The organism is Sphaerisporangium dianthi, assembly GCF_042654065.1.
GTDB lineage: Bacteria > Actinomycetota > Actinomycetes > Streptosporangiales > Streptosporangiaceae > Sphaerisporangium > Sphaerisporangium dianthi.
Genome location: NZ_JBHSFP010000020.1, coordinates 115,344 through 165,568, shown reverse-complemented (window position 1 = coordinate 165,568; position 50,225 = coordinate 115,344). Strand labels below are relative to the sequence as shown.

Below are 50,225 nucleotides of genomic sequence, written 5' to 3'. Positions count from 1 at the left end.
ACGAGAAGAAGTAGCCGTTGTTGGTGCCGGTCTGGTTGGTGGTCACGGCCGCGTCGGCGGTGCCGGGCAGCATCATGACCGCGGCCGCCGCTATGACGCAGGCACGGCTGACGCGCCGCCAGATGCGACTGCGTCCGCGGCTCTTCGGGTGGGCGGGGGCATCGTTCATACGCGTGCTTCCTCCTGGTGAAGGCCGGCCGGGGGAGGCCGGGCAGCGCGGGACAACCCGGGGGCTGCCTGTGGCACAGGATGAGGTTCGCCGCGCGTCGGCGTCATTCAACGCGGCGGGGATCGCCGGTCGCGGTGCAGGCGACGACCGGAGGACCAGGTCGTGGCGGAGTGACCCGGATCGACGGTGATTGGGTTCGTCGATGGCGAAAGTGTGAATCCGCCTCCGTCGAGCTGTCAACAACTTTCTGAAATATATCGGAAACTTGATCTTGCTAGAGGTCTCGTGCGGGCGCATTTCGCCTGGTCGGTCTACGTGACCGGGCGATCGGGTCTGTGTTGAGTCGCGGAAAGCCCGCTGAATACGCAAAAGCCCAGGCTGGCGCTATTGAAACTTGGGATCTGTTGCCGAAAGTTTCAGAGTCGTCCGGGTCATGGTGTGCGGGGCGCGGCGGGCATGATCGCGGCCGTCCGGGCGCCTCGCCGATGAGAGCGAGTGATCGCCTCGACTCCGAAACGTTTCAACGGAGGTTCCCCGCGTCGTCGCACGTGAAGGGGCGCTTATCCGGTTAATGCGACCGAAAGCTTTCGCGCACTTTCTTGACACATTTCGCAACAATCCGCAAAATGGCTCACCAGGCAGGGCCGTGCTCGCTCCACCTGGGTGCCCAGCGACAGAATCGCAGCTCAACGCGGTTTCGCCGCTCCGTACGTCGACCGCCGCAACCGTACGTCCCGCCTTCTGCCCGATCGATGTTCCAGCGGAGGAACAGACATGATCGACAGCGTCGTTCCCCAGGGCCGCACCGGCAGGCGCCTTCCGGCGCCCGCGAGCGGCTCACCGCCGGCGCCGCCGGGATCCGGGGGCGAGCTCCGCCGTGGCGGCGAGCAACGCACGCCGGAAGCGCGCGGCGCCGCGACACGGGTCACGCGGGCCCCCGCGGATGTGCCGGAAGCCCGCCGGTATCGACCGCGCGCGTGTCATACCTCCAGGACGATCCGGCCGTCGTGGTCCACGACGACCGGGTAGACGGTGAGCGGTGGTTGTCCGGTGGCGGAGCATCCGGTGCCGAGGTCGAAGGTGTGCTGGTGCAGCGGGCAGACCACGACCCGCCGATCGACCAGCCCGTCGGCGAGCGGGCCGCCGGCGTGCGGGCACACGGCGGACACCGCGCGGACGCCGCCGTCGCGGAGCCGGAAGACGGCGATCATCAGGTCGCCCACGGCGTAGGCCCGGCCCTCGCCGATCGGGATCTCCTCAAGCGGCCCGAGCCGGTGCCGGGTCGTCACGCCGGCCATCACGCGTCCCGTTCCGGCGAGGACGAGAAGCCGGTCATCGCCGAGCCGTTCGCCGCCGAGCCGTTCCCCGCGGAGCCGTTCGCCGGCACCGCCGGTTCCGGGGTGCGGGCCGGGCCGGGCTCCCGCACCGGGATCCGCGCCGGTGCGATCAGCGGCAGCGACGCGCGGAACTGCCCGGGTGTCACCGGCGCGGCCCGTTCCCTCCACGGATCCCGGTACGCCGCCACGGACCTGGCCATCGCGGCGTCCAGTTCGGCGGCGATGCCGTCGGAGTCCTCCACGACGATGCGGCGGATGCGCTCGATGCCGACCCTCGGGACGAACGCGTACGTGCGCTCGAGCCAGCCGGCGTTCTCCCGGTAGTACTGGAGGAACCGGCCGGTCAGCGTGATGACCTCGTCGGCGGAGTCCACCGTGGCCAGCAGGTCGCCCTTGCGCACGTGCGCGCCGGCCGCGCCACCGACGTAGATCTCCCACCTGCCGCCGTCGATCGCCACCACGCCCAGGTCCTTGACGTAGGCCTCGGCGCAGTTGCGCGGGCACCCGGTGACCGCCAGCTTCATCTTGCCCGGGCCCTCGATGCCCTGGTAGCGCTCCTCGATGGCGATGCCGAGCGCGGTCGAGTCGCCCACCCCGAAGCGGCAGAATTCCGAGCCCACGCAGGTCTTCACCGTGCGGAAGCTCTTGCCGTACGCGTAGCCCGACGGCATGTCCAGGTCGGCCCAGATCTCCGGGAGGTTCTCCTTCGGGATGCCGAGCAGGTCGATGCGCTGGCCGCCGGTCAGCTTCACCATCGGCACGCCGTGCTTCTCGGCGACCTCGGCGATCCTGCGCAGCTGGGCCGGGGTGGTGACACCGCCCTTCATCTGCGGCACCACGGAGAACGTGCCGTCGCGCTGGATGTTGGCGTGCACCCGGTCGTTGATGAACCGGGCGTCGCGCTCGTCCACGTACTCGTCGTCCCACATCATCTTGAGCAGCGACGCCAGGCCCATCTTGCTCTTGGCGTCCTCCTCGCCGCCCGGCGCCAGCGTGGCGAACACCGCGGAGACCGACTTCAGCTCGTGCTCGCGGATGGCCCTCATCAGCTCGGGCTTGGGCATCGGCACACCGGGCACGTACCAGGAGGCCGCGGGATCCTCCTCGACCGCGCCTCCGGCGGCCCACTCGACGATCTGCGCGACCAGGCCCTTGCAGGTGCCGCAGCCCCTGCCGGCCCTGGTCTTGTCCATCACCCCGGTGACCGTCTTGCACCCGTCGCCGACACAGGCCGTGATCATGCCCTTGGTGACGCCGTTGCAGTTGCAGACCTGGGCGTCGTCGGCCAGCTCCGCGGCGCTCACCTCGGCGGACGGCGCGCCGAGGTCGAACAGCAGCTCCATCCGCTCCTCCGGCAGCGGCAGCCCGCGGTCGAACGCCTGCATCAGGAACGCGACCTTCCTGACGTCGCCGAGCAGGGTGGCGCCGACCAGCCGGCCGTCCCGGACGATGATGCTCTTGTAGACGCCCTTCTTCCGCTCGCTGAAGACCAGCGTCTCGTCGTCCTCGCGCTCGGGCTCCTTCACGCCCATCGCCGCGACGTCGACGCCGGCCACCTTGAGCTTCGTGGCGACCCGGGAGCCGTGGTAGGCGGCGTGCGGGTCCTTCCCCGTGATGTGGTCGGCGAGCACCCTGGCCTGGTCCCACAGCGGTGCGACCAGCCCGTACGTCTGGCCGCGGTGCTGCACGCACTCGCCGACGGCGTAGATGTCCGGCTCGTCCAGGCAGCGCATCTGGTCGTCGACGACGACGCCGCGCTCGACCACGAGCCCGCTGACCTCCGCGACCTCGGCGTTGGCGCGGATGCCCGCGGCGATCACCACCACGTCGCACGGGATCTGCCGGCGGTCGTCGAGCTTGATGCCGGTGACCGCGTGCTTGCCGAGGATCTCGGTGGTGCGCGCGCCGGTGACCACCTCGATGCCCAGCCGTTCGACGCTGCGCCGCAGGATCGCGCCGGCCTGCGGATCGAGCTGGGCGTTCATCAGATGCCCCGCGGCGTGCACCAGCGTCACATGGCCGATGTGGTTCTGCAGGCCGCGGGCGGCCTCCAGGCCGAGCAGGCCGCCGCCGATCACCACCGCGCGTTCGTGCTCACGGGTGTAACGCATCATGGCGCGGGTGTCGTCGAGGGTGCGGAACGCGAAGACGCCCTGGTGGAAGCCGCGGCCCGGCCGGCGGATCCCAGGGATCGGCGGGATGTACGCGCTGCTGCCGGTGGCGATGATCAGCTTGTCGTACGGCGTCGACGTGCCGTCGTCGGCGTAGACCCGCCTGGCGTACCTGTCGACGCGGGTGACCCGGCGGCCGGAGTGCAGGATGATGCCGTTGTCCGCGTACCAGGCCATGTCGTTGAGGAAGATCCCGGACTCGTCCTCGACGCCGGCCAGGACGTTGGACAGCATGATCCGGTTGTAGTTGCCGTACGGCTCGTCGCCGAACACCGTGATGACGAACCGGTCGCCGCCACCGCGGGCCAGGATCTCCTCGACGGTACGGGCCCCGGCCATCCCGTTGCCGACGACCACGAGTCTGCGCTTCATCAGACCTCCATCAGGCCCAGGTCGACCACGACCATCCCGGCCACCCCCGGCGGAGCGCAGAGGTAGAGTTCCACGGCCGTGCCGGAGTCCAGGTCCTCGACCACGCGCAGCGGGATGTGCACGTCGGACTTCGCGCCGATCGGGAACCAGCGCATCGGCTTGCCGTCGCGCATCAGCACCACGCAGATCAGTTCGTCGGTCGCGTTGCCGCCGCGGAAGTAGACCGCCTGGGTGGTGATCCCGGCCGGCACGACGTAGCTCAGCGCGCCGTCGACCGGCACCGGCTGGTCGAGTCCCTTGCCCTCGAAAGCGAACACGCCTTGCAGGAAGCGGGGTGTGGAGTGCACGTGACTGGTCCCTTCGTCGATGGGGGCGATGGCGACCGCGCACACCTTGAACGCGGGCATCTTGGAGTGCGGGTCCAGGGCCGGGTTGGTGAGCAGGTTGGCGCCGGTCCAGTGGAACGGGGCGAAGACGGTGTCGGGCCGGATGCCGGGAGTGAGCACGGCCCGGAACACCGCCCGGCCGCGGCGGGTGCGCAACTCCACCATGTCGCCGTCGGCGACGCCGTGCCGGCGTGCCAGGTCGGGGTGCATCTCGGCGCGCGGTTCCGGCAGGGCGTCGGCCAGGGCGCTCACCCGCCGGGTCTGGTTGCCGCTCTGGTACTGCTGCATGTTGCGGCCGGTGGTCAGCACGTACGGGTAGTCGTGGTCCGGCAGCTCGTCGGGGTCGCGGTGCTCGACGCGGACGAACCGGGCCCGGCCGTCGGGGGTGGGGAAACGGTCGGCGAACAGCCGCGGAGTACCGGGGTGGTCCACGGCGGGGCAGGGCCAGAACACGCCCTGCTCCGCCTCGATCCGCTCGTAGCTGATGCCCGCGTAGTCGGCGATCCCGCCCGCGCTGGCCCGCCGCAGCTCGTCGAAGACCGTGCGCGGATCGGTGCTGAAGTACCGCCCGCGGCCCAGCCGCTCGGCCAGCTCGGCCAGCATCGCGAGGTCGGTGCGGACCCCCGGCGGCGGCGGAAGGGCCCGTTTGCGGCGCAGCACGCGACCCTCCAGGTTGGTCATCGTGCCCTCCTCCTCGGCCCATTGCGCGGTCGGGAGCACGACGTCGGCCATGGCCGCGGTCTCGGAGAGGAAGATGTCCGAGACGACCAGCAGATCCAGGGCGTTCAGCCGCCCGGCGACCCGGTTGGCGTGCGGCGCGGAGATGACGATGTTGCTGGCCAGCACGAGCAGCACCCGCACGCCGCCGTCGGTGCCGAGACGGTCGAGCATCTCGTACGCGGACCGGCCCGGCCGTGGCAGCTCGTCCGGGTCGATGCCCCACACGGCGGCCACGTGCGCCCGCGCGGCCGGGTCGTCCAGCCGCCGGTAGCCGGGCAGCTGGTCCGCCTTCTGCCCGTGCTCGCGGCCGCCCTGCCCGTTGCCCTGCCCGGTGATCGTCCCGTACCCGGAGTACGGCCTCCCGGCCAGGCCCAGGGCCAGGGCCAGGTTCAGGTACGCCTGAGCGGTGTCGGTGCCGTTGCTGTGCTGCTCCGCGCCGCGCGCGGTGAGGATCATCGCCGGGCCGCCGGCGGCCAGCAGCCGGACCGTCTCGCGCAGGCTCGCCTCCGGCACCCCGGTCATCCGCTCCACCCGCTGCGGCCAGTACAGGTTGGTCGCCACGCGGACGCCCTCGAAGCCGGTGGTCCGGTCCCGGATGTAGGCGTCGTCGACCAGGCCCTCGCGGATCGCGATGTGCAGAAGGCCGTTGGCGAGCGCCAGGTCCGTGCCGGGCAGCGGTTGCAGGTGCAGGTACGCGCCGGCCGCGGTGGCCGTGGTCCGCGGGTCCACCACGATGTGCTTGGCGCCGGACGCCCGTCCGGCGTGCAGGTACTGCATGGACGGCGGCATGGTGTCCGCCGGGTTGGCTCCGGCCAGCAGCACGGTCCGGGCCTCGGCGATGTCCGCCAGCGGGAACGGCAGCCCGCGGTCCACCCCGAACGAGCGGTTCGCCGCGGTGGCCGCCGACGACATGCAGAACCGGCCGTTGTAGTCGATCGCCGACGACCGCAACGCGACCCGGACGAACTTGCCGAGCGTGTACGCCTTCTCGTTGGTCAGCCCGCCGCCGCCGAACGCGCCGACGCTGTCGGGGCCGAACCGCTGCTGCGTGGCCTTGATCGTGTCGGCGACCAGCGTGAGCGCCTCGTCCCAGCCGGCCTCCCGCAGCGGGCTGGCACGGTCGCCGGGCACCTCGCGGACCAGCGGGGTGAGCAGCCGGTCACGGTGGCCGAGCAGTTCGGCGGCGGTCCAGCCCTTGGCGCACAGTCCGCCCCGGTTGACCGGGAAGTCGGTCGGACTCAAGCGGACCGGCGTCTCGTCCACGGTCAGCGCGATCCCGCACTGCAGAGCGCAGTAGGGGCAATGCGTTTCGGTGGCCCGCATGTCGCGCATGCTCGCAGCGCGTTGTTACCCGGTGACTCCAGCGAAATGTCGGCAAGGTTGACAACTCGTACACCGCCTGGCAGGCGGATGTGAAGTCGCGGCGACGAACGTGGAGGAGGGGCGGCGCACGACCGCGGGCGGCGCCGTCGCCGGTGCCGCCCGCCTCGGAAGTCGCGCGTCTTCGATCAGCCCCCGCCCCCGCCCTCGCCGTCCTCGCCGGCCGGTCATGGCCGTCGCGTGCCGGCCATGGCGGGCCCCGCATCCTGCGGCCCGGCGAGCTCGGGCGTCGCCCTGCCCGCCGGGCCGGGACGGGTCAGCTGCGCAGGCTCCATCGCTGGTTGGCCTGGCCGTTGCAGGACCAGAGGATGAGCTTGGTGCCGTTGGCCGTGCCGGCGGCGTTGGCGTCCAGGCACCGTCCGGACTGCACGCCGGTGATGGTGCCGTTGGAGTTGACGTTCCACTGCTGGTTGGTGCCGCCGTTGCAGTCCCAGATGATCACCTGGGTGCCGTTCGCGGTGCCCTGCCCGCTGGCGTCCAGGCACTTGTTGCCGTACACCTGCAGCTGCTTGCCGGAGGTGGAGGTCCACCGCTGGTTGGCGCCGCTGCCGCAGTCCCAGATCTGCACCTGGGTGCCGTTGGTGGTGCTGCTGTTCGGCACCTCGACGCACCGGTTGGACTGGCCGCCCACGATCTGGGAGCCCTGCTGCGGGGTGCCGCCCGACGGCGCGTAGCCTGCCGCGGTGATGTTGGCCTGGACGGCGTTCTCGGTGTCGGCCGTCGGGTAGCCGGAGGTCATCACGCCCTCGAAGAAGGTGCCGCGGCCGGAGACGCTGTTGTCGCCGCCGATGCCGAGCAGGATGGCGCCCTCCTTCTTCATCGGGTTGTAGCCGTTGGGGCGCCGTCCGTCGAAGTAGTTCGTCAGGCCGCCCGACTGCGCGTTCCCGCCCCGGATCGCCCAGTGGTTGGGCTCACCCTTGACCATGGCGGTGACGAAACGGTGGTTGATCGACGGGAGGGTGTTGTGGCCCGCGTTCACCCCGGAGAACAGTCCCCACTCCAGGTCGGCCATGATCCAGGGGCCGGCTCCGTCCCCGTAGCCCCACTGCTTGTTGGCGCCGAAGTAGACGGTCTCCATGATGGCGGGGGCGTCGGCCTGGCCATCGGTCTGCGCGTTGCCGTAGTCGAAGCAGCACCACTGGTTGTAGTGCGTGCCGTCCACGACGGCGTAGATCCCCTCGGGCTGGTCGCCCTTGGCCACGCCGTTGGTGTTGTTGTTGCGGTAGCCGGTACCGGGTTCCACGCGGACGCCGTAGGCCTTCTGGCCGCCGATGGTGATCGGCGCCGCGGTCGCGTTCGCGAGGTTGTCCCATCCGCCCGCGGCGGGGCCCTTCCAGTAGCCGGGGGGCGCCTGGGTGAGATGGTTGCCCCGGCCGGACTGGTCGTAGATGATGCTGATCAGGCAGGTGGTGCCGGCACAGAACGAGTCCTGCGCGGCGGCGTTGACCACTCCGCCCTCGCTCAGCAGCCCGATGTCGCGGGTGGTGTTGTCCGATGAGCGGCGCACCTGGTACAGCGAGCCGTTGTACGCCCCGTACAGCGCCCGGGTCGTGCTGTGCGCCGCCACACATGGCGTGCCGCCCGCGGCGTAGATGTCACACGACTGCGATCCCGCGGCCTGCGCGGCGCCGGCGCCGGAGCCGACCAGGCCGGCAGCGGCGATCAACGCGCTCGCACCGACCGCGAGCGCCTTTCTCAGCTTTCCAAGGGGCATGACGCTCCGCCTTTCGATCGTCATCACGCGAAGCCGGTCACCGGTTCGGTGGGACAGGTTTGTCCGTATTCGAGGTCCGCAGGACGAGTCAGATCGAATCGATTGGTTGTTAGCGATAACATCGTCGCTGCGCTCTGACCGTCGAAATTATTTCGTGGATGGTGGTCTGGCGGAGCAAACACGACGTGAGGAACCTTCGTCAAGGCTCGGGCGCGTCGCCCGTCCGGCGGCGTCCGCGTACCGATCCGGTCCGATCTGCCGTTATTCAACGGAAGATCGCACTCTCGCGGATGCGACGCTGTGAAAGTTTCAATCGGTGATGGCGGCCCTCGTGATGTCGGGCCGGCGTCATCCTCCCTTCCCTTTGGACGGCCGTCCAGAGCGCGTGGTCCAGGTGCGCGGCGGCGAAATCGAAACGATTCGACCAGCTCTCTCCTCGGCGAAGCCGGGAGTGAGCGCCGTCCGCCGGAGGCGGTCGGCGTCAGCCGGTGAGTTCGGTGATCGGCTTCTCGACGCGATCGCCCGCGAGATGGCGCAGGAACCCGGCCGCCATCTGGGAGCGTCCGGCATTGTGCACGCAGACGAACAGGACACTGGGCTTGCTGGTGGTCACATCAAGATCCTTTCGTGGGCGGCTTCGGCGTCGACTGATGTGAGAGTATCAGTGCATGCTGATGTCAGTAGATGCTGATCTGATCAGAGCGCTGGCCGACCCGCTCAGGCTGCGGATCGTGACCCTGCTCGCCCGCGAGACGCTGTGCACCACGCACCTGGTCGAGGAGACCGGGGCGCGCCAGACCAACCTTTCCAACCACCTGAGGGTGCTGCGCGACGCGGGCGTCGTCGACACCGAGCCCTGCGGGCGCTTCACGTACTACCGGCTCAGGCCCGAGATCTTCGCCGCCCTCGCCGACCGGTTCGGCGAGCTGGCCGAGACCGCCCGCGCCACCGCCGCCGCCGATGTCAAAAGGGCCTGCCCGTGACCACCGGACGGACGAGCGGCCTGCCGGGCGGCGACGCCGCCGGCGTCGCCGGCAAGCTCTCCACCCTCGATCGCTTCCTGGCGGCGTGGATCATCGTCGCGATGGCGCTGGGCCTCGGGCTCGGCCGGCTGATCCCCGGTCTGAACGACGTGTTGTCCAGAGTGGAGATCGGAGGGATCTCCCTGCCCATCGCGGCCGGCCTGTTGGTCATGATGTACCCGGTGCCGGCCAAGGTCCGCTACGACAGACTCGACGCCGTGACCGGTGACACTGCTGGCAGGCTTCCTCACCCGCCGCATCGGGTTCACCGGACGGCCGGGCCGGATCATGGCGGTGGTTCACCGGACGGCCGGGCCGCGTCGTTCGCCGACCAGCAGCATCGAGCCGACGGTGATGAGCATCCCGACCACGATGACCGGCACGAGGGCCTGGTAGCCGAACCCGCCGGCCACCAGGCCGAACAGCGGCGGGCCGAGCAGCGCGCCGATGCTGCCCGCCTGGGCGATCACGCCGTTGCCGACATCGGCGTGATCCAGGTGCTCCAGCACCAGAGGGAGGGTCGCGATGGCGAGGGCGCCCAGCAAGCCGTTCACGACGGAGATGACGCCGGCGCCGGCCAGCGCGAGGACCGGCGAGCCCTCACCGCCGTAGGTGAGCCAGGCGGCCGGCAGAGCGAGGAGCCCGGACAGCGTCAGGACGCGAGCCGGCGTGCCCCGGCGGAGCAGCAGGCCGACGGACAGCCCCCCGAGCACGCCGATCAGCGAGATCACCGAGGTCATGGCGCCCGCGGCGGCGGCCGAGCGTCCGTACTGCTCGATCAGGAGCGTGGGCAGCAGCACGACCACCGGCATGGTCACCAGCACGTTCACGGAGAACGCCCCGGCCAGCGCCGTCGGCCGCCTCAGTGCCCGCACCCCGGGGACGGGCCCGGCCGCCGCCGATCCCACCGGCCCGCGTGGGAGGAACGCCCAGACGACCGGCGCCATCAGTAACGTCAGCCCGGCGACCAGCACGACCCAGCCGCGCCAGCCCAGAGCGGAGCCGAGCGCGCCGCCGGCGAGCGTGCCTGCCCCGATGCCCACCGGCACGAACGTGGCCCAGATCGACAGGGCGACGCCGCGGTCCCGTTCGTGGGCGAGACGGAGGATCAGCGCCGGGCAGGAGATGGTGACCAGGAGATATCCGGCGCCTTCGATGCCACGGGCGGTGAGCAGCCAGGCGAAGTCGCGCGCCGTCACACTCGCCAGGCTCGCCGCCGCGATCAGTGCCAGGCCGGAGATCAGTGCTCTCTCCACGCCCAAGCGGCGGATCAGGTACCCGGCGGGCAGGCCGGCGACGGCTCCCACACCGACGACCGCCGAGATCACCCAGCCCAATTGCGACAGTGACAGCCCGAGCTGCGCCGCCACCGCCGGCCCGACCGAGGCGAACTTGGCGAAACTCATCGCCGCGACGACTCCGCCGAGGTAGACGAGGGCGATCGCCGCCCACTGCGTGCGCGGCCGGTCTTCCTCGCTCGGAGCCGGTGCGCTCGTCGTCGGCCGGGGGGTCATGGGCGCTCCTTTTTCGTCGTCCGGGTCGCGGTCAAGGGAACCGACGAATTCGTGGATGACGGGGTCGGCGACCTTGCCCGCTCCCGAAGGATATGGCCGATCTGCCTGCCCTGCCGTGCGGTGCGATCAGGACCGCGCGGGCCGCGTGTCGCACCCCGGTTCCCTTGATCCAGGCATCCGAATAGATCCATCCAGCATGTGACTATTGGCACATACATCGACATAGCGGAATCGTTGCAGGTCAGCGCCAGTTCGTCCCTGCGTAAAACCCCTTATGGAAGGACGAGACGGTGGCTTTGCCCGTCGCGGCGCTGCGCTCCTTGCGGCACCGCAACTACCGGCTGTGGGCCGTCGCGGACTTCGTCTCCGTCGCCGGCACGTGGGCTCAGGTCCTCGGCGTGAACTGGCTGATCCTCACGATCACCGGGTCGGCGACCAGCGTCGGCGTCAGCCTCGTCCTGCAGGCGCTGCCGACGCTGCTGCTCGGTCTCTGGGGCGGATCCCTCGCCGACCGGCTCCCCTCCAGACCGGTCGTGCTCGCCGCCCAGGCCGCGCAGGCGGCCCTCGCCGCGACCCTGGCTCTGATCACGACGGGCGGGCTTCCGCCGATGGCCGCCGTCTACGGCATCATGGTCGCCTCCGGCCTGGTCAACGCGGTGACCGCGCCCACGCTCGGCCGGTTCGGCGGGGAGGTCGTGCCGCCGGAGGACCTTCCCAACGCCATGGCCCTCGGGTCGGTCATCAGCTCCGGCGCCCGCATCCTCGGGATGAGCCTCGCCGGGGCGTTCCTGCCGCTGACCGGTGTGAGGGGCCTGTTCCTGTTCAACACCCTGAGCTTCTTCGCCGTGATCGCCGCCGTGCTCGGCATGAACCGCGGTGAGCTGCACGTCCTGGAGCGCGCCGAGGGATCCACCGATCTCGGTGTGCGAGGGAGCGTCCGGTACGTGCTGCGAACCCCCTGGCTGCTGGTGCTGCTCGCGCTCGCCTTCGTCCTCGGCAGCCTGGGCCGCAACTACCAGGTGACCATGGCCGCGATGAGCGCGGGCCCGCTGCGGGCGGGAGCGTCAGGCTACGGCCTGCTCTCCACGGTCTTCGCCGTCGGCACCGTCTCCGGCGGGATCGCGGTGGCGTCCCGGCACAGGCTCAGCGTGCGCCTGCTGCTCGGGGCGGCGATGCTGGCGAGCGTCACCCAGATGGCCAGCGGCCTGATGCCCGGTCTCATGTCCTTCGCCGCCCTGATGCTGCCGATCGCCGCGAGCGCCATCGTCCTCGACACCGCCGTCGCGGCGCGGGCCCAGCTCGACAGCCCCGACCACATGCGCGGCCGGGTCATCGCGGTGCTCGGTGTGGTGTCCGCGGCCTCGGGGGCGCTGGGCGGCCCGCTGCTCGGCCTGATGAGCGACACGCTGGGACCGCGCGCCGCCCTCCAGCTCGCCGGGCTGGCGACCGTCGCTGCCACGGCGCTGGCCGCCGTCGCGTTCGCCCGTCTGTCCGGCGTGCGGTCGGCGGCCGCCGTTCTCGAACGGCTCCGGCCGCGCCCCGCCGAGATCGCCGTCCCCGAGTTGGCCGGCCAGCGGGCGTCCTGACCGCGAGATCCGCCTGACGGCGTCGCCGGCCGCCTCGCCGCCACGGACATGGCCGGGGGCGCGATACGCCGCCCGCCAGGCGTGTCGACAGACGCCGGGTCACAGCCGGCGGTAGAGGAGAAGAGTGCTCGCGGCGATGAAGCAGGCCGCGGCGACGACGGTCATCACCCAGCCGTACCCGGCCGCCTGGGCGAGCGCGATCGCGCCGAGCGGGGCGGCGGCCCTGGCGGTGATGGAGAAAGAGGCGACGCGTCCGGCGATGGTGGCGTAGGCGACGGTGCCGTACCGGGCGGCGAGCAGTTGCGGCAGGCTGATGGTGTCGACGCCGAAGCCGAGCCCGAACAGCAGCACGCACCCGACCGCTCCCACCGCACTGCGGCCCACCTGGTTTGCAGGCGGTCGGCCCGACACATAGACGGGTGCACGGCTGGTGTGTCGTGCCGGCGGCGGTCAGGGCCGGGGACGTGGTTCGCTGACGGTGGCGAATCTGCGGAGAGCGTCGATGGCGGACACGCCGTAGACGTCCTCCACGGCGTCGGCCAGCAGGTGGCACATCCGGAGCCTGTCGAGCGGCGTCAGGCCCATCCGGGTGAGGTGCAGGTAGGTGTAGTTGAGCAGCACCCGGTAGCGCAGGAAGCCGGGGTCGGCGAAGACCGCCTCGTGGTAGGCCGGGCTGTCGAAGATCAGGCGCTGCAGTTCGTTCGGCTCCCGCTGCGGCACCGGCAGGTCGCCGAGCCGGGCCTCGAACGCCTCGCCCGGCCTGGTCATCGGCTGGGGCAGCCGTCCCTCGTCCATCAGCGTGCCCGCCCGTACGCGGTACCGCTCCAGCAGCGCGGCCCACTCCCGCACGAACGGGACGGGCGGGGCGGCCGGGTCGTCCAGCGCGGCGATGACTGCGCGGACGCGCCCCGTCAGTGCGTCGCGCCGCTCGCGGAAGTCGCGTTCGAAGGCGGACCTGGTCGCCTCGGGATCGGCGGCCCAGGTGATGAACCCCTCCGCGTGCATGCGGTACGACAGGTAGCTGCGGGAGATGGGGTGCGAGGTGTGCGCGACGGTCAGCATCAGGCTCAACGCCACGCCGAGCCGGCCGTCCTCGCCCGCGCGCACGTGGTCGAGCATGGCGAACAGCAGCGGCGTGCTGTCGGCGTAGAACTCGGCGAGCAGCTCCACCGCCTCGTCGCTGCCGAGGACGTGCCGCCGCGAGTCGTAGGGCGCGTCGCGGATGGAGTTGTCCGGCGGCCACGGCGTGAGCGGGCCGTTCTCCTGCTCGCGTACGGCGAGCAGGCGGTGCCGGGTCAGGCTCTCGGCAGGGTCGAGCACGGTCGTGGAGGGGTGCTCGCGCAGGTAGGCGCCGACGACCTCCTCGATGCGCGGGCGCACGACCTCCCGCCAGGCCTCCGGCGCGGCCTTGACGTTGATCCGCAGGTGCGGGCCCTGCCTCCAGTGGCGCAGCACGTACGCCGCCTCCACCCGGCCGCGCAGCTCGTCGAGCAGCGGCCGTACGGCGTCCAGCAGCAGGCCGTCCTTGTCGGGGGCGTGGTAGTGGACGTGCACGCAGTGCCAGGTCGGGGCGTCGTTCGCGGGCGAGCCGGTCACGGGGACCACCTCCGGGAGTCGGTGAGGCCGGCGAGGGCGGTCATGGTGCGGGCGACCAGGAAGGACACCTGGTGCTCCGTCCCGGCGCGCAGGCCGAGCCGGTTGTGAAGCAGGTGGGCGCACCGCAGCAGGATCAGCGGGACCGTGCGGCGCTCCGGCGGCGCCGCCACGGCCAGGAAGGCGTGCGGGGAGCCGGAGTCGGCCGGCGCGCACCTGCCCGCGGCGTGCAGCGCGCCGAGCTCGTCGCGCAGGGCGCGAATCGAGGACGCCCACGTGCCGAGCAGGCCGCCGCCGGGCTCCGCCGGTTCCCACAGCTTGCGCGTCTGGGCGAGCAGGGCGTCCCTGCGGCCGAGCCAGTCGTCCTCGGCGCCCAGGATCTCCGGCCGGGCGCCCGCCTCCTGGGCGGCCGCGGCGAATCTGCGCGCCGCGGCGGGCAGGTCGGGCTCGCAGGCGGCGAGCGCGATGGTGAGCGCGGCGAGTCCGATGGCGGCGCGCCGCTCCATCCCCACTCCGGCGTCCAGCACGTCGAGGGCGAGCGCGCTGGACACCGTGAAGTGCCGCTCGGCGGCGGCGACGCAGGCCGCGTCGCCGTAGGCCGCGTGCTCCGGCCGGTAGGCGATGAACTCCACCGCGTCGGTGCGGTGCAGCCGCTCGTCGTACCGTTCGCGCCGCTCGCCCCTGGCGACGGTCGCGGCGAAGGCGCGGTAGGCCTCCAGGTCGACCGGAGGAGAGGGGTGCGCGGCGAAGTGGGCCGCGGCACGATCGCGTACCTGGTCACGGACGTGCGCGGCCCGCGAAGAGTCGGGGACCCACAGGCGTAGCCGCACGTGCTGGCCGCCCTCCCAGTAGCGCAGGAAGAAGTGGCGGCTCACCGTCCCGTCCGCGGTCGCCTCCCGCACCAGCGGTGCCACGACCCCGGTGATCAGGGCGTCGAGGTCGCCGAAGTGGAACAGGTGCGCGCTCACCCACAGGCCGCCGATCCCGCCCTTCGCGCCGGTTCGCGTCGCGGTCATGGGCCGGGTGGTCTCCTTCGCGCCGGTCCGCGTCGCCGTCATGGGCCGGGTGGTCTCCGCCGTGCCCGGCGGCTTCGCGGTCATCGGCCCGGTCCCTCGGAGAGCTGGACGACGTACTCGGTGACCCGTCTCCCGGAGCCGTAGAGCGGAGCCCCTGCCGGGTCGGGCAGGGCCTCCTCCAGCACCAGCAGCGCCCTGGGGTCGCGCAGCGCGCGCAGGAACCCGGTCAGCAGCAGCATGTCGGTCACGTCGACGTACATGGGCTTGCGGTCCTTGCTCAGCAGCCCCACCATGAGGCCGTCGCCGAGGCCGACCACCCGCGCGAAGAACCGGCGCGGGACGCCGTGCAGATCCAGCCACGCGGCCAGCCGCGGCAGGTAGGCCGCCTCGCCCTCGCCCTTGGCGGGCGCGGGGAAGTCGCCGGCGCGCAGCCGCCACGCAGCCCGGCCGAGCGTCACCCGCCCGACGTCCATCCGGGGCCAGCGTTCCACTTCGCCTTCGGGGGGCACCTCGCCCCGGGTACGGAACACCCAGCCGGGCACCATCGCCACGGACGGCTCGCCGAACGCCCGCACGAGGAACTGCAACCACGGCGGCAGCCAATGCTGTGCGGTCATCCCCAGGTGGACCGGCCGCACCGCGCGGCCCTCGCCGTCGAGCAGCGCGAGCCGGTCCCGCCCGGCGTCGTAGACGATCGTCAGCTCGGCGGGCGAAAGGGCCGGCAGGCCCGCGTCCCCGGCGGTGAAGGGGTGATCCAGGGCGAGGTCGGCCGTGGCGGCGCGCACGTTGAGCCCGCCGCCCACCAGCCCCCGGCACTCGGCCACCAGCACGTCGCTTTGCGGGGCCCGCATCTCCGCGGCGGGCGGGACCTCCCCGCCGGCCAGCGCGACCAGCCGGTGCAGCCGCGACAGCCCTCGGCCGTACCCGGCGGAGACCGAGTTGACGACGGCGCGCACGCCGTCCGGGCCGCGGGATACGGGCTGCAGGTAGCAGCAGACCGACCCGGGCGGCCGGACGAAGCGCGGCCACGAGGCGGCGAAGGCGGCCAGACGGCCGGCCGTGACGTCGACCACGGCCTCCCGCGCCGAGGGGCCGGCCCCGGCGAGGTCCCAGAAGCTCCGTCGCAGCTCGGAGAGCTCGCGCAGGCCCGGCGGGGCGTCCTCGCCCGGCACCGCGCGCGGGACGGCCACGGGGTTGCGCAGCATCTCGCGCAGCAGCGCGCCGCCCGTCCCCGGGGCCGCCGCGTGCACCTCGCGGTAGAGGTCGAGGGCCGGGATCCCGCCGCCGGCGCCGTGCCGGCCGAGGAAGAAGGCGGTGGCGGCGACCTTGACGGGCAGGTCGGGGTCGAACAGGCCGAGCAGGCGGCGTACGGCGTCCAGGTCGTCGCACACGCCGCGCCAGGCCGCCGCGTCCAGTCGTCCCGCGACGCCGGGGATGACGGCGCTGTGCCAGAGCAGGTTCTTGTCAGGCAGGGACGGCCCGCCCGGCCCGGCCGGCAGCACCTCCTCCAGAGCCTCGCGGACCACGGCGGCGACATCGGCGGAACGTGGCGTCATCACGTCCGCACGGTCGGGGGGAGGTGCCGCAGGATGAGCCGCGGGCGATTCCCCACCCTGCCCAGTGTGCGGAACGTCGAGGTGCCCAGGGTGCGGTGCGTCCGGGTTCCTGGGGTGCGGTGGGGTGGGTGGTGACGTGGGGTGGCCGGCGATCGTTCGCAGCGCCTCGGAGACCCGGCCCACGGCCGCCGCGTACGGCGACGGGCCGCCCTCGGCGAGCCAGGACGCCAGCAGGCCCACCGGGTCCGCCGACTGCTCGTCGTACGGCGGGACCAGCTCCAGCAGTCCCGCGTCGACCAGCGGCTCGATGCCGGGGGCATCGGCGATCATGGGGAAGGGGTGTTCGCGCACCCAGTCGAGGGCCTGCCGGACGCCGTGGCTCGCGGCCACGCTGGACAGCGGCTCGGTGGGGCCGGGGCCGAGGAACCAGACCCGGCCGCCGTCGTCGGCCGCGGAGGGGTTGACCCGCAGCCGCGCGCGCCCGCGCACGGGCGGGTACAGGGTGAGCGCCGACCACAGCGGGCGCAGGACCGCCCGGTCGAGCTCGGCGACCTCGTGCCAGAGCGGCTCGCCGCAGGTGCGCACGGCGGGCCCGTCGGCCGCCCACCGGCCGAGCCCGCTGAAGGTGAACGTGGCGTACGGGCTGGTCTTGACGGTCGCCCTCGCGAGGTACCTCGCCAGCCGCAGCAGCTCCTGCCGGTCCGGCGGGCGGTCCGCCGGCCCGGCGAGCCAGGCGTCGAGGCGGGCGGCCAGCACCGGGCTGCCCTGGGAGAGCCCGCGCCGGAAGCCGTCGTCGGCGACCGCCTCGCGCAGCAGCGCGACCTTCTCCCGCGACTCCTCCGCCAGTACGGCGGGCAACGCGGCCCGCAGCGCGTCCGCGTGGTCTCTGCGTTCGGTCCACTCTTCGATCCGCGCGGCGAGCTCCTGCGGGAGCGTGGCCAGCACCTCGGCCGAGGCGGCCCGGCCGGACGGGCGGCGCCCGGAGTACACCGCGCGCCGCAGCGCGACCAGCCCGGCCTTGAGCGGGCCGCCCGCCGCGCCGCCGATCACCTCGTGCAACGGGCCGGACAGCTCGGCGCCCTCCCGGATCAGCCACGCCGAGACGTCCGCGAGCCGGTCCACGAGCTCCCATGTGCGGGTGCAGCGCATCCGGTCCAGCCCCGCGAAGGGCAGGCCCGCGACGCGGACCGCGAAGACCGGCGACACGGCATAATCTCGACTGGCGAGCCGTACCGGGTCGCCGCCCCCGGTGGCGGGGGCGGGCTGCGCTACGTGAGTCAACGAAAACGCGCTCCTCGTGTGGTTCGCCGGGGGGCCGAGGGCGCCCGTGGAGTGGGCGCCCTCGGCCCTGCTCATCTCACCGGCGGGCCCGTGGGCTCACCGGTCATGACCGCCGTCAGCGGCCGTAGCCCCTACGCCTCGGGGGCCCAGCAGCTGGTGGCCGACAGGTAGGACGAGCAGTAGCCGGTGTAGGAGGAAGCGCCGGTCTCGATGGTGCCGTGCCCCTCCGCGACGATGGAGTCCGCGGCCAGCACGTCGATGGAGTCGACTTCCAGACCGCGCAGGTCGAGCTTGAGGCCGTCGTTGTTCATGTGATTCTCCTTCTGAGAATGGTCTTTCGTGTTCTTGCTCGGGCGCCGGCCGTGATCCATGTGGTCACGGCGTCATGTCACGGGTTGGGCCTCACCTCCTCGCGCGGGTCGTGCGGGATGTGGCGGGCCAGGAGCGGCCCGCCGGTCAGGGGCGTGCCCATCGCAAGAAAGGACAGGCTCCGCAGCTGGGTTCCGGCGATCCCGAGCACCTCGTCGGTGGTGTCGTTGGCGCCGTCGGAGTGGATGCGCGCGGCTAGGCCGAGCGCGGCCGCCGCCAGCGCCGCCCGCTGGACGACCAGGCCCGCCTCGATCTGCTGCAGGCGGTACCAGCGGTCGCCGAACAGGCCGACGCCCGCCAGCGGGTCGCCCACCGGGACGAGCACGGCGGCGGCCCCGCGCAGCGCGATCTTCGTATTGGCCAGCAGGCGACCGGTGGCCACGGCGGCGATCCGCTCCGCCGGGGCGACCTCGCGCAGCACCCGTCGCTCGGGGTCGTACCAGTAGCCGCCGCGTGGCAGCCCGTCCACCCGCAGGGCCAGCAGGCACAGGGCGGTCGCCGCGAGTCCATCACCGGCCCCTGGCAGGTCGGCGGGGTAGCCGCCGCCGGCGGCCGACAAGATCGCGCCGAGCGCGCCCACCGGGAGGGGGACCGGCCGGTACCCCGCCTGCGGGGACGCGCGGCGCGGCACTCCGGCCGCCAGGCGCACGGCGGGAACCGGCTCCGGGACGGGGACGACGGCTCCCGGACCCGCCGGGGGATCGGGCCGCAGCCGGACCGGGCGGGCGGACGCGGTGGACGCGGTGGGTGCGGCGGGTGCGGCGGTGCTGGAGGTACCGGCGCGGTGAAGGCCGGCGGCGGGGCCGTCGGGCATCGGCCGAGGGAGCGGCGCGCTCTCCCTGGCCGCCGGCCCCACGAGCCCCGAACCGTCCATCCCGGACGAAAGCCCCGAACCATTGCCCGAGGGCGAGAGTGATGAGCCGTCGCCCGGAGCCGAGAGCGGCGAGCCGTCCAGCCTGGGCGGATGCGGCGAGCCATCCCCTGGAGGTGAGAGCGGAGAGTCGTCTTCCGGGGACGAGAGCGGCGAGCCGTCGCTGGGTGAAGGTGTCGAGCTCTCGTCCGGGGACGGGAGGGAGAGGCCGTCCCCCGGGGACGACGGGAGGGGGAAGGCGTCCCCGGGGGAGGCGGGCGGCGAGCCGTCCGGGGCCGAGGTGGGCCCGAGCGGTGTGTTCGGCTCGCCTGTGAGGTGAGACGAGAGGGAAGGCGCGGTGTTACGGGCGAAGCCGTCCGGGACCGTGGCGTTCCAGCCGTCCGAGGTCGTGGCGTGCCGGTTGTCCGGGGTCGTGGCGTGCCGGTTGTCCGGAGTTATGGTGTGCCGGTTGTCCGGGGTTGCGGGGTGGGGAAGGGTGAGGGTGAGCACGGCCAGCGCGGCCTCCCGCGCGCCGTCGAGCCCGAGCAGGCGGTCGACGTCCCCGTCCGGGAAGCGCAGGCGGGCGCGGGCGGTCAGGCCCAGCCGCCCGGCGACGGCCATCGCCTGGGCGAGCAGAACGCCCGTCTCCTGGCAGATCAGGCGATAGCCGAAGTCGCCGTACTTGAACATCGACCGCCAGAACACCGCGGACAGCACGATCGTGACGTCCGGCGCCGCCGGGTCGGCGAGCAGGCCGGTCAGCGCCGGGATGTGGTCCCCCTGACGCACGCGTTCCAGCGCGTGGTGCACCGGGTCGTAGTGGTACAGGGCGGCGGGCAGGCCGGGCACGCGCGGCTCCCCGGCCGCGACGTACGCCTCGATGGGGTAGAGCCCGCCCCCCGAGGGTGCGGGACGGCCGAGGAGAAGGACGGGGGGCCCGCCCAGCGGGCCGCCGAGATCGTCCAGCTGGTGGAACCACATGAGCCTGGCCACGCCGAGCAGCTCCCGCAGGAGCTCGCCGACCAGGTCCAGGGCCGTGCCCCCCTGGGCGCCCCAGGGCAGGACGGCGCGCTCGGCGTCCGGATACCGCTTGTGCCGGGTCGGGACCCCCTCCCGGTCGATGGACAGCGGGCCCCGGTTCCGCATCGCGGCCAGGTAGAGGCGGGTGGCGTCGCCGGGTGCGCTCGTCGCCGTTGTGCCGTCCATCCGGTCTGCCTCACTTCCTTCGCTGGTCTCGCCGATGCCTGGTGTGCGGAGCGGTCCGTGGTCAGGGGAAGGGATGGGGGTAGGGGTTCAGCTCGTCGGGGCGCAGGTCGCCGTCCCGGTACCCGAGCCGCCGGGGCAGGGACAGCAGCCGCGGCAGGCCGTGGGTGCGCCGGTGCCGATGCCCGAACGTCATCGGCATCGCCCCCGGCACGATGACCTTCGCGCAGGAGAAGCCGCCCGCCCGGGCCTCGGGAGAGGTGATGTCGACGGCGATGACGTCGAGCCCACTCGCCAGGAAGCGCCCGGCCAGCTCGGCGAGGTCAGCGGTGAGGTCGTCGTGCTCGGGCCAGCCGAGCCGGGCCGTGACGTCCGCCACCGTGAGCGCGGGCCCGTCGATCGGGAGGAAGCCAAGGCGCTCGGACGCCTCCGGGTGGCCGTAGAGCAGGGGATGGTGCTCCAGCAGCCGCACCTGCCCGGAGTCGGCCACCAGCCGGGCCGCCTCCCGCGGGTCGTACCGCTCGACGTGCCCCTCCAGCATCGGGCCGAGGTCGTCGAGCGCCCGGAGCAGCGCCGGCTCGGGCGCCAGGTGAGCCGCGGTGCCGCACAGTGCCCGCGGCCGGTCCGGGCGGCCCGCCGCCTCGACGGCCATCACCCAGAACACCGGCACCCGCTGCTCCAGCATGGCGACGAACGCGTGGACGTCGTAGCCGAGCCGGTCCCGCACCCGCTGGGCCATCATGGGGATGCGCCGGTCGGCCGCCGACGCCAGGTCGACGCGCGGGATGGGCATCCGGGCGTACCACGTGGCGAGGAACGCGTCCCGCTCGGCCACCTCCAGCAGCCCGTACAAGATGGCCTCGGCCGGATGGCCGCCGAGGGCGCAGCCGTTGGAGCACTCGTAGGCGAATCCCGGGTCGCTCGCCGGGCGTGGACCGAAGTAGGCATAGCTCTCGGGCACCAGCACCGGCTCGTCGCGGCGGAACGAGTACGCCCACACCCACGAGGTGGGCCGCTCCGGATGGAAGCGGGTGAACCAGAAGTCGGGCTGGTCGTACCAGTCGTCGGGGTACAGGCCCAGCGTCCGCGGGTCGAGCGCGCGGTCGGCGACGTCGGCGTACGCGGCGCGCACGACGGTCCGCCGCCCGCGCGGATGGATGCCCGCGATGCGCTCCAGAGCCTCGGCGATCGCGGTCGCCCGCGCGGAGGCGAAGTCGTCGCTGCGGCCGTACCCGTGGTGGCTCTCGTGCGCGGTCCGCGCCGGGCTCAGCCGGGCGACCGCCATGGGGCCGCCTCCCCGCTCCTCGGCGACCAGGGCCTGCACTATCCCGGTCTCCGCGTCGACGAACCGCCGTTCCAGCTCGGCCGCCCTGCCGCTGATGCCGCCGACCCGGAACGCGGCCGGGTGCGGCTTGGGCGCCGGCGCCGGGATGTAGCGCCCGGCGCCCGGTGCGTCGTCCGGCCGGGTGCCGCAGTCCGGGCACAGCGGGTCGGGCAGGAACAGGTGGCGGCGTACCTCGCCCGTCGTCACGTGGATCCTGAGCAGGGCGCCGGCGGTCCGCGCGGACGCGGGGTCGCGCCGCAGCCGGTCGGCCTCGTCGGCCACCAGCGCCGCGACCGCCTTGGTGAGCAGCGGCGTGAGCAGCGCACAGGGCCGGGTGTCCAGTTCCGCGCCGAATCGTTCGCGCAGCGCGTCGCGCCCCACCGCGTCGGGGCGGTTGCCCGCGCGCCGCCGCGCGACGCAGGTCGGGCAGCCCGGGCTCGCCGGACGCACCGCAGGGCCGACCAGCACCCAGCCGGAGTCGACCCGGACCGGCAGCCACGGCACGTCCTGCCCGGCCGCGCGCCGCGCCACCGCGGGGTAGGCCCGGACGTCGTCGGCGTCGCCCGCGACGACGATCACCGCCGGTCCGGGCCCCGTGGGGCCCGCGGCCGCGAGGCGCGAGCGGATCGCCGCGCACAGCCTCCCCGTCCCCAAAACGGTCACCGCCCCGGACGACTCGGAAAGCCCGTCCGACCCGGAAAGCCGGTTCGGCCCGGACGACCCGGAAAGCCCATCCGACCCGGAAAGCCCGGTCGGCCTGGAGAGCCCGTTCGGCCCGTTCGGCCCGGACGACTCGGACGGCCTGGACGGCTCTGACGACTCGGAAAGCCCGGTCGGCCCAGTCACCTCAGTCGGCTCGGCGGGGGCGGCCGCTGGAGCGGCCTCAGTCGTCAAGGAGCACGACCTGGGTGACGAAGGGGAGCAGCCGGGACGCCTCGGGGTCGCCGTCCAGCGGCACCGCCACCGGCACGCGGCCCGCCGCGCGCAGGGCGTCCGTCATCACCCGTACGGCCTGCGCCGGGTCGCCGGACGGCGCCCACAGGGGACGGGCGCCGGAGTACGCGCTTTGCAGTTCGGTCCTGGACTGCCAGAGCAGCAGCAGCCGCTCCAGGCCATCGTGCAGGGCGTCGTGCGCCGTGGCGGCCGCCGACACCAGGAACGGCCGGCCGGGGACGGCGAGAACGTGCGCGGGCACTCCCAGGACGGACGTGCAATCACGGACGTCCAGCGGCTCGCCGGCCAGTTCGAGCCGGCGCGCCAGAGCGCCCGCCACCGGATCGGCCGTCAGGTCGGCCCGCGGGTTCGTCCAGGTGCCGCCCGGCGTGCCCGCCGTGCCTCCCGTCAGTCGCGCGGCCAGGAGGTCCTCGCAGTGGGTGCGCAGCCCGGCGGCGACCGCAGCCGCCCAGCTCAGGCCGGCTCCCGCGCCCTCGGGGGCCCGTAGCGCGCCGGTCCCGGCGAGCCGCAGGGCCGAAGCCGGGACCGCGCGCGGCCGGCCCGCGGGCAGCTCCACGCCCCACACGACCTCCTCGCCGCCGGCGCCCGCGTCGGCCGCGAGGACGCCGTAGGTGGCGAGCGCGGCCAGCAGGCAGCGCAGCCGCGCCGTCCGCCGGTCCTCGCCCCACCCGACGACCTGCGGCGGCGGCGCCCAGTGGGGAAGCGCGCCGAGCGGGTCGGAGACCCTCGCCTGGCAGACCGGCAGCGGGGTCTGCGTCAGTCCTTCCTCGTCGAGTGTGCCGATGAGGCCCAGCCGGGAGTCGATCGCCTCCGCCGCCCGGTCCAGCACCTCACCGGCGTCGAGTGCCGCGGCCGCCGCGAGGGACTCGACCAGGACCGAAACCGCCTCCGGTCCGCGGGCCCTCCGGATTCGCGCGCGGGTATCGGTCCGGATCTGCGCGCGGGCATCCGTTCGGGTTTCCGCGCGGGCATTCGTTCGGGTTTCCGCGCGGGCATCCGTTCGGGTTTCCGCGTGGGAATCCGTCTGGGTTTGTGCGTGGGCATCCGTCCGGGTTACCGCCTGGAGATCCGTCCAGGTTCCGGCGCGGGGGTGTGGGAGGAACCGGTGGGGGACGGTGTCCAGGTTGCGCAGGTCGACCCGGGTGAGCCCTGGCTTCTGGTCCGGGCTTGCGGCGTCCAGGCCGGTCAGGTGGGAGAAGCAGGCCAGCGCGGGCATGGCGGCGACGACCTCGGGCAGCGGGCCCACGAGCAGGTCCTCGCCGGAATGGCGCGGGGTCGCGGCCGGCAGCGCGGCCAGCCGGTGCCAGCCCGACTCCACGGCCGTCACCGACGGCCTGCCCACCTGGTCGAGCCACACCTCCGTGGGCCGGACCAGGACCTGCCCGACCGGGATGCCGGCCGCCTCGCAGGCGCGGGCGGTACGCACGAGCGTGCCGATGTCCGTGCTCACCTGCAGCAGGACGTCGGCGTCCCCGGCGATCGCGCCGGGCAGGGGGTCGCCGGCGAAGGGGACGATATGGATCTGCTGCCCGGGATCGCGGCGGGCCTCGTCCGCCGTACCGCGCATCGCGGCGGTGTCGGAGCAGACGGCGGTGATCCGCCGCCAGCCCGAGCCGGCGCACGCGGCCAGCAACGCCGTCAGCAGCGGTCCCTCGCCGGTCAGCACCAGGTGGGAGAGACGGACGCGTTCGAACCGCCACTCGGGGGAGTCGAGCACGTAGCCGATGAAGGCGATCTCCTCCGCGTACGTGCGGCGCTCGGCCTCGGTGAGCCCGTGCGGCCGCGACCGGCGGGCGTCCACGATGAACCGCTGCTCGGCCAGCCGGCGCACCAGGCTCTCCACCATGTCGCGCTTGTCGCCGGGGAGCCGCTCGGTCAGCTCCGCCAGGCTGTGCTCCCCGGTCAGCGCCGGAGCCAGCCTGCTGAGCCACGCGTACGCCTGGCGGCCCCGCAGCATGCACGATCCGTAGTCGCTGTGTACATACACCCCGTCCGGAATCTCCACGAAACGCACATCGTCGGATAACCGCGGTCGCATCGCCATATCGGCGTGTGGGAGCGCTCCCATGGCCATAATATTAAGATCCTATGACCGAAATGTAAATCTTCCGCCTGTGGGCCGTTATGTGTAGAATCGCGCGATTCATTGATGGATACGACGGAATTCAACCATCTTGAAGGAGAATGTCCGGATAGCTACATGTCCGTTTTGTCTAATCAGTGCACCGGCCGCCGGCCGTGCCCTTCCGGGATACGCACTCGCCGGACCTTGTCGTGGCTTCGCCCGCCGCGGTAGGCCGTGGGACTTGGCGCCAGGGAGCCGTCGCCTGGTCGCGGACAGGGTGGGTGCGGCTCGGGGCCGGAACGCGAAAGGGCGGCCGTCCGCGAACGGACGGCCGCCCCTCAGCGTGCGCTCACCGGGAGAGCGCGGGCTCCAGCTTGCCGTCGTGGCAGTCGCGCGGGGCGGACACCGGGTTGCAGCGCACCGCGTCCCCGCCGGGCAGTTCGGCCACGAAGTCGCTGTCGTACCGGGCGGCCATGCCGACGCTCGGGAAGTCCGTCGTCACCATCTGCGCGCCGCTGGCCAGCGCGATCTGCACCCGGCTGTACTCCTTGTTGACGACCGTCTTCAGCGGCTCGTCCGAGCGGGTGCGCACGAAGTACCCGCGCCGGACGAGGTCGCGGATGGCCGCCTCGTTGTCGCCGCGCGGGTCGTTCACCATCGTGATCGCCGCGTCGGCGTCGCCCGGGTTGCCCCGCGTGAAGACCGCGCGGCCCTGGAGGCCGGGGTGCCCGTCGAGGTACATGTCGCGGATCGTGCCGGGGCCGCCGTTGTCGAAGAAGAACATCACCTTGTCGCGCGCCCAGTCGAGGGTCGGCCAGCCGTTCTTCAGGATCGACTGCTCCAGCGTCAGGCCGGGCCGGCGCAGGTCGTCGGCGGTGATCAGCTCGTCCTCGGAGAACACCGAGCGGATCTCCTTGTCGATGTCGTCCAGCAGCGGCCGGTCCCACGCCGGGCTGACCGCGCCGCCGAGCTTCTCCCAGCGGTCGTCGGTCTGCTTGAGCTCCAGTTGCATGATGATCGGCACGTGACCGCGGTTGGCCCGCGACCACGTCTTCACCTGGTTGAGGCAGACCACCAGGGTGCGGCAGGTGGAGTTGTAGTCCTGGTCGGCGACGTGCACGACCTTCATGCCAGGGGCGGCCATGGCCGGGTCGTCGATCGGGCCGAGTCCGGCCTGCTTGCGGGCGAGCGGGTACTGGTAGAGGCCCCCGTCGGGGTCGGGCAGCAGGTCCAGTTCAAGGGCGCGCACGTTCTGGCGGCCGAGCAGGTCGGCGATCGAGGCGTGGGAGTAGAAGCCCCACGACGGGTAGCCGGGGTCGATCTTGATCGACTCGGCCAGCTCGGCGCCCTGCATCTCGCGGTGGAAGGCGTTGTGGGCGCCCATGAACTGGATCTGGTTCATTCTGATCTTGCCGGCGGGCGTGGCGACCGCGGGTTTCGCGGCCGGGGCCGTCTGCTGCGCCGATACGGCGGTCGGCACGACGGTGGTCGCGACGACCGTGGCGGCAGCGGCGGCGACCATGGCGCCGAGGCGGGCAAGGGTGTTCATTGATCCTCCAGAAAGTGACAACCCCGGGAGGCTAGGGAGCCACCATGTCCCTCCAGTGACATCAGGCCGCTCATTGATCATCTGTCCCGTGAATCTTGCCGAAACCGGACAACGGGCGCACGCCCAGGCAGATGGCCGGCCGACGGGGGCTGATCAATCCGGAGTCGTCCGCGTTCCGGCGGTCAGGGCGCACAGTTCGCCGATGATGGCGGGCCAGAGTTCGCGGGGCAGGTCGTGGCCCATGCCGGGGTAGAGAACGAGGCGGGCGCCGGGAACGGCGGCGGCGATCTCCTTCGCCGCGCGCGGCCTGATCATCGGATCGTCGGCGCCGTGGATGACGAGCGTGGGCACATGTACGCCTGCCAGCCGGGGCAGCAGGTCGCCGGTCGCCCCGGCCGCGGCGGACTGGCGCATCTCCCCGCCGGCGGGGCTGGGGTCGCGCTCGTAGGACACCTCGGCGGCTCGGCGCCACCATTCCTCGTCGAGCGGGTAACCGGGCGACCCGAGCAGGAGCATCGCGTCGACGATCCGCTGACCGGCTCCCTGCCGGCCGGCGGGGTATCGCTTGAGGCTTTGACCGAGCAGCAGTCGCAGCACGGTCGACATGTTCACCCTGCCGCGTTTCCATCCGGCGTAGGTGGAGGCGAGGGTGAGGGTGCGTACCCGCTGTGGGTGAAGGATCGCGGTCAGCTGGGCGATCGCTCCGCCCAGGGATGCCCCGAAGATGTGTGCGCTGCTCCAGCCGAGTGCGTCCATCACCGCGACGGTGTCGCCGGTCATGTCCTCCAGGCGGTAGGCGGCGGCCTTGCCGGGCTTGAACCGATCCTTGGCCGGGCCCGGTCGCCCCGCCTGGGCGAAGTGCGTTGAGAGGCCGGAATCACGATTGTCGAAGCGAGCGACGGTGAACCCGTGGTCGGTCAGCGCGGCACACAGGTCGTCGGGCCACATCACCATCTGCAGCGCGGTTCCCATGATCAGGAGTAGTGGCTCACCGCCGGGTGGTCCGAAGGTCTCGTAGGCGATCTCCACTGCGTCGTGGCGCGCTTTCCGGACAGGCATGGTCCTCCTCTGCTATTACAATGCAGTTGCATCGTAAAAGGTGGTGCGGACGTATCGCAATGCGACCGTATTGGAAAGATGAGGACCGGCATGCCCAAGCAGGTGGATCATCAGGCCCGGCGCAGGCAGATCGCCGACGCGCTCTTGCGCATCATCGACCGCGAGGGGCTGGAGGCCGTCAGCCTGCGTCATGTGGCAGCCGAAGCCGGAGTGTCAATGGGAAGGATTCAGCACTACTTCGCGACCAAGGACCAGATGATGATCTTCGCGCTGGTCCACGTGCACGAGCGCATCTACCAACGGGTCGACGCCTGCCTGGATCCCCGCTCGCCACGCGATCTGATCCGCAGCGCGATCATCGAGATGCTGCCCTTGGACGACGAGCGGCGCACCGAAGCCCGCATCGCGCTGGCGTTCCTCGCCCGCTCCGCGGTCGAACCGGCGTTCGCGGCGACCCTGCGTGAGGGCTACCCCTACCATGCCGTCTTCTTCGCCGAACAGATCCGCCGCGCCCAGCGGGCAGGGCAGGCTCCCGCCGATCTGGTCCCCGAACGAGAGGCCGTGATCCTTTTCGCCATCACCCAGGGATTGGTGAACCCCACCCTGATCGGTCACCACACCCAGGAGACCGTCGTCGACGCCGTCGATCATCATCTCGACCGGATCTTCGGCGGCGGGTGAGGCCGGCGCGCGACGACGTTGCACCCGGGCGCGGACGCCGGCGTGCGCCGACGTCGAATCCAGGCGGGACGCCGGGTCGCCGCCGAGCAGCGTGAGAACCGGCCGGCGGACAGGCCGTCGATTGTGGTGTGCCGGCGCTCCCTGACGGTGGCGGGGAGCGCCGGGGGAGTGGCCTACTTCAGGCGGATGACGCCCTTGGAGACGGTGATCCTCTTACGCGGAAGGGGCCGGTCGGCCGGGCCGTTCGCCACGGCCCCTGTAGAGATCGTGAACTTGCTCCCATGGCAGGCGCAGTTGATGGTGCCGCCGCTGACGCTCGCCAGCGTGCAGCCCTGGTGGGTGCACTTGGCGCTGAACGCCCGGAACACTCCCTTCTTCGGCTGGGTGACGACGTACTTGCCCTTGATGATCTTTCCGCCGCGAACCGGGATGTTCTTGGTCTTGGCGAGGACCGCCCCCGCGGCCGTCTCGCCGGTCGTCTCCGACGCCGTGCCCGCCGACGCCCGCGCCGGCCGCACGCCGACCAGGCCCAGCACGGCGGCGAACCCGCCCGCGAGGCTCCGGAAGATCACCGCACGGCGTGTCGTCCCTGTCTCATCGGCCGACATGCACCCTCCACTCCTGGGGGAAAGGGAAACTGCTTCCCTCGGAAGGTACGCCAGTATGAGGCGATTCGGATCATCTATCGGGCGAGGAGAAACGGCGGTTTCTCAGGCGGGGAGGCCGGCGGCGTGGATGTCCGTGAACCGGATCGCGTTCGAGCCGCCGCAGGACAGGTTCTCGCCCGCCACGAACGACAGCAGGCGCCGCGTCTCCTGCTCCAAGGCGACCCGATCGGTCGCGGACAGCGGGCGGAACGGAGTGAGGAGCAGGGTGTCGCCTTCGAGGGACCAGCTTCCGTGCACCCGGCCGTCCACGAGGAAGGTGGGCCGTACCTGCGCCTGACCGGGCATCACACGCTTCCGGTCCGCGTGGCCGATGATGCGGGTCCGGTCGGCGTGGCCGAGCAGGACGTTGTCGAAGGCGGGCAGCAGCCGCACGGGGGCGGGCGTGTCAGGGTCGGGCAGTTCCGCGTCGGCCAGGTCGATCAGTTCCCTGCCGTCGGCCGCGCGGTAGCGGCGCAGCTCGGCGCGCATGCCGGAGACGATCTCGCCGAGGCGGGTCAGCCCGGACCAGGCCTGCACGTCCATGGCCGAGGCCGGGCCGAACGCCGCCAGATAGCGGCGGATCAGGTCCTTGGCGGTCGCCGGGGCCATGGGCCGGCCGAGCCAGGTCTCGGCGGGCGTGACGGAAACGGCCGGCCGGGTGCCCCAGGAGCCCCACGCGCCGGTGGTCGTGCCGTGGACGAGGGGGGCTCTGAGTTCGACCTCCCCGGCGAGCACCCGCCCGTCGCGGCCCGGGTGACGTTCGGCCAGCCGCCGCGCCAGCTCCTTTCGCGGGACCGTCCCGCCCGCCAGCAGTTCGAGCCCTGCGGCGACCAGCGAGGCGGTGTCCAGGCCCGCGCTGTTGCGAGCGAAGTACGCCGAGCGGGCGGTGCGGTCGAGCACGGGCTGCAGCACCGGCCGCAGCCGGAGGAAATCGTCGGCCGCGGCGAGGTGCTGGGTGCTGCGGAGCAGGCCGGAGCGGACCACCTTCCGGTCTTCCAGCAGTGCGACGAGATCAGGCGGGGTGAAGCCGTGGATCCTGCTCCACAGCCCGACGTAGGGCCAGTTGGGCTCTTGCGCCTGCAGCGCGACCAGGCGCCCGATCACCTCCAGCGGGGAGTGATCGGTACGGGCCAGCAGGAACTGGCGATCCAGCAGGGCCCGGTTGAGGGCCCTGCTCGAAAGAGTCGTCACGACAGCCGCACCGAGACATTGCCCCGGTAGGACCCCTGGAGCATCGACAGGAACGCCTGCGGCACGTCCTCGATCGCGCCCTTGACGACCGTCTGCGGATAGACGAAGCGGCCCTCGCCCAGCCAGGTGCTGAAGTGCTCCCGCCAGGCGGCGATCTGGCCGGGGGTGTGGTGGCAGGAGAACGGCAGCAACTCGACGCCCCTGGCCTGGGCCGCCGCGCGGTCGGGCTTGGGGAAGCGCTCCGCCGCATCGCCGAGCTGGCTGGACAGCGAGCCGCACAGCGCGAAGCGGGCGCCGGGCCTGGCCGCCCGCAGCGCGGCCTGGTACTGCTCGCCGCCCACGACGTCGAAGAACACCGAGATGCCCTCGGGCGCGAGCTCGCGAAGCCGGTCGGCCGCCGAGCCGTCGTGATAGTCGAACGCGGCGTCGTAACCGAGCTCGTTCACCAGATAGCCGACCTTGGCCGCGCTGCCGGCGCTGCCGATCACCCGCGCCGCGCCCAGGCACTTGGCGATCTGCCCGGCCAGCGAGCCGACGCCCCCCGCCGCGCCGGAGACGAACACCACGTCGCCCTCGCCGACGGCCGCCACGTCGGCCATCCCGTAGTAGGCCGTCGGCCCCTGACCGAGGTGGTGGCCGGGGTCCGCGATGGGATCGAGCTTGACGTACTGGGCGGCCGGGCCCGCCGAGTACTCGCTCCAGCCGGTCATCGACTGGACCAGGTCGCCGACCGCGAGCTCGGGGCTGTCGGACCGGACGACGGTGCCGATGGCGGCAAGGCCCACCCGCCGGCCCGGCTGCCAGGCCGGAACCGGGATGGTGCAGTCCGCGCGCATCAGCTCCAGGTAGGTCGCGGCGAGCCCTATCTGGTCGGTCCGCACCAGAACCTCGCCGTCGACCTCGGTCGTGGCGACGGTGAAGTCGTCGAGTGCCGGCGCGCCGATGATCTGCGCGGCCAGCCGGATCTCACGGGTGATCATTTCTTGTCCCTCTGTCGGTACGGCCTTCGAGATCGACTCTAGGACGACCTCCGGTCAGTTTCTGACCGGAATTCGGAGGTGGACGCCCCGCGTCGAGCGGGACGACACCAGCGCGTCCCGCTCGACGGGATCGGCTCGGATGCCCTGGCACGCCACACGCCTGCGAGGGTCTGATCGGGGAGGTGAGGTCTATCGATCCACGAGAAACCTGGGGACGAGGAAGGAAAGGATCATCCGCCCTTCTGCCGGCGTTCATCCGTTTGTCTCAGGTCCGGCGCGTGGCCGGACGATCAGCGGAAAGCGGGGGTGATCCATGCCACGGTGACCCCGTTGATGCGATCACGCGATCGCCACGGTCCCGGACGATCCCGTGCTCAGAGCCGGCATCGTCCGGCGACTCGTGGACGTCCACCTCTTCCACGCGACGCCACGGAGCATGCGCGCGGCCGCCCGCCACGCCGATGACCTGCGCTCGGCCCTCGCCCTCACCGGGGCCGGTCCCCTTCGCCGGACCCAGATCCTCCGCACGCTCCTTCGTCACGCCCGGGTCTCGGGGGATGAGACGACCGCCTCGGCGCTGCTCACGGAGTGCCCTCGTGTCACAGGAGAAGCCGGCCTGCGCCATCAACGCGAGAAGTTCACCGGAGAGTTCGCGAGGCGCCCCTGACCGTCGGACGGCCGCCCGCGCCGGGGCGCCGGGTCACCGGGGTGCGGGAGTTACGGGCTTGCTCAAGATTGAGCGGACGTACGGGGCCGACTGCGTGACATTCGAGGCAGGATCCGCCTCTGGGAAAGGGATGTCATGACGGAAACGGACGCCTGGGCGTCGAAGACGTCGGCGCAGCACCAGACCTCTCTCCCGGCCGATCAGCTGCTGCACTCGGGTAACGCGGGGCTCATCATCCACCGGGTCGGGATGTTCGAGTACGAGATGGCGCAGGAGGGGAGGGACTTCAGTGTCGAGCTGGTGAACTACATGAACCGGGCGCAGGCGGGGGTCGCGACGACCTTCCTGTACGAGGAGGTGTTCGGCGTCCGCGACCGCGTGCACTGGTTCGTGCACATGAAGTCCCCCGAGATGTACAGCAGGCTGCTCGAGATGGTCGACCACGACGCGATGTTCCAGGACATCTCCCTGCGCGACCGGCTCCCCAAGAAGGGCGGCGGCAACTGGGAGAAGATGTTCATCTACGGCAGCCTGCGCGAGACCATCATGTGCCCGCAGCACGGGTTCGCCAACCACGGCGACCACGGCGACCACGAGGAGCACGCCGGGCACGAGGAGCACGGCGCCGGCCAGCGCGAGACGTTCGTGCCGCCCGCGACCCACCAGACCAGGCAGCCGCCCGAGCAGCAGCTCAACTCGGCCAACGCCGGAGCCGTCATCCTGCGCACCGGCGACGTCAAGTACGAGTTCCGCGAGGAGGGCAGGCAGTTCCTGTACGACTGGTCGAGCTACGTCAACGACAACCTCCCCGGCCAGGCCACCGCGTTCATCTACGAGCAGACCTGGGGCAGGCAGGACCGCATCCACTGCCTCATCCACCTGCGGAGCCTGGAGGACTACCGGCTCGTGCAGGAGCTCGACCGCGGCGCGGGCATGGCGAAGGAGGTCTACGACATCGAGCGCGTGCCCGAGGCCAAGGGCGGCGGACGCTGGGACCGCCTGTTCGCCCCCACCAGCATCAACGACGTGGTGATGGTGCCGCACCTCGCCGACGGGCGGTAGCCATGGCGCTCGGAATCGAGTCGATCAGCGCCTACGTGGGCCGGGCCTTCCTGGACGTGCGGGGGATGTTCGAGGCCCGCGGCCTGGACATGAGCCGCTTCGCGAACCTCATGATGGAGCGGCGATCGGTCAACCTGCCCTGCGAGGACCCGGTCACCAACGCCGTCAACGCCGCCAGGCCGATCCTCGACGCGCTCGACCCGGCCGAGCGCGAGCGCATCGAGGTCCTCGTCGTCGGCACCGAGTCGGGCCTCGACTTCGGCAAGCCGATCAGCACCTACATCCACCACTACCTCGGCCTGAGCCCCGCCTGCCGCTCCTTCGAGGTCAAGCACGCCTGCTACGGCGGCACGGCCGCCCTGCAGACCGCCGTCGGCATGGTCGCCGCGACCCCGGTGCCGGGCGTGAAGGCGCTCGCCATCGCGACCGACGCGGCCAGCGCCACCGTCAAGGCCTCGTACTGGGAGCCGTCGGAGGGCGCGGGCGCGGTCGCCATGCTGGTGAGCGACGAGGCCGCCGTGCTCGAACTGGACCCGGGCGCCAGCGGCTACCACACCTTCGAGGTCATGGACACCCTGCGCCCCCGCCACGACATGGACTCCGTCGATCCCGACCTGTCGCTGCTGGCGTACATGCGGTGCATCGAGGAGAGCTTCGCCGCCTACCAGAGGCGAGTGGCCGGAGCCGACATCGTGGACACCTTCGACTACCTCGCCATGCACACGCCGTTCGCCGGCATGGTCAAGGGCGCTCACCGCATGCTGCTGCGCAAGCAGAAAGGGCTCAAGCCCCGCGAGATCGAGGCCGACTTCACAGCCAGGGTGATCCCCTCGCTGGCCTACGGGATGCGGGTGGGCAACACCTTCTCCGCCGCGCTGTACCTGGCGCTGTGCTCCCTCGTCGACCACGGCGACTTCGCCGAACCGAGGCGGGTGGGCCTGTTCTCCTACGGCTCGGGCTGCGCCTCGGAGTTCTACAGCGGCGTCGTCCCCGTCGGCGCCCGGCCCGCGATCGACATCGAGGAGGCGCTCGCCGACCGGCGGGAGATCGGCGTCGACGACCTCGACATGATCACCGACCTCAGCGCCGACCGGATCTTCGGCGTGCGTGACGCGGTGTTCGACACCAAGCCGTACGCCGACCTGTTCGAGGACAAGTTCGAGGACCGCGGGCTGCTCGTCCTGGAACGCATCGCCGACTTCCACCGCGAATACCGCTGGAGTTGATCCCGATGGCCACCACCTTGCGGCTCAAGATCCGTAGCACCATCGACGCGGCGGCCATCGCGGAGATCCACGACGCCCTGGACGAGGCCGAGGCCACCCGCGACTGCCGCATCCTGGTCATCGAGGGCGGCGACGGCGTCTTCTGCACCGGGCTGAACCTCGAAGGGGCCGCCGCCGAGGACGCCTCCGACGGCGGCGCGGCGTTCTTCGCGCTGCTCAAGCGGTTCACCACGACGCCGCGCGCCGTCGTCGCCCAGGTCGACGGCCGGGCCGCGGGCGGCGGCGTCGGGCTGGCCGCGGCGAGCGACTTCGTCTACGCCAGCGAGCGCAGCGCCTTCAGCCTGCCCGAGGCCCTGTGGGGCCTGCTGCCGTGCTGCGTGCTGCCCTTCCTGATCCGGCGGGTCGGCTTCCAGAAGGCGTACACGATGACCTTCAGCACCCAGCCGGTGAACGCGGTGGACGCCGAGCGGTTCCACCTGGTCGACGCGGTGGCCGACGACCCGCGGGCGCTCATCAACCGGCTGGCGTACCGGCTGACCAAGCTGGACGTGTCGATCATCGGGGACATGAAGGGCTACTTCCGCGAGATGTGGATCCTGTCCGACGAGGTCGAGGCGACGGCGGTCAAGGAGTTCAGCCGCCTGATGTCCACACCGCAGGTGCGGCAGCGGCTCGCCGACTACGCGACGGAGAAGCGCTTCCCCTGGGAGCGCTAGAAAGGATCGCTGCCGATGTCTGTCGTGTGGGTCTTTCCCGGACAGGGCTCCCATCGCCGGGGCATGGGGACGGGGGTGCTGGACCGCTACCCCGATCTGTGCGCCCGGGCGGAGGAGATCCTCGGCTACTCGGTCGAGGAGCTCTGCGGCGACACGCGGCGCCTGCGCGACACGCGGTACGTCCAGCCCGCCCTGTACACCGTCGACGCGCTGAGCTACCTGGCCAGGCGCGAGGACGGCGGCAGGCCGGACTACCTGGCCGGGCACAGCCTGGGGGAGTACGCGGCGCTGTTCGCGGCGGGCTGCTTCGACTTCGAGACCGGACTGCGGCTGGTGCGGCGGCGCGGCGAGCTGATGGGCGAGGCGAGCGGCGGCACGATGACCGCCGTGCTCGGCATGCCCCGGGAACGGCTCGAGGAACTGCTCGGCGGCACGGGCGTCGACGTCGCCAACGACAACTCGCCCGAACAGGTCGTCATCGCCGGTCCCAAGGACGCCATCGGGGCGGCGGGCAAGGCCATCCAGGAGGCGGGCGGCAAGTGCGTGGCGCTCAACGTCCGCACCGCCTTCCACTCGCGCTACATGAAGGACGCCGCCGACGCCTTCGCCGGGGAACTGGAGTCGGTCGCCTACGGCGAGCCGCAGATCCCGGTCATCTCCAACGTCACCGCGCGCCCGCACGTCGCCGGCGCGATGGCGGAGACGCTGCGCAGGCAGATCGACAGCCCGGTGCGATGGCTGGACGGCCTTCGGTACCTGATCAGGCAGGGCGTCGACGAGCTGGAGGAGATCGGGCCCGGGGACGTGCTGACCAAGCTGTGGGACGTGACGCGCAAGTATCCCGTACCCGCCGCCCCGGCCGCGGAGACCGAGCCGGACTCCGCCGAACACGCGTCCCCGGCGGTCGCGCCGGCGGAGACGTCCGTGTCCGCGCAGACGCCCGTGTTAGCGGAGACGCCCGTGTTAGCGCAGAGGTCCGTGCCCGCGCAGACACCCGTGCCCGCGCAGAGGTCCGTGCCCGCGCAGGCCGGGCCCGCGTCGACGCGGACGCCCGCCGTCGTGCCGGCTTCGGCCGGGAGTGAGGACCTCGCCGCGAGCCTCGGCTCACACGAGTTCCGCGAGGACTACGGGCTGCGCCACGCGTACCTGACCGGGTCGATGTTCAAGGGCATCGCCTCCACCGACCTGGTGATCAGGATGGGCAAGGCTGGGCTGATGGGCTTCTTCGGCGCGGGCGGCCTCACCCTGCCCGAGATCGAGGCGGCGATCGAGACGATCAGGCGCGGCCTCGGCACCGGCGAGGGCTTCGGCATGAACCTGCTGTACGGCTTCGACGAGGACGGCCTCGAACGCGACACCGTGGAGCTGTACCTGCGGCACGACGTCCGCTACGTCGAGGCCGCCGCCTACCCGCACGTCACGGCACCGCTGGTGCGGTACCGCTTCACCGGCGCCCACCGCGACGCGTCCGGGCGGCCGGTGGCCGTGCGGCACGTGCTCGCCAAGGTCTCGCGGCCCGAGGTGGCCGCGGCGTTCATGCGCCCGCCGCCCGAGCCGGTGCTGCGCCGCCTCGTCGCGCAGGGAGCGCTCACCGAGGAGGAGGCCGAGGCGGCCTCGGCCCTGCCGGTGAGCGAGGACGTCTGCGTCGAGGCCGACTCCGCGGGCCACACCGACGGCCGCTCACCGTACGCGCTGATGCCCGCCATGGTCGCGCTGCGCGACGGGGAGAACGCCCGCCACGGATACGCCAAGCCCATCCGCGTCGGCGCCTCGGGCGGCCTCGGCGCCCCCGAGGCGGTCGCCGCGGCGTTCGTGCTCGGCGCCGACTTCGTCGTCACCGGCTCGGTCAACCAGTGCTCCCCGGAGGCCGGCACGTCCGACGACGTCAAGGACATGCTCGCCGGTCTCGACGTCCAGGACACCGCCTACGCGCCCGCGGGGGACATGTTCGAGCTGGGCGCGCGGGTGCAGGTGGCGAGGAAGGGGACGCTGTTCCCCGCCCGCGCCAACAAGCTCTACCAGCTCTACCGGCAGCACGGCGCGCTCGCGGAGCTGGACGACAAGACCGCGCGGACGATTCAGGACAAGTACTTCCGCAGGTCGTTCGCCGAGGTCTGGGACGAGACCGCCGCCTACCTGGCCGCCCGCAAACCGGACGAGCTGACCAGGGCCGAGGCCAACCCGCGCCACAAGATGGCGCTCGTCTTCCGCTGGTACTTCGTCCACTCCATCCGCCTCGCCCTGGAAGGCGCCCCGGGACGGCGGGTCGACTACCAGGTCCACTGCGGCCCCGCCATGGGCTCGTTCAACCGCTACGCCGAGACGATCGGCCTTTCGCGCTGGCAGGACAGGCACGTCGACGTGATCGCCGACCGCCTGATGAGCGACGCGGCCGCCGTCCTCGACACCCGGCTCCGCGGGCTCGTGCGCGATCGGTCGTAGTCGCGTCCGCACCGCGCCGACGGCCTCTACGATGGGGCCGATTCGGTCAGGAGGGACCCGGGATCGCGGGTCCCTGTGATTCCTGATCGCATCCCGGGACCTTCTTGAGGGTAGGGCGCCGGCCGGATGTCCCGGCGCCGGTGAAAGAGACGTCGTAACATCTCACCGCCATGCTGGTGCAGAAGAACATGCCCGCCTCGACCGTGACCGCCGTCGAAACGACCAGGGAGTCCCGGGCCGGCCGCTCATATCGGAGAACACGGGCGCCTCGGGCGCCGCGCCGGGAATCTCCCGCTGGATCATCGTGAAGCAGCCGGCCGGCTTGTTCGGCGTACCTCGTCAGCGCATTCTCGGAATGGCTCTCGACCTCGGACTCCCATAACGCGTCGTACACCCACCTGGGCACGAACACCATCCCAAGGGCGGCGATCAGAAACGCGGCCGGCACGAGAACGAGTCCACGTGAGCCGCTTTCTCTCATGACCTCATCCTTAACGCGCGGGGATTCGGCCATGGATGTGACCACAACACGCCGAAGGCTCTCGACCGGTACGTGTATCACCGGGATCTCGGGCGGGCGGATGTGGCGAGGTCATGCGGTACACCTGGACGGAGCGAGGGTTCAGCGGACGAAGGGGGTCAGGAGGGCGCGGTCGAGGTCTTCCTGGACGGCGTCCAGGACGTCGGGGCGGGGACCCTTGAGGTAGAAGTGGTCGCCGGCGAAGACGCGCTGGGTGAAGCCACCGTCGGTGGCGTCCCGCCAGGCGGCGATCTCGTCGGGGTCCACCTCGGGGTCGGCGTCGCCCAGGAGTGCTGAGATGGGGCACGTCAGGCGGGGGCCGGGCAGGGGTGAGTAGCGCTCGTTCAGGGTGAAGTCGGCGCGCAGGGTCGGCAGGAACACCTCCAGCAGGCCGCGCTGGTCCATCACCTCGGACGGAGTGCCGTTCAGTTTGCCGAGCTCCGCGAGCAGGTCGTCCTCGGACAGGTCGCAGAAGCGGCGCCGGGTGGTCGGCAGGTGGGGGGCGCGCCGGCCGGACACGAACAGCAGGATCGGCTCCCCGCAGCCGGGGTCGCCCGCGAGCGTGCGCGCGACCTCCCAGGCCACGGCGGCCCCCATGCTGTGCCCGAACAGGGCGTACGGCCGGTCGGTGTAGGGGCGCAGTGCCGCGGACAGCGGGCCGACGAGCTCGTCCATCCGGTCGTAGGGCGTCTCGCGCAGCCGTCCCTCGCGCCCGGGCAGGACGACAGGGCAGACGTCCACGCCGGGGGCCAGATGCTCCTCCCACCGCCGGTACAGCGCCGCGCCACCTCCCGCGTGCGCGAAGCAGAAGAGCCGCGCCTCCGCGTCCCCCCGGGGTCCTCCACCAGCGATCCACGCCTTCGACATGCCGACGACGCTATCCGCGGCCCCCGCGAGGCGACTGCTCAGTCTTGAGCAGGCGAGACCCGCCCACGTCATTAGCGTCGATTAGTGGGAGGAGGGTCATGGAGTCGAACGAGAGTGTCATTGAGACGGTCATCCGGTTGCTCGGCGATGTGCTGCCCGGCGACGGGGAGCTGACCCGGGATTCGATCCTGCGGGACCACGGCTTGGACTCGATCTCGGCGGTGCGGGTGTGGTTCGAGATCCAGCGGGTGTTCTCGGTGGATCTGCCCGTCGAGCGGCTCGGCGAGTGCGCGACCCCGGTCGATCTGGCCGCGCGCGTCGCCGAGGAGATGGACGCCGCCGGGGGCGGCGCCGAGCCCGCCGTGCCCGCCGAGGCCGGTTCCGGGCCGGTCGTCACCGCGCGTCCCGGAGACCGCTTCGCGCCGTTCCCGCTCACTCCCATCCAGCAGGCCTACCTCATGGGCCAGGACGAGGATCTGACCGACGACCCCGTCGGCTGCCACGTGTACCGCGAGTTCGAGGTGGCCGACCTCGACCCGGAACGCCTCGAAGCCGCCTTTCGCCGCGTCGTCGACCATCATGACGCGCTGCGCCTGGTCATCGGCGAGGACGGGACCCAGCGCGTGCTCGAGCACGCCCCAGACTGGTCCATGCCGGTGCACGACGGCTCCCCTGAGCGGGCTCGCGACCGTCTCACCCGGCACGTGTACGAGGCCGGCGTGTGGCCGCCGTTCTCGGTCGAGGTCACCCGCCCCGGCACCGTCCACCTCGGGATCGACGCGAGCGTCACCGACGGGCGCGGGCTCGACATCCTCCTGCGCGACTGGTGGCGCTGCTACCGCGACCCCGGCCACACGCTCACCGGCGCCAGCGCCTCGGCCAGGGACTGCGTCCTCGCGCTGGAAGACCACCGCGGCTCTCCCGGCCACCGCAAGGACCTCGACTACTGGAGGGGACGCCTCGCGGACATGCCGCCGGGCCCCCGCCTCGCCTCCGGCGCTCCCGGCACTCGCGACGCCGACGGGTCTTCCGACACCGACGGGATTTCCGACACCGACGGGATTTCCGACATCGACGGGTCTTCCGACGCCGGCGGCACGTCCGGCGGCGTGCGGCGCGCGGCCCTGACCGGCGCGCTCACGGCCGCCGAGTGGGGTTCCCTGCGCCGCGTCGCCGGTGAGCTCGACGTCTCCCCGACCTCCCTGGTGCTCACCCTGTTCGGCGAGGCGCTCACCGCGGCGTCCGGCGCCGGCCACGACGACGACGGGTTCTCGCTCGCCGTCACCACGACCGCCCGGGCCTGGCTGCCCCGCGAGGTGGACAAGGTCGTCGGCCCGTTCACCTCCACCGCCGTGTTCGTCGCGGACGACACGCGCGGCGAGCCGCTCGACGAGGCCGTGCGCGACGTCCACCACCGGCTCTGGAGCGACCTCGGGCACGCCTCGGTGTCCGGCGTCTCCGTCCTGCGCGAGCTGCGCGCCGAACTGCCCGCCGCGGACGCGCCCCTGCCCGTGGTGTTCACCAGCCTGCTGGACGCCCGGCCCGACGACGCCGTCCCGCCCGTGACCCATGCGTCGAGCCGGACCTCGGGCGTGGCGCTCGACCACCAGATGTGGGAGCACGACGGCGAGCTGCGCTTCCGCTGGGACGTCACCCCCGGCCGGTTCGCGCCCGGCTCGCTCGACATCGCGTTCGCGGCCTTCCTCAACTCGCTGCGCGCCCTGAGCGCCGACGGGGACGCCGTGGAAGGGCCGCTGAACGAGCTGCAGAAGGCGTACTACGTCGCCCGGGCCAACGGCTCCTGCGACTTCGACGGCTGCCAGGTCTACCACAGCTTCCGCGTCCGCGACCTGGACGTCGACCGGCTGGCGGCGGCGTGGGTCCGCCTGGTCGGCGCCTACGACGCGCTGCGCTCCGAGGTGACCCACGACGGGCGCCTGCGCACCCGGCCGCGCGCCCCGCGGACCTGGACCATTCCCGTCGTCGACGCCGTCACCCCCGACGAGATGGCCGCCGGCGCCTACCCGCTCGGCCGCTGGCCGCAGTGGGACCTGCGCGTCACCCGCGACGGCATGGTGCACGTCGCGATCGACCTCACCGTGCTCGACGGCAGGAGCATCCACGTCACGCTGCGCGATCTGTTCCGCATCTACGACGACCCCGCGGCGACGCTCCGCGAGCCGGTGCCGCCGCAGGAGCACGAGCCCACGCCCGACGACGGCTACTGGGCGGAACGGTTCGCCGGCATGCCGTCCGGGCCGCCGCTCGACGCTCCGCCGACGCCCCGGGTGCGGCTGAGCGGCTCCGTGGAGGAGCGCGCGGGCGCCCGGCTCTCCGACGAGGTGGTCCTGGCGGCGCTCACCGGGGCGCTGTCGGCGGACTTCACCGACCCGTTCACCGTCTCGGTCGTCCGCTGGACGCCGGAGTCCGAACGCCACCGCCCCGGCGAGTTCACCGCGCTGAGCTGGGTGACCACACCGGACTCGGCCGAGGACGCCGCCGGCGGCTATCGCCGCCAGATCGACGCCGACGCCGCGCACGGCACCCTCGAAGGGCTCGGCGCGCTCCGCAAGATCGTCATGCGGGAGCGCCGCACGCGTTCGTACGCCTTCCCCGTCGTCTACACCAGCACCCTCGAACTGGCCGAGCACCCTCTTCCCGACGGCGTCGAGCTCGGCCCGTGGATGACCTACACCCCCGACGTCGCCCTCGACTGCATCGTGGCCAGGGAAGGCGGGCGGCTGACCTACCACTGGGACGCGGTCCGGTCCGCCTTCCCCGACGGCCGCCTGGAAGAGCTGTTCGGCGCCTTCGAGGAGGCCCTGCGGCGCGCCGAGGGCCACGCCGACCGCGACACGATCCTCTACGCGTGGAACGACACCGCCAGGGACGTCCCCGAGCAGCGGCCCGCCCACCTGCTGTTCGAGGAGCAGGCCAGGACGCGTCCCGACGCGATCGCCCTGCGCACCCGCGGCGGGACCACCACCTACGGCGAGCTCAACTACAAGGCCAACACCATCGCCTGGCGGCTCAGGCGCATGGGTGTGGAACCGGGGACCGTCGTCGGCGTCCGCATGTGCCGCGGCGCGGACATGGTCGCCGCCGTGTTCGGCGTCCTGAAGGCCGGCGGCGCGTACCTGCCGGTCGAGCCGGCCCTCCCGGCCGAGCGGGCGCGGGTCATGCTGGACGACGCGGGCGCCGGCATCGTCGTCACCTGCACCGCGACGACGAACGGCTGGCCGATCCCCGAGCACGTGCGCACCGTCGACATGAGCCGCGATCTGGACATCGAGGACGACGCCGACCCCGAGCCCGTCAACACCGCCGACGACCTGGCCTATGTGATCTTCACCTCGGGCAGCACCGGCAAGCCCAAGGGCGTCGAGGTGACGCACCGGCCGCTGCTCAACCTGCTGAACTGGTGCGAACGGACCTTCGGCTTCGACTCCTCCGACGTCGGCCTCTGCGTCACGTCGCTCGGCTTCGACCTGTCGGTCTTCGACATCTTCGGCCTCCTCGGCCGTGGCGCCTCGCTCTACATCGCCGACGAGGAACAGCAGCGCGACCCCGATCTGCTGCTCGAAGTCCTGCTCACCGAGCCGATCACGTTCTGGAACTCCGCGCCGACCACCCTGAACCAGCTCTCGCCCCTGTTCCCCGATCGGCAGGGCCACGAAGGCACCGGTGACCTGCGCCTGGTCTTCCTCAGCGGCGACTACACCCCGCTGCCCCTGCCCGACGCCGTGCGCGGCCTGTTCCCGCGGGCCGCCGTCGTCAGCCTGGGCGGCGCCACCGAGGCGACCGTCTGGTCCAACTACTTCGAGATCGGGGCCGTCGACCCCGACTGGCGGAGCATCCCGTACGGCAGGCCCATCGACAACTCCCGGTACTACATCCTCGACGAAGGGCTCGAACCCTGTCCCGTCGGCGTCGAGGGCGACCTGTTCATTGCCGGAGACTGCCTCAGCCTCGGCTACCGCAACCAGCCCGAACTGACCCGCGAACGGTTCGTGCCCGACCCCTTCGCCAAGGAGCAGGGGCAGCGGATGTACCGGACCGGCGACCGCGCCGCCTACTTCCCCGACGGCACCATCACCTTCCTCGGCCGGGCCGACACCCAGGTGAAGATCCGTGGATTCCGGGTCGAACTCGGCGAGATCGAACATCGGCTGCGCGCCCATCCGGACGTGCGGGACGCCGTGGCGCTCGCCCGGCCGGACCAGTCGGGCGAGCGCAAGATAGTCGCCTACGTCATCGCCGAGTCCGAGGCCACGCCGCCGTCCGTGACGGAGCTGCGCGGGCACGCCGCCGAGACGCTGCCCGCCTACATGGTGCCGAACTATGTCGCCTTCCTCACGACGTTCCCCGCGACCTCCAACGGCAAGCTCGACCGCGACGCCCTCCCCTGGCCGCTGACCGAGGCCTCCGTGCCGTCCGCGGACCAGCCGTCCGTCAGCGAGCCCGTCACCAAGACCGTCACAGAGCCCGCTGCCCAGTCTGTCGCCGACCCCGCCACCGAGCCCGCGCCTGATGCCGCCACCAAGCCCGTCTCGGATTCCAGTACCAGGACCGTCTCCGCGCCCGCCACCAAGCCCGTTCTGGGTGCCGACACCGACACCGACACCGCCCCCGAGCCCGCACTCGAACCCGTCCCCGAGCCCGGCACCGGGCCTGTCGCCGAGCCCGTCACCGTTCCCGAGCCCGTCGCTTCGGGCGGGTCCGGCCCCGCGCCCGAGCTGGTGGAGGAGATCTCGGCGTTGTTCGCCGAGCTGCTCGCGGTCGCCGAGATCGACCCCGACGCCGATCTGTGGGACCAGGGCGCGACGTCGTTCACCATGGTCCAGGTCTCCAAGGCCCTGCGTAAGCGCCACGGGCGGCGCGTGCCGGTCTCGTCCCTGGTGGAGGAGCCCACCGTCCGCGCCATCGCGGCAGTGGTGGCCGGCTCCCTCCCCGGTGACCGGCCCGCTCCGCGGAAGGCCGGACCTTCCGCGCGGCCCGCCGCCGCACGGCCCGAATCGTCCGCCGAGCCCGTGACGGCGACGATGACCGAGCCCGGCGCCGAGCCGGAGCCGGGCCCGAAGCCGGAGCCGGCGGAGGTCGAGTTCTTCTCGCCCGAGGACCGCGCCCGCTTCAAGGACGGCGCGTGGAACCTGCGCCCGATGGAGCCCGACGCCAGTCTGATCCGCCTGGACCGGCTGGGGGTGGCGGACGAGCACTACGCCTGGCGGGCGAGCATCCGCGAGTTCCGGCCCGGACCGATCCCGTACCGCTCGTTCTGCAAGCTGCTCGGCCTGCTGGGCGAGGCCCCGGTCGGCGGACGCGCGTCGCACCTGTACCCGTCGGCGGGCGACACCTACGCCGTCCAGCTCTACGTGCACGTGAAGCGCGGCGCGGTCGACGGGATCGCCGAGGGCGTCTACTACTACAACCCGCGCGAGCATGTGCTCCAGCTCGTCGACGACCGGCCGGACGCCGGCAGGTCCGTGCACTTCGTCTACAACCGCCCGGTGTACGACCAGGCCGGATTCAGCCTGTACCTCATCGGCCAGACCAAGGGCATCGAGCCCCTCTACGCCGAGGCGAGCCTGCGCTACCTCACGCTCGAGGCGGGCTACATGGGCCAGCTCCTGATGACCGGCCAGGCCGCGTGCGGCATCGGCCTGTGCCCGATCGGCGACGTCGCCTTCGCCCCGCTGCGCGACCGGCTGGCGCTGGACGACGGCCACCGCTTCCTCCAGGCTTTCCTGGGAGGACCCGCGGAGTATCCGGAGCGCGCGTCCGAGACGGGCGAGACCCCCCTGTTCGCCATCCCCGCCGCCGCTGCCGAGGACCCGTCCGAGCTCCTGGCCGCCGCTGCGGAGGGCCCGTCCCGGCCCGCCGTCGCCGCTGCCGAGGGCAGGCCTGCCGACGCGAGGGCCGGAGGGGACGTCAAGGCCGCCGCCGGGGAGCGGGCCGAGGACGGCGACCGCCTCCACGCCGCGGTCGCCCGCGACTCGCGTGCCGATGTCGCGATCATCGGGCTGGCCGGACTCTACCCCGGCGCCGACGACCTGGACGCCTTCTGGCACAACCTCAGCTCGGGCGTCTCGGCCATAGCCCCCGGCCCGCGCGGCGGCGTGCCCGGCGGCTACCTGGACCACATCGACCGGTTCGACGGCATGCTGTTCCACATCGCCCCGCGGGAGGCCGAGACGCTCGACCCGCAGCTGCGGCTGCTGCTGCACAGCGTCTGGGAATGCCTGGAGAACGCCGGTCACACGGCCGCGTCCCTGCGCCGCGCCGCACCCCGCGTCGGCGTCTTCGTCGGCGCGATGTGGCACGACTACCAGCATGCGGGGGCGGCCGCCTGGCGGGAGGGCGGCGACGCCGTCGTCTCGGCCACCGCCTCCGAGACGGCCAACCGCATCTCGCACTTCTTCGGCTTCACCGGCCCGAGCATCGCGGTGGACACCTCGTGCTCCTCCGCCCTCACCGCCCTGCACCTCGCGGCGGAGAGCCTGCGGCACGGCGAGTGCGACGCGGCCGTCGTCGGCGGGGTCAACCTCGTCGCCGACTCCTACCACACGAGCCTGCTCGCCGGTCTCGGCCTGCTCGCGGACGACCCCGCGCGCCGTGCCTTCGACGCCGAGAACCCGGGCTGGTCGGTCGGCGAGGGCGCGGGGGCGGTCCTGCTGCGCCCGGCCGACGACGCCGTGCGCGACCACGACGTCGTCCACGCGGTCGTCCAGGCCACCTGGACGGCGCACACGGGACACGCCGGCCGTTTCACCGCGCCCAGCGCCCACGCCATGGCCGCCTCCATGCGGCAGACCCTGGAGCGGGCCGGCGTCGACCCCGAGGACGTCTGTTACGTCGAATGCGCCGCCGCCGGGGCCGGCCTCGCCGACGCGGCCGAGGTGGAGGCGCTCACCGAGGTCTTCGGCGGCCGCGAGGAACCGGTCGCGGTCGGCACGATCAAGCCGAACATCGGCCACCTGGAGGCCGCCTCCGGGATGTCGCAGCTCACCAAGGTGCTGCTGCAGATAAGGCACGGCCGGATCGCGCCGACCTTGATGTCCGGCCGTCCGAACCCCCTGATCGAGTTCGACGGCGCGGCGGTGGAGGTCGTGGACGGGCTGGGCACCTGGGAGCACGAGCCGCGCATCGCCCTCGTGAACGCCTTCGGGGCGACCGGCACGCACGCGCACGCCGTGCTCCGCTCGCCCTCGCGGCCCGAGCGGTACGTCCCGGCCCCTTCCGGCGGGGAGCCGCACGCCGTCCTGCTGTCGGCGGCGGGTGAGGAGCAGCTCCTCGACTCGGCCCGGCGGCTGCTCGGCCGTCTGGACCAGGACGAGGCCCCCGCTCTCGACGACATCGCGTTCACCACCCAGACGGGCCGCGCGGCCCTGGCGCACCGCCTCGCGATCACCTGCTCCGACCTGCGCGGACTGCGGGAGGGCCTCGACGCCTTCGTGTCCGGCGGACGCCACGGCGCGGTGACCGCAGGCGTCGTGGACGGCCCGCGAGCCGCCTCCGCCGACCGGCCGGACACGGAGATCGAGGCCGTGGCCGCGTGGGTGTCCGGACAGGAGGTGACGTGGGAGGAGTACTGGCCCGTGCCCGCGTCACGCGTGTCCCTGCCCACCTATCCGTTCGCGGCCGAGTCCTACTGGATCGAGGGACCTGAGCCCGGCACACGCGAAACGCCCGCCGAGACCGTCAGGTCCGAAGGCCCCGGCGACCACCTCACGCCCGGGATGTCCGGCGAGTCCGGCACCGGCAGGGAGCTCGACGAGTACGTCACATCCGGTGAGTCCGGCCGGCCCGGTGAGTCCGGCCGGTCCGGCGGGTCCCGTGAATCCGGTCGGTCCGGTGCGTCCGGTCACCCGGGTGGCGCCGGAGGTGCGGGGGCCTCCATCGGCTCCGGGGAGGGGGCGGACGACCATGACCTGGCCGAATACCTCAAAGCCATCTACGCGGACGTGTCGGGCATTCCGATCGACCGGCTGAGCGTGCACGTGCCGCTGGAGCACTACGGCCTGACGTCGATGATGGTGACGCGGCTCAACGCGAAGCTGGAGGCGGACCTCGGCGAGCGCTCCCGCACGCTCTTCTTCGAGCACACCGACCTGGCCGGCGTCGCCTCGGCCCTCCTCGCACGAGGCGCGGTGGCGCCGCCGCACCAAGGCGGCACGGCCGCGGCGCGGCCCGTTCCGGCCAAGGGACGGCACCCGCGCGTCACGGCCGCCGACCTGCCCGCGCCGCCCGCGGACCGGACGATGCCGCCCGAGGATAGGTCCACGTCCCCAGCCGACAGGTCCGCGTCCGCGGAGCGGCCCGTGTCGGTCGCGGAGACCTCCACGCCGGCTGCGGGGCCGCGCTCCGGCGTCACGGCCGCGACGCGGCCGGCGTCGAGTGCGGCGCCGCGTGCGGCAGCGGATGCGGACGCGGAGCGGGACGGGATCGCCGTGATCGGCATCGCGGGCCGCTATCCGGACGCGCCCGACCTGGACGCGTTCTGGGCGAACCTGGCCGCGGGCCGGGACTCGGCCGGGCCGATCCCGCCGGAGCGGGCCCGGGAGGGCTGGCCGGTGGACCTCATGCGCGGAGGGTTCCTGGACGACGTCGACCGGTTCGACCCGCTCCTGTTCGGGATCACCCCGCGCGACGCCGCCCTCATGGACCCCCAGGAACGCCTCTTCCTCGAAGTCGTCTGGGAGGCGCTGGAGGACGCCGGGTATCCGCGTACACGGCTGCGCGACCAGCACGGCTCGAACGTGGCCGTCTACGCCGGGGTGATGCACAACGAGTATCCGTACTTCGGCGTCGAGAACACCCTGCTGGGCGCGCCCCAGGACACCGGCGCCACCCCCGCCGGGATCGCCAACCGGGTCTCCTACCACCTGGACCTCACCGGCCCCAGCATGTCGATCGACACGATGTGCTCCTCCTCCCTCACCGCGCTGCACCTCGCGGTGCGCTCCCTGCGGCAGGGCGAATGCGAACTGGCCGTGGTCGGCGGCGTCAACCTGTCCCTGCACCCCAACAAGTTCATCCAGCAGGACCGGATGAAGATGTCCGCGGGGGACGGCGTCTGCCGCAGTTTCGGCGCCGGAGGCGACGGGTTCGTCCCGGCCGAGATGGCCGGAGCGGTGCTGCTCAAGCCGCTGGCCCGGGCCCGCGCCGACGGCGACCGCGTCCACGCCGTCATCAGGGGCACCGCCGTGCTCCACACCGGCAGGACCAACGGCTGGGCCGTGCCGAGCCCCGCCATGGAGGGCGAGGTCGTCCGCAGGGCCCTCGCCGACGCGGGCGTCGAGCCGGCCGACATCGGCTACGTGGAATGCCACGCCCCCGGCACGGACCTCGGCGACCCGATCGAGGCGAACGCGCTCATGCGGGCCTTCGGGGACGCGGGGCTGGAGCCGGGCAGCGTCCCGATCGGCTCGGTCAAGTCGAACTTCGGCCACGGCGAGCCCGGAGCCGGCATCGCCGGCCTGACCAAGATCGTGCTGCAGCTCCGGCACGGCAAGCTCGCTCCTTCCCTGCACGCCGAAGAGCTCAACCCCAACATCGACTGGCCGCGGGTGCCGTTCCGCGTCCAGCGCCACCTGGCCGACTGGCCCGAGGGCCGCGACGGCGCTCCCCGCCGCGCCGCCGTCAGCTCCTTCGGCGCGGGAGGCACGATCGCCCACGCCGTCATCGAGGAGTACGTGCCCGCCGCGCGGCCCGGGTCCCCGTCCCAGGCCGGCGAGACGCCCGCCGCCGATGAGGAGCACGTGCCGGCGACCGGTGCGCACCCCCGGGGTTCGGAGCTGATCGTGCTGTCCGCGCGGGACGAGGACCGGCTCCGCGCGGTCTGCGAGCGGCTGGCCGCGTTCCTGGGCCGTGACCGGGGGCCGGACGACTCCGCCGCGCTCATGCGGGAGCTGCGCCGCATCGCGTCCGGCCGGGAACCGACGAACCTGTCCGGCGACGCGCTCGCCGCCCATCTGGTGCGCGCCTACGACGAGCGGCGCGGACCGGCCCTGGCGGATGTCGCCCACACACTCCAGATCGGCCGCGAGCCTCTGCGCGAGCGCCTCGCCATGGTCGTCTCCAGCCTCGACGAACTCCGTGACCGTCTGCGGAGTCTCGCACGCGGCGAGGACCCCGGCGTCCTGCGCGGCCGCGCGGCCTCGGGGAACGACGGTCAGGAGCCGGCGTCCTGGCGGGAGACCTCACCCGACCTCCACACGGTGGGCCTCCACTGGGTGTCCGGCGGCCACGTGAACTGGAACCGCCACCGCACCGGCTCCGCCCGGATCGTGGCCCTGCCCTCCTACCCGTTCGCCCGCATGCGCTGCTGGCTGCCGGAGCCGGACCGCACGAGCGCACCGGCGACGCCGCCTCTGCGCGTGTCCGGCGGTCCGGCCGGTTCCGCGCAGGGACGGCCGGAGGGCTTCGCCGACGGACGGCCGGAAGGTTCCGCGGACGGACGGCCGGAGGGGGAGGTGCCGCTGCACCGGAAAGTCTGGGTCGAGGCCGAAGGGTTCTCCGGTGACGCGCTGAGCCGCGCCGGGAGCGTCCTTTGCCTGTTCGGCTCGGGGTCGCGAGAGCTCGCCGAGGAGCTGGCCAAGGCCATCGGCCGGGACAGGGCCGTTCTGGCGGCCGACCCGGGACCTGGGACCGAGTTGCCCGCCGACCTGGTGGGATGGATCGATCTGTGCGACCTCGGGCGGCCGGATCCGGCGGCGGAGCTCGGACGCCTGCGGCTGCTGCAGCGGGTCCTCGGCGGGCGCGCCGACATGCGGGTGCTTCATGTGACCCGTGGCCTGCTCGACCTGGACGGTCCGCCGCCCAGTCTCGCCGGGGCACGGATGGCGTCGTTCGTCCGGACGCTCACGCCCGAGTACGGGGGAGTGGCGGCCACCGTCCTCGACATCGACCGGCCGGACGCCGGGGCGATACTCGCGGAGGCGGCGACCACCGGCCTGTACGGCGAGATCTGCCACCGGGACGGCAAGCGCTACCGGCCCGACCTCCAGGCGCTGGCCGCTCCCTACGCGGAGTCGCGGCCGGACCCTGACGCCGTGTACGTGGTGAGCGGGGGCACCCGAGGGCTCGGCGCGCTGGTGGCGCGGCACCTCGCGCGGCGGGGAGCCAGGAAGCTGGCGCTGCTCGGCGAGCGGCCGATCCCGGCACGTGACCAGTGGGACCTGGCCGGCCCGCCCGCCGCCGAGGTGATCGAGGGCATCCGGGCGCTCGAGCGGGCCGGGGTCCGGGTGATGGTCCACACGGGGCCGCTGACGGACCGGGACGAGGTCGGGGCGTTCCTTGAGAGGGTGCGCGGCGAGCTCGGGGACATCGCGGGCGTGGTGCACTGCGCCGGCCGCGGCAGCCTGGGCAGGCCCGCGCTGGTCCACAAGGACCCGCGCGACATCGAGGCGGTGCTGGCGCCCAAGGCCGGCGGCCTGGAGGTGCTCGCCGAGGCGTGCGCGCAGGACCGGCCGGACTTCTTCGTGACGTTCTCCTCCATCAGCGCCGCCGTGCCCCGGCTGGCCGCTGGCGTGTCCGACTACGCCGCGGCGAACGCCTTCATGGACCTGTACACCGGGTACCAGCGGCGTGCCGGGCGGCCGGAGTTCACCTCGATCGACTGGCCGCAGTGGCGAGAGTCGGGCGGCGCGAAGGGCAAGCCCAACGCCTGCGCCTCCGTGGGCATCGCGACCCTCGGTGACGACGACGGGCTGCGGGTGCTCGAACGCGTGCTGGCCCTGCCGGACGGCCTCACGGCCGTGCCCTGCCCGCCGGAGAACGGCGGCCCCGACCTCGAGACGCTCCTCAGGGTCTCGCAGCCCTCCTCTCGATCCGCGGCCGCTTCAGACGAATCCACCTCGCGGCCTTCGCCCCGGTCCGCGCCCGAGTCGGAGGCGCTCGTCTCGCGGCCTTCGCCCTCATCCGGATCCGAGTCCGAGCCGGCCGGAGAGCCGGACTGGCTGGCGGACCTGTTCTCACGGACGCTCGGCATCCCGCTGGACGCGCTCGATCCGACGATGGACTTCGGTGACCTGGGGG

Annotated in this window: 28 protein-coding genes and 2 pseudogenes (1 of these 30 only partly in view); 9 read left to right on the top strand and 21 right to left on the bottom strand. The window is 72.5% G+C overall.

Annotated elements, in window-relative coordinates; all coding sequences use genetic code 11:
* Positions 1 to 1,149: 1,149 nt before the first annotated feature.
* The 5 genes and pseudogenes from ACFO60_RS25835 to ACFO60_RS25815 form a co-directional block, all read right to left on the bottom strand.
* Positions 1,150 to 1,458 carry a Rieske (2Fe-2S) protein gene (locus tag ACFO60_RS25835; protein WP_380844385.1) on the bottom strand — a complete coding sequence of 103 codons (309 nt, stop codon included), beginning with the start codon at positions 1,456 to 1,458 and terminating at the stop codon, positions 1,150 to 1,152.
* A gap of 8 nt (positions 1,459 to 1,466) precedes the next feature.
* Complete coding sequence (gene nirB / locus ACFO60_RS25830; protein WP_380844382.1) at positions 1,467 to 4,049, bottom strand: nitrite reductase large subunit NirB; 2,583 nt, start codon at positions 4,047 to 4,049, stop codon at positions 1,467 to 1,469.
* The gene (locus ACFO60_RS25825) at positions 4,049 to 6,478 is read right to left on the bottom strand and encodes a molybdopterin oxidoreductase family protein (RefSeq protein WP_465269887.1); all 2,430 of its coding nucleotides are present in this window, start codon (positions 6,476 to 6,478) and stop codon (positions 4,049 to 4,051) included. The genes nirB and ACFO60_RS25825 overlap by 1 nt, the downstream gene beginning before the upstream one ends.
* Positions 6,479 to 6,791: 313 nt before the next feature.
* A complete protein-coding gene (locus ACFO60_RS25820; RefSeq protein ID WP_380844379.1) occupies positions 6,792 to 8,249 on the bottom strand; it encodes an arabinofuranosidase catalytic domain-containing protein in 1,458 nt (485 codons plus the stop codon).
* A gap of 508 nt (positions 8,250 to 8,757) precedes the next feature.
* A pseudogene (locus ACFO60_RS25815) lies at positions 8,758 to 8,862 on the bottom strand (arsenate reductase/protein-tyrosine-phosphatase family protein); the annotation flags it as partial.
* A gap of 55 nt (positions 8,863 to 8,917) precedes the next feature.
* Between ACFO60_RS25815 and ACFO60_RS25810 the strand changes: the two are divergent.
* Together ACFO60_RS25810 and ACFO60_RS25805 are read left to right on the top strand one after the other, a co-directional pair.
* Complete coding sequence (locus ACFO60_RS25810; protein WP_380844376.1) at positions 8,918 to 9,232, top strand: ArsR/SmtB family transcription factor; 315 nt, start codon at positions 8,918 to 8,920, stop codon at positions 9,230 to 9,232.
* Positions 9,233 to 9,252: 20 nt separating this feature from the next.
* Positions 9,253 to 9,501 (top strand): annotated as a pseudogene (locus ACFO60_RS25805) (arsenic resistance protein); the annotation flags it as partial.
* A 69-nt stretch (positions 9,502 to 9,570) separates the two neighbouring features.
* Here ACFO60_RS25805 and ACFO60_RS25800 read toward each other — a convergent pair.
* Positions 9,571 to 10,785 carry an MFS transporter gene (locus ACFO60_RS25800; RefSeq protein WP_380844374.1) on the bottom strand — a complete coding sequence of 405 codons (1,215 nt, stop codon included), beginning with the start codon at positions 10,783 to 10,785 and terminating at the stop codon, positions 9,571 to 9,573.
* A 290-nt stretch (positions 10,786 to 11,075) separates the two neighbouring features.
* Between ACFO60_RS25800 and ACFO60_RS25795 the strand changes: the two genes are divergently transcribed.
* Entirely contained in the window at positions 11,076 to 12,371 is a 1,296-nt protein-coding gene (locus ACFO60_RS25795) for an MFS transporter (protein ID WP_380844372.1), read from the top strand.
* 99 nt (positions 12,372 to 12,470) lie between these two features.
* Here ACFO60_RS25795 and ACFO60_RS25790 read toward each other — a convergent pair whose 3' ends face one another.
* The 10 genes from ACFO60_RS25790 to ACFO60_RS25745 all read right to left on the bottom strand — a co-directional run bounded on the left by ACFO60_RS25790 (position 12,471) and on the right by ACFO60_RS25745 (position 27,190).
* Positions 12,471 to 12,740: a hypothetical protein gene (locus ACFO60_RS25790; protein ID WP_380844370.1), complete on the bottom strand. Its 270-nt coding sequence runs from the start codon at positions 12,738 to 12,740 to the stop codon at positions 12,471 to 12,473.
* Positions 12,741 to 12,821: 81 nt separating this feature from the next.
* On the bottom strand, positions 12,822 to 13,967 hold the full coding sequence (locus tag ACFO60_RS25785; RefSeq protein WP_380844368.1) for a thiopeptide maturation pyridine synthase: 1,146 nt from the start codon (positions 13,965 to 13,967) through the stop codon (positions 12,822 to 12,824).
* On the bottom strand, positions 13,964 to 15,064 hold the full coding sequence (locus tag ACFO60_RS25780) for a lantibiotic dehydratase C-terminal domain-containing protein (RefSeq protein ID WP_380844366.1): 1,101 nt from the start codon (positions 15,062 to 15,064) through the stop codon (positions 13,964 to 13,966). The genes ACFO60_RS25785 and ACFO60_RS25780 overlap by 4 nt, the downstream gene beginning before the upstream one ends.
* On the bottom strand, positions 15,061 to 17,817 hold the full coding sequence (locus ACFO60_RS25775) for a lantibiotic dehydratase (protein ID WP_380844364.1): 2,757 nt from the start codon (positions 17,815 to 17,817) through the stop codon (positions 15,061 to 15,063). Before ACFO60_RS25775 ends, ACFO60_RS25780 begins: the two co-directional genes overlap by 4 nt.
* A 131-nt stretch (positions 17,818 to 17,948) precedes the next feature.
* Positions 17,949 to 18,128: a hypothetical protein gene (locus ACFO60_RS25770; protein WP_380844362.1), complete on the bottom strand. Its 180-nt coding sequence runs from the start codon at positions 18,126 to 18,128 to the stop codon at positions 17,949 to 17,951.
* 77 nt (positions 18,129 to 18,205) lie between these two features.
* Entirely contained in the window at positions 18,206 to 20,242 is a 2,037-nt protein-coding gene (locus ACFO60_RS25765; RefSeq protein WP_380844360.1) for a SagB family peptide dehydrogenase, read from the bottom strand.
* A 61-nt stretch (positions 20,243 to 20,303) separates the two neighbouring features.
* Positions 20,304 to 22,226 carry a TOMM precursor leader peptide-binding protein gene (locus ACFO60_RS25760; protein WP_380844358.1) on the bottom strand — a complete coding sequence of 641 codons (1,923 nt, stop codon included), beginning with the start codon at positions 22,224 to 22,226 and terminating at the stop codon, positions 20,304 to 20,306.
* A gap of 220 nt (positions 22,227 to 22,446) precedes the next feature.
* Positions 22,447 to 24,474, bottom strand: coding sequence for a hypothetical protein (locus ACFO60_RS25755; RefSeq protein WP_380844356.1), 2,028 nt, complete (start codon positions 24,472 to 24,474; stop codon positions 22,447 to 22,449).
* 457 nt (positions 24,475 to 24,931) lie between these two features.
* Positions 24,932 to 26,131, bottom strand: coding sequence for a phosphatidylinositol-specific phospholipase C1-like protein (locus ACFO60_RS25750; RefSeq protein ID WP_380844354.1), 1,200 nt, complete (start codon positions 26,129 to 26,131; stop codon positions 24,932 to 24,934).
* A 153-nt stretch (positions 26,132 to 26,284) separates the two neighbouring features.
* Positions 26,285 to 27,190 carry an alpha/beta fold hydrolase gene (locus tag ACFO60_RS25745; RefSeq protein WP_380844352.1) on the bottom strand — a complete coding sequence of 302 codons (906 nt, stop codon included), beginning with the start codon at positions 27,188 to 27,190 and terminating at the stop codon, positions 26,285 to 26,287.
* Positions 27,191 to 27,280: 90 nt separating this feature from the next.
* Between ACFO60_RS25745 and ACFO60_RS25740 the strand changes: the two genes are divergently transcribed.
* A complete protein-coding gene (locus ACFO60_RS25740) occupies positions 27,281 to 27,871 on the top strand; it encodes a TetR/AcrR family transcriptional regulator (protein WP_380844350.1) in 591 nt (196 codons plus the stop codon).
* A 173-nt stretch (positions 27,872 to 28,044) separates the two neighbouring features.
* Here the strand turns inward: ACFO60_RS25740 and ACFO60_RS25735 are convergent, their stop codons facing one another.
* The 3 genes from ACFO60_RS25735 to ACFO60_RS25725 all read right to left on the bottom strand — a co-directional run bounded on the left by ACFO60_RS25735 (position 28,045) and on the right by ACFO60_RS25725 (position 30,689).
* Positions 28,045 to 28,479 (bottom strand): Rieske (2Fe-2S) protein, encoded by a 435-nt coding sequence (locus tag ACFO60_RS25735; RefSeq protein ID WP_380844348.1) that lies wholly within the window; start codon positions 28,477 to 28,479, stop codon positions 28,045 to 28,047.
* 102 nt (positions 28,480 to 28,581) lie between these two features.
* Positions 28,582 to 29,709 (bottom strand): winged helix DNA-binding domain-containing protein, encoded by a 1,128-nt coding sequence (locus ACFO60_RS25730; RefSeq protein ID WP_380844346.1) that lies wholly within the window; start codon positions 29,707 to 29,709, stop codon positions 28,582 to 28,584.
* Positions 29,706 to 30,689, bottom strand: a complete 984-nt coding sequence (locus tag ACFO60_RS25725; protein ID WP_380844344.1) for a zinc-binding dehydrogenase — start codon at positions 30,687 to 30,689, stop codon at positions 29,706 to 29,708. Before ACFO60_RS25725 ends, ACFO60_RS25730 begins: the two co-directional genes overlap by 4 nt.
* A gap of 802 nt (positions 30,690 to 31,491) precedes the next feature.
* On the opposite strand from ACFO60_RS25725, the gene ACFO60_RS25720 reads away from it, so the two are divergent.
* The 4 genes from ACFO60_RS25720 to fabD are packed head-to-tail and all read left to right on the top strand — an operon-like array spanning position 31,492 to position 36,802.
* Positions 31,492 to 32,418 (top strand): DUF6039 family protein, encoded by a 927-nt coding sequence (locus ACFO60_RS25720; RefSeq protein ID WP_380844342.1) that lies wholly within the window; start codon positions 31,492 to 31,494, stop codon positions 32,416 to 32,418.
* Between the two features lie 2 nt (positions 32,419 to 32,420).
* Positions 32,421 to 33,644 (top strand): hydroxymethylglutaryl-CoA synthase family protein, encoded by a 1,224-nt coding sequence (locus ACFO60_RS25715; RefSeq protein ID WP_380844340.1) that lies wholly within the window; start codon positions 32,421 to 32,423, stop codon positions 33,642 to 33,644.
* 5 nt (positions 33,645 to 33,649) lie between these two features.
* Entirely contained in the window at positions 33,650 to 34,360 is a 711-nt protein-coding gene (locus tag ACFO60_RS25710) for an enoyl-CoA hydratase-related protein (protein WP_380844339.1), read from the top strand.
* 15 nt (positions 34,361 to 34,375) lie between these two features.
* A complete protein-coding gene (gene fabD, locus ACFO60_RS25705; RefSeq protein WP_380844337.1) occupies positions 34,376 to 36,802 on the top strand; it encodes an ACP S-malonyltransferase in 2,427 nt (808 codons plus the stop codon).
* 46 nt (positions 36,803 to 36,848) lie between these two features.
* Here fabD and ACFO60_RS25700 read toward each other — a convergent pair whose 3' ends face one another.
* A complete protein-coding gene (locus ACFO60_RS25700) occupies positions 36,849 to 37,283 on the bottom strand; it encodes a hypothetical protein (protein ID WP_380844335.1) in 435 nt (144 codons plus the stop codon).
* Between the two features lie 141 nt (positions 37,284 to 37,424).
* A complete protein-coding gene (locus ACFO60_RS25695) occupies positions 37,425 to 38,189 on the bottom strand; it encodes a thioesterase II family protein (protein ID WP_380844333.1) in 765 nt (254 codons plus the stop codon).
* A 98-nt stretch (positions 38,190 to 38,287) separates the two neighbouring features.
* Here ACFO60_RS25695 and ACFO60_RS25690 point away from each other — a divergent pair, with 98 nt between their 5' ends.
* On the top strand, positions 38,288 to 50,225 hold the 5' portion of the coding sequence (locus ACFO60_RS25690) for an amino acid adenylation domain-containing protein (protein WP_380844331.1). Its footprint extends 1,832 nt past the window's final position; the window shows 11,938 of its 13,770 coding nt (coding positions 1-11,938); it begins with the start codon at positions 38,288 to 38,290; its stop codon lies beyond the right edge, outside the window.

What these genes read in the sequence shown, in the direction of transcription:
- nirB (WP_380844382.1), bottom strand. Translation starts at nt 4,049, where the DNA reads ATGAAGCGCAGACTCGTGGTCGTCGGCAACGGGATGGCCGGGGCCCGT.
- ACFO60_RS25825 (WP_465269887.1), bottom strand. Translation starts at nt 6,478, where the DNA reads ATGCGGGCCACCGAAACGCATTGCCCCTACTGCGCTCTGCAGTGCGGG.
- ACFO60_RS25820 (WP_380844379.1), bottom strand. Translation starts at nt 8,249, where the DNA reads ATGCCCCTTGGAAAGCTGAGAAAGGCGCTCGCGGTCGGTGCGAGCGCG.
- ACFO60_RS25810 (WP_380844376.1), top strand. Translation starts at nt 8,918, where the DNA reads ATGCTGATGTCAGTAGATGCTGATCTGATCAGAGCGCTGGCCGACCCG.
- ACFO60_RS25800 (WP_380844374.1), bottom strand. Translation starts at nt 10,785, where the DNA reads ATGACCCCCCGGCCGACGACGAGCGCACCGGCTCCGAGCGAGGAAGAC.
- ACFO60_RS25780 (WP_380844366.1), bottom strand. Translation starts at nt 15,064, where the DNA reads ATGACCGCGAAGCCGCCGGGCACGGCGGAGACCACCCGGCCCATGACG.
- ACFO60_RS25770 (WP_380844362.1), bottom strand. Translation starts at nt 18,128, where the DNA reads ATGAACAACGACGGCCTCAAGCTCGACCTGCGCGGTCTGGAAGTCGAC.
- ACFO60_RS25765 (WP_380844360.1), bottom strand. Translation starts at nt 20,242, where the DNA reads ATGGACGGCACAACGGCGACGAGCGCACCCGGCGACGCCACCCGCCTC.
- ACFO60_RS25755 (WP_380844356.1), bottom strand. Translation starts at nt 24,474, where the DNA reads ATGCTGCGGGGCCGCCAGGCGTACGCGTGGCTCAGCAGGCTGGCTCCG.
- ACFO60_RS25750 (WP_380844354.1), bottom strand. Translation starts at nt 26,131, where the DNA reads ATGAACACCCTTGCCCGCCTCGGCGCCATGGTCGCCGCCGCTGCCGCC.
- ACFO60_RS25745 (WP_380844352.1), bottom strand. Translation starts at nt 27,190, where the DNA reads ATGCCTGTCCGGAAAGCGCGCCACGACGCAGTGGAGATCGCCTACGAG.
- ACFO60_RS25740 (WP_380844350.1), top strand. Translation starts at nt 27,281, where the DNA reads ATGCCCAAGCAGGTGGATCATCAGGCCCGGCGCAGGCAGATCGCCGAC.
- ACFO60_RS25735 (WP_380844348.1), bottom strand. Translation starts at nt 28,479, where the DNA reads ATGTCGGCCGATGAGACAGGGACGACACGCCGTGCGGTGATCTTCCGG.
- ACFO60_RS25725 (WP_380844344.1), bottom strand. Translation starts at nt 30,689, where the DNA reads ATGATCACCCGTGAGATCCGGCTGGCCGCGCAGATCATCGGCGCGCCG.
- ACFO60_RS25720 (WP_380844342.1), top strand. Translation starts at nt 31,492, where the DNA reads ATGACGGAAACGGACGCCTGGGCGTCGAAGACGTCGGCGCAGCACCAG.
- ACFO60_RS25715 (WP_380844340.1), top strand. Translation starts at nt 32,421, where the DNA reads ATGGCGCTCGGAATCGAGTCGATCAGCGCCTACGTGGGCCGGGCCTTC.
- ACFO60_RS25710 (WP_380844339.1), top strand. Translation starts at nt 33,650, where the DNA reads ATGGCCACCACCTTGCGGCTCAAGATCCGTAGCACCATCGACGCGGCG.
- fabD (WP_380844337.1), top strand. Translation starts at nt 34,376, where the DNA reads ATGTCTGTCGTGTGGGTCTTTCCCGGACAGGGCTCCCATCGCCGGGGC.
- ACFO60_RS25700 (WP_380844335.1), bottom strand. Translation starts at nt 37,283, where the DNA reads ATGAGAGAAAGCGGCTCACGTGGACTCGTTCTCGTGCCGGCCGCGTTT.
- ACFO60_RS25695 (WP_380844333.1), bottom strand. Translation starts at nt 38,189, where the DNA reads ATGTCGAAGGCGTGGATCGCTGGTGGAGGACCCCGGGGGGACGCGGAG.